Origin of the sequence: Glaciibacter kafniensis, from assembly GCF_039538945.1 — a bacterium.
GTDB lineage: Bacteria > Actinomycetota > Actinomycetes > Actinomycetales > Microbacteriaceae > Cryobacterium > Cryobacterium kafniensis.
This window is the reverse complement of the sequence record NZ_BAABCN010000007.1, coordinates 171,071-228,741: the sequence shown is the minus strand read 5'-3', so window position 1 is coordinate 228,741 and position 57,671 is coordinate 171,071. Positions and strand designations below refer to the sequence as shown.

The 57,671-nt window shown below is 64.4% G+C and carries 37 protein-coding genes (2 of these 37 running past the window's edge); 10 read left to right on the top strand and 27 right to left on the bottom strand.

Annotation, left to right across the window (positions count from 1 at the left end; genetic code table 11):
• From ABD791_RS12630 to ABD791_RS12575, 12 genes are all read right to left on the bottom strand, one after another.
• A protein-coding gene (locus tag ABD791_RS12630; protein WP_345067118.1) for an MFS transporter crosses the window boundary here: on the bottom strand, positions 1 to 1,363 show its 5' portion. It extends 77 nt beyond the left edge of the window; 1,363 of the gene's 1,440 nt are visible here — the first part of the coding sequence; its start codon is at positions 1,361 to 1,363; its stop codon lies off the left edge, out of view.
• A gap of 246 nt (positions 1,364 to 1,609) precedes the next feature.
• Complete coding sequence (locus ABD791_RS12625) at positions 1,610 to 2,650, bottom strand: type IV toxin-antitoxin system AbiEi family antitoxin domain-containing protein (RefSeq protein ID WP_345067115.1); 1,041 nt, start codon at positions 2,648 to 2,650, stop codon at positions 1,610 to 1,612.
• Between the two features lie 498 nt (positions 2,651 to 3,148).
• Positions 3,149 to 4,390 (bottom strand): multiple monosaccharide ABC transporter permease, encoded by a 1,242-nt coding sequence (gene mmsB / locus ABD791_RS12620; RefSeq protein WP_345067112.1) that lies wholly within the window; start codon positions 4,388 to 4,390, stop codon positions 3,149 to 3,151.
• A gap of 31 nt (positions 4,391 to 4,421) precedes the next feature.
• The gene (gene mmsA, locus ABD791_RS12615) at positions 4,422 to 5,951 is read right to left on the bottom strand and encodes a multiple monosaccharide ABC transporter ATP-binding protein (RefSeq protein WP_345067109.1); all 1,530 of its coding nucleotides are present in this window, start codon (positions 5,949 to 5,951) and stop codon (positions 4,422 to 4,424) included.
• 105 nt (positions 5,952 to 6,056) lie between these two features.
• Entirely contained in the window at positions 6,057 to 7,163 is a 1,107-nt protein-coding gene (gene chvE / locus ABD791_RS12610) for a multiple monosaccharide ABC transporter substrate-binding protein (protein WP_425562253.1), read from the bottom strand.
• A 98-nt stretch (positions 7,164 to 7,261) separates the two neighbouring features.
• Entirely contained in the window at positions 7,262 to 8,845 is a 1,584-nt protein-coding gene (gene araA / locus ABD791_RS12605) for an L-arabinose isomerase (RefSeq protein WP_425562250.1), read from the bottom strand.
• Positions 8,842 to 9,555 carry an L-ribulose-5-phosphate 4-epimerase gene (locus ABD791_RS12600; protein ID WP_345067103.1) on the bottom strand — a complete coding sequence of 238 codons (714 nt, stop codon included), beginning with the start codon at positions 9,553 to 9,555 and terminating at the stop codon, positions 8,842 to 8,844. The genes araA and ABD791_RS12600 overlap by 4 nt, the downstream gene beginning before the upstream one ends.
• Positions 9,552 to 11,408 carry a ribulokinase gene (gene araB / locus ABD791_RS12595; protein WP_345067100.1) on the bottom strand — a complete coding sequence of 619 codons (1,857 nt, stop codon included), beginning with the start codon at positions 11,406 to 11,408 and terminating at the stop codon, positions 9,552 to 9,554. Before araB ends, ABD791_RS12600 begins: the two co-directional genes overlap by 4 nt.
• Positions 11,409 to 11,936: 528 nt before the next feature.
• Positions 11,937 to 12,956: a LacI family DNA-binding transcriptional regulator gene (locus tag ABD791_RS12590; RefSeq protein ID WP_345067485.1), complete on the bottom strand. Its 1,020-nt coding sequence runs from the start codon at positions 12,954 to 12,956 to the stop codon at positions 11,937 to 11,939.
• A 144-nt stretch (positions 12,957 to 13,100) separates the two neighbouring features.
• Positions 13,101 to 14,420, bottom strand: coding sequence for an APC family permease (locus ABD791_RS12585; RefSeq protein ID WP_345067097.1), 1,320 nt, complete (start codon positions 14,418 to 14,420; stop codon positions 13,101 to 13,103).
• 409 nt (positions 14,421 to 14,829) lie between these two features.
• Positions 14,830 to 15,987 carry a cystathionine gamma-synthase gene (locus tag ABD791_RS12580; RefSeq protein WP_345067094.1) on the bottom strand — a complete coding sequence of 386 codons (1,158 nt, stop codon included), beginning with the start codon at positions 15,985 to 15,987 and terminating at the stop codon, positions 14,830 to 14,832.
• Between the two features lie 100 nt (positions 15,988 to 16,087).
• A complete protein-coding gene (locus ABD791_RS12575) occupies positions 16,088 to 17,452 on the bottom strand; it encodes a cystathionine beta-synthase (RefSeq protein ID WP_345067091.1) in 1,365 nt (454 codons plus the stop codon).
• A 441-nt stretch (positions 17,453 to 17,893) separates the two neighbouring features.
• On the opposite strand from ABD791_RS12575, the gene ABD791_RS12570 reads away from it, so the two are divergent.
• Positions 17,894 to 18,586 carry a thioredoxin-like domain-containing protein gene (locus tag ABD791_RS12570; RefSeq protein ID WP_345067089.1) on the top strand — a complete coding sequence of 231 codons (693 nt, stop codon included), beginning with the start codon at positions 17,894 to 17,896 and terminating at the stop codon, positions 18,584 to 18,586.
• A 3-nt stretch (positions 18,587 to 18,589) separates the two neighbouring features.
• Positions 18,590 to 19,288, top strand: a complete 699-nt coding sequence (locus ABD791_RS12565; protein WP_345067086.1) for a DUF305 domain-containing protein — start codon at positions 18,590 to 18,592, stop codon at positions 19,286 to 19,288.
• Positions 19,289 to 19,892: 604 nt separating this feature from the next.
• Here ABD791_RS12565 and ABD791_RS12560 read toward each other — a convergent pair.
• On the bottom strand, positions 19,893 to 21,824 hold the full coding sequence (locus tag ABD791_RS12560; protein WP_345067483.1) for an ABC transporter ATP-binding protein: 1,932 nt from the start codon (positions 21,822 to 21,824) through the stop codon (positions 19,893 to 19,895).
• Between the two features lie 394 nt (positions 21,825 to 22,218).
• Between ABD791_RS12560 and ABD791_RS12555 the strand changes: the two genes are divergently transcribed.
• Positions 22,219 to 23,091, top strand: a complete 873-nt coding sequence (locus tag ABD791_RS12555; RefSeq protein WP_345067084.1) for a DUF559 domain-containing protein — start codon at positions 22,219 to 22,221, stop codon at positions 23,089 to 23,091.
• Between the two features lie 714 nt (positions 23,092 to 23,805).
• Here ABD791_RS12555 and ABD791_RS12550 read toward each other — a convergent pair.
• The 13 genes from ABD791_RS12550 to rplJ form a co-directional block, all read right to left on the bottom strand.
• Positions 23,806 to 24,780: a carbohydrate ABC transporter permease gene (locus ABD791_RS12550; RefSeq protein WP_345067082.1), complete on the bottom strand. Its 975-nt coding sequence runs from the start codon at positions 24,778 to 24,780 to the stop codon at positions 23,806 to 23,808.
• Positions 24,777 to 25,910 (bottom strand): carbohydrate ABC transporter permease, encoded by a 1,134-nt coding sequence (locus ABD791_RS12545; RefSeq protein ID WP_345067079.1) that lies wholly within the window; start codon positions 25,908 to 25,910, stop codon positions 24,777 to 24,779. The genes ABD791_RS12550 and ABD791_RS12545 overlap by 4 nt, the downstream gene beginning before the upstream one ends.
• 145 nt (positions 25,911 to 26,055) lie before the next feature.
• Entirely contained in the window at positions 26,056 to 27,375 is a 1,320-nt protein-coding gene (locus ABD791_RS12540) for an ABC transporter substrate-binding protein (protein WP_345067076.1), read from the bottom strand.
• 232 nt (positions 27,376 to 27,607) lie between these two features.
• Positions 27,608 to 28,537, bottom strand: a complete 930-nt coding sequence (locus ABD791_RS12535; protein ID WP_345067074.1) for a carbohydrate ABC transporter permease — start codon at positions 28,535 to 28,537, stop codon at positions 27,608 to 27,610.
• Positions 28,534 to 29,898: an ABC transporter permease gene (locus ABD791_RS12530; RefSeq protein WP_345067071.1), complete on the bottom strand. Its 1,365-nt coding sequence runs from the start codon at positions 29,896 to 29,898 to the stop codon at positions 28,534 to 28,536. Before ABD791_RS12530 ends, ABD791_RS12535 begins: the two co-directional genes overlap by 4 nt.
• A 24-nt stretch (positions 29,899 to 29,922) precedes the next feature.
• Entirely contained in the window at positions 29,923 to 31,242 is a 1,320-nt protein-coding gene (locus tag ABD791_RS12525) for an ABC transporter substrate-binding protein (protein ID WP_345067068.1), read from the bottom strand.
• A gap of 405 nt (positions 31,243 to 31,647) precedes the next feature.
• Positions 31,648 to 34,692, bottom strand: a complete 3,045-nt coding sequence (locus tag ABD791_RS12520; protein WP_345067065.1) for a reprolysin-like metallopeptidase — start codon at positions 34,690 to 34,692, stop codon at positions 31,648 to 31,650.
• 103 nt (positions 34,693 to 34,795) lie between these two features.
• Complete coding sequence (locus ABD791_RS12515) at positions 34,796 to 35,560, bottom strand: hypothetical protein (RefSeq protein ID WP_345067062.1); 765 nt, start codon at positions 35,558 to 35,560, stop codon at positions 34,796 to 34,798.
• Between the two features lie 94 nt (positions 35,561 to 35,654).
• Positions 35,655 to 44,060, bottom strand: a complete 8,406-nt coding sequence (locus tag ABD791_RS12510) for a DUF7927 domain-containing protein (RefSeq protein ID WP_345067059.1) — start codon at positions 44,058 to 44,060, stop codon at positions 35,655 to 35,657.
• A 776-nt stretch (positions 44,061 to 44,836) separates the two neighbouring features.
• Positions 44,837 to 46,081 carry an MFS transporter gene (locus ABD791_RS12505; protein ID WP_345067055.1) on the bottom strand — a complete coding sequence of 415 codons (1,245 nt, stop codon included), beginning with the start codon at positions 46,079 to 46,081 and terminating at the stop codon, positions 44,837 to 44,839.
• Positions 46,078 to 46,563, bottom strand: coding sequence for a MarR family winged helix-turn-helix transcriptional regulator (locus ABD791_RS12500; RefSeq protein ID WP_345067052.1), 486 nt, complete (start codon positions 46,561 to 46,563; stop codon positions 46,078 to 46,080). The genes ABD791_RS12505 and ABD791_RS12500 overlap by 4 nt, the downstream gene beginning before the upstream one ends.
• A gap of 115 nt (positions 46,564 to 46,678) precedes the next feature.
• Positions 46,679 to 47,062, bottom strand: a complete 384-nt coding sequence (rplL, locus tag ABD791_RS12495; RefSeq protein ID WP_345067050.1) for a 50S ribosomal protein L7/L12 — start codon at positions 47,060 to 47,062, stop codon at positions 46,679 to 46,681.
• 51 nt (positions 47,063 to 47,113) lie between these two features.
• Entirely contained in the window at positions 47,114 to 47,629 is a 516-nt protein-coding gene (gene rplJ / locus ABD791_RS12490; RefSeq protein ID WP_345067047.1) for a 50S ribosomal protein L10, read from the bottom strand.
• 301 nt (positions 47,630 to 47,930) lie between these two features.
• Here rplJ and ABD791_RS12485 point away from each other — a divergent pair, with 301 nt between their 5' ends.
• From ABD791_RS12485 to ABD791_RS12465, 5 genes are all read left to right on the top strand, one after another.
• Positions 47,931 to 49,748 carry a DUF6398 domain-containing protein gene (locus ABD791_RS12485; protein ID WP_345067045.1) on the top strand — a complete coding sequence of 606 codons (1,818 nt, stop codon included), beginning with the start codon at positions 47,931 to 47,933 and terminating at the stop codon, positions 49,746 to 49,748.
• 433 nt (positions 49,749 to 50,181) lie between these two features.
• Positions 50,182 to 50,955, top strand: a complete 774-nt coding sequence (locus ABD791_RS12480; RefSeq protein WP_345067042.1) for a nucleoside phosphorylase — start codon at positions 50,182 to 50,184, stop codon at positions 50,953 to 50,955.
• Position 50,956: 1 nt separating this feature from the next.
• Positions 50,957 to 51,898 carry an adenosine deaminase gene (add, locus tag ABD791_RS12475; RefSeq protein WP_345067039.1) on the top strand — a complete coding sequence of 314 codons (942 nt, stop codon included), beginning with the start codon at positions 50,957 to 50,959 and terminating at the stop codon, positions 51,896 to 51,898.
• Positions 51,899 to 51,953: 55 nt separating this feature from the next.
• Entirely contained in the window at positions 51,954 to 53,051 is a 1,098-nt protein-coding gene (locus tag ABD791_RS12470; protein ID WP_345067037.1) for a BMP family lipoprotein, read from the top strand.
• Positions 53,052 to 53,143: 92 nt separating this feature from the next.
• The gene (locus tag ABD791_RS12465) at positions 53,144 to 54,394 is read left to right on the top strand and encodes an MFS transporter (protein WP_345067034.1); all 1,251 of its coding nucleotides are present in this window, start codon (positions 53,144 to 53,146) and stop codon (positions 54,392 to 54,394) included.
• 81 nt (positions 54,395 to 54,475) lie between these two features.
• Here ABD791_RS12465 and ABD791_RS12460 read toward each other — a convergent pair whose 3' ends face one another.
• A complete protein-coding gene (locus ABD791_RS12460) occupies positions 54,476 to 55,261 on the bottom strand; it encodes a GntR family transcriptional regulator (protein WP_345067031.1) in 786 nt (261 codons plus the stop codon).
• Between the two features lie 260 nt (positions 55,262 to 55,521).
• On the opposite strand from ABD791_RS12460, the gene ABD791_RS12455 reads away from it, so the two are divergent.
• Positions 55,522 to 57,240: an MDR family MFS transporter gene (locus ABD791_RS12455; protein WP_345067479.1), complete on the top strand. Its 1,719-nt coding sequence runs from the start codon at positions 55,522 to 55,524 to the stop codon at positions 57,238 to 57,240.
• A gap of 9 nt (positions 57,241 to 57,249) precedes the next feature.
• Positions 57,250 to 57,671: the 5' portion of a MarR family winged helix-turn-helix transcriptional regulator gene (locus tag ABD791_RS12450; protein WP_345067028.1), read on the top strand. 100 nt of this gene lie beyond the right edge of the window; the window shows 422 of its 522 coding nt (coding positions 1–422); its start codon is at positions 57,250 to 57,252; its stop codon lies off the right edge, out of view.

Below are 57,671 nucleotides of genomic sequence, written 5' to 3'. Positions count from 1 at the left end.
AGCATCCGACGAACGGCCAGGCTCCCCCGAACGGCGTCAGCGCCACGAACACGATTGCGGTCAACGCGATCGAAAGGGCCGAACCGATTCCGTCGGAGATCGAAATCGCCGAACTCGTGAAACCCTGCTCGGCCGGGCTTGCCGACTGCAAGGCCATCACCGACGTGCGCGGGTACATGATTCCCATGCCGGCCCCTCCGACGCCCCAGCCGAGAATCAGCACGAGCGCCGGGAGCGCGAAGACCGTCGTCACGATCGCGGCAACCAGTCCCACTCCCAACAGCGCGAGGCCGATGCGAATGCAGGCCTGGTGGCTGAGCGTTGCCGCATAGCGGCCCTGCACCTGGGAGGCGAGCCCCCACGCCACTCCCCCGAGGGTGAGACCGAGCCCGGCGTACACCGGGGTGAGCCCATACTGGTCGGTGAGCAGGTAGGGAATGTAGATCTCGGCACCGAAGAAGGCACCGGCGATGAGCCCGCGAAAGAGCACGACGCCGGGCAGACCGGATGCCGCGCGCAGGGTTCCGACCGGCAACAGCGGGCGCACGGCGAGCGCCAACACCGCGACCGACGCCACGGGCAGAATCCACCGGAACACGCCATCCGCATCGGCGGACAGGTTGAGCGCGAGCACCGCGATCGCGGCCAGTGCCGACCAGGCGATGCGGGAGATGCTCCAGGGGGCGGCATCCGGACTCGGCTTCTGACCGAGGCCGCGCACCGCCGGCAGCACCATCGCCAGGGCCGGAACCACCAAGACCACGACACCGAGAAAGACCCAGTGCCAGCTGAAGGCCTCGGCGACGACGCCGGCCAGAAATGGGCCGATCAGCGACGGGACCACCCAGGCCGCGGCGAAACCGGCGAAGATGCGCGGTTGCAGGAGCGCCGGGTAGACGCGCGCGACGATCACGTAGAGCGAGACGGTGATGCCGCCACCACCGAACCCGTGCAGCAGCCGGCCGGCCACGAGCACCTCCATGGTCTGGGCGGTGCCGGCAATGATCAAGCCGATCGTGAACAGCAGCACAGAGACGAGCAGCGCGCCACGCGGACCCCGACGGTCTGACCAGTTGCCGGCCAGCACCATTCCGACGACGCTGACGGCCAACGGGCCGGCGAACGCCAGTGCGTAGAGCGACTGGCCGTTCAAATCGGCGCTGACGGCCGGCATGATGGTGGTCACGGCGAGCGATTCGAACGCGGCGAGAAGGATGAGCGAGCACATTCCGATGCTGATCCAGCGATAACGCGGGCTGAGAACCCCTTCATTGGCATTCGCCGTCGCCGGCGCCGCGTCGGTCACGATCTCCGTATCGCCTGTTTCGTCGCGCGCTGCCGCGTTCGGCGTCTTCTCTGCCATGCGTTTATTCTCCCAGGTATGGTGCCGTTGTCATCTGGTGGCATCGCGGCCCGTGCCATCCAGTTACGCCAGCGCGAAGCATCCGTCGCGGCACGCACTTGTGAAGCTTGCACGTCGTCTAGCACGTGCGGCCAACGCAGACACGTGCCGCGAGCGGCAAAGGTTGTGCCGCGAGCGCGTCAGGCTGGTAAGCGCGAGTGTCAGGCTGATAAGTGGCAGGCGTGGTCACGCAAATGCCACGTGCAGTCACGCAAGTGGCATCCCATGCTCACTCAAGAAGCGGGAGAACAATCGCGGCGAGATCGCCGTGTCCCAATCCCACCTGTCGAAGCTGTCGCAGTCGGGGTGGGCGCGTAGCGCGTCTTCGCGCACCTTCTCGGCGACCATGACCTCGGCCGGGTCGCGGTCACCGAGCACAATACCGCGCGTGTACTTGTGCTTACCGTCGAACTCACCGATCTTTCGGATGCCCCGCCAGTAGCAGTCGACCCAACAATTGTGACCGTTCCCGACGACGAAATGAACCTGCAATTCAGGCACCTGAAAGCCAAGTTCGAAGATTCGCACTCGACTGAGCGACTCCCCGAGGTTCGCGGATAGCGGGTTCGCGAACGCAATCACCCTCTCCGCTTGCCGGAATCCGTATCTCGGATTCACACGCGCCAGCTCAGCGTAGAGATCCGCCTTCGTCAGCGCCGGGGTTCCCACCGCGCCCCGCTTGACCTCCGCGGCGGCTCGTTCTCCCTCCACTCTTAGTGCGTGGTCGGCCACCGTGACACCGTTGAGAAAACTCGAGCTCGCCGCAACATCGATAACCGTGCGCGCGAGGGACGTGACCAACAGCTCCCCATTTCTCACCGGCGCGGGAGTGGCACCGCTGCGATGACTCGTCACGAACCTCGACGAACTCCCACCGGCAGCATCCGGTTCCAGCGTGTGTACGGTCTTCGGCCAGCTCCCGACGATCGGCAAATCGTGGATGACAGCCGCAGACAAATGCGAAACGATCGCCGGCCGCCTCGTGAGTGCCATCGTCGAACGCACCACGAGTTGATAGCGGCCCTCCGCTCGCACGTCATTCCAGAGCTCGGGCTGCACATACATGCCGCGTCGGATGCGTACCAGCAGCCCCCGTGCAACAAGACTCTTCGCGGCGTGCGCATTTATCCCGGCCTCCCCGAGCGCCTTCGACGGGATCAACCCGTCATACCGGGCAGCGAGCACGGCGAGTGCAGCATCCGCTATCGAACCATCCGTAGTAATCGCCCGCGCTTGAGTTCTCTGCATGCCCCATGCTGGGCTCTTTGGCAGCACCGCATCCGAGACTTCCACCGAATCTGTGCAGACTCTCTCCGGACATCCGTTTGTGCAGAAGCAACGTGCCAGCGAGCACCCACGCTCTCGCGGCACGCGTTGGCGAACTGGGCACGCGGTAGTACACGTGCCCGCTTCGCAGACGCGTGCCGCGAGCGAAAACCATCACCCGGCCAGTGGCACGCGGCTGGTGCCCACGCGCCCCCCGATATCCGCTGCGCGAGCGGATGCCGGTGCACCCACGCGCTCGCGGCACGCGTTGGCGAACTGGGCACGCGGTAGTACACGTGCCCGCTTCGCAGACGCGTGCCGTGACCGACGCACGCCGCGAGCCACCCACGCCGACGGCTTCGGTATCTGCAACAGTCGTCCGGCCTCACACCGAAGGCCCCGGCATCCGCAGAACGGATGGCCGGGGCCCAGGAGAACGCGCGCACAAGCCACACAGCGCGCAGCGAACGGGGTCGAACGCTAGCGACCGCCAGCGCGACGCTTGTTGTACACGTCGAAGGCGACGGCCAGCAGCAGCACGAGACCCTTGACGGCCTGCTGCCACTCGATGCCGATACCCATGATCGACATACCGTTGTTCAGCACACCGATGATCAGACCACCGATGATGGCGCCACCGATTGTTCCGACACCACCCGTCACCGCCGCTCCACCGATGAACGCCGCCGAGATGGCCTCGAGTTCGAAGCCGTCGCCGGCCTTCGGGCCGGCGAGGTTCAGGCGTGCGGTGAAGATAAGGCCGGCCAGTGCGGCCAACACACCCATGTTCACGAACAGCCAGAAGGTGACGTTGCGGGTCTTGATGCCCGACAGCTCGGCGGCGTGCAGGTTGCCACCGATCGCGTAGATGTGACGACCGAACACGCTGCGGTTCATGATGATGCCGTAGACGAGGATGAGCACGGCGAGCACGATCAGGGTGACCGGGATGCCCTTGTACGAGGCGAGAGCCCAGCCGAACAGGCCGATGGCCACAGAGATCAGGGCGAGCTTGGCGACGAACCAGACGATCGGTTCGACCTCCTGGCCGTACTTGGCACGGCCGGCGCGGGTGCGCATCTGCTGAACGATGAGCGCAATGATCGCGATCACGGCGACACCGATGGTCAGTGGGTCGAGGTCGAATTCACCGAACACGTTGTTCAAGAAGCCGTTGCCGAGGGCACGGTATTCGGCCGGGAACGAGCCGATGTTCGCGTTGCCGAGCACCGCGAGCGCCAGGCCGCGGAAGATCAGCATGCCGGCCAGCGTCACGATGAAGGCCGGGATGCCGACAAAGGCGATCCAGAAGCCCTGCCAGACGCCGACCAGTGCACCGACCAGCAGCGAGAGGATGATCGACAGCCACCACGGCAGACCCCAGGTCACCGCGAACACGCCGGAGCAGGCCCCGACGAAGGCGGCGACCGAGCCGACCGACAGGTCGATGTGCCCGGCGATGATCACCATCACCATGCCGATGGCCAGAACGAGAATGTAGCCGTTCTGCACGATCAGGTTCGAGATGTTCTGAGGACGCAGCAGGATGCCGTCGGTCAGAACTGTGAAGAGCAACACCACCACGAGCAAGGCGATGAAGATGCCGTTCTTGCCCAGGTCGGCCAGAAGGTGGCTCAGCCACGCCCCCGCCTTGGATGTGCTCGGATTGATTTGCGCGCCCGCTGCCGTTCCCGGCGTCGGCTTGGTCTCAAGATCGCTCATTGACGTTTCTCCTAATCCACCAGCGCCGACGCTAGCGGGCCTTTTCCATGGTCATGTGTTTGATAAGGGTCTCCGGGGTGGCTTCCTTGATCGGGAACTCTCCCGTGATGCACCCCTCGGAGAGGGTGTAGATGCGGTCGCTGATGCCGAGAAGTTCCGGCAGCTCGCTCGAGATGACGATGATGCCCTTGCCCTCGGCGGCGAGCTTGTTGATGATCGCGTAGATCTCGTACTTCGCACCGACGTCGATGCCCCGTGTCGGCTCATCGAGGATGAGCACGTCAGGGTTCGAGTAGATCCATTTCGACAGCACGACCTTCTGCTGGTTTCCGCCCGACAGCTTGCCGGTCTTCGACAGCACAGAGGGAGCCTTGATGTTCATGCTGGTGCGGTACTCGTTGGCGACCTTGAACTCTTCGTTGCTGTCGACCAGGCCGCCGCGACTGAGCTTGTCCAGTGACGCCATCGAGATGTTGCGCTGGATGTCTTCAATCAGGTTGAGCCCGTACTGCTTGCGGTCTTCGGTGGCATAGGCCAGACCGTTGCCGATCGCCTCAGACACGGTGCGCGTCTTGATCTCGACGCCTTCTTTGAAGACGCGGCCCGAGATGCGCGTGCCGTAGCTGCGCCCGAACAGGCTCATCGCGAATTCGGTGCGGCCGGCGCCCATGAGCCCGGCGATGCCGACGATTTCACCCTTGCGCACGTTGATGTTGACGTTGTCGACCATGACGCGCGTCACATCGAGCGGATGGTGGGCCGTCCAGTTCTCAACACGCAGAATCTCGTCGCCGATCTTGGGGGTGTGATCGGGATAGCGGTGTTCGAGGTCGCGACCGACCATGTCTTTGATGATGCGGTCTTCGGTCACATCATTGCGGGAGATCGTCTCGATCGCCTTGCCGTCACGGATGACGGTGACCGCGTCGGCGACCTTCTTGATCTCATTCAGTTTGTGGCTGATGATGATCGACGTGATGCCCTGCTCCTTGAGGTGGCGCATCAGGTCGAGCAGGTGGTCGGAGTCTTCGTCGTTGAGAGCGGCGGTCGGCTCGTCGAGGATGAGGAGTTTGACGCGCTTGGAGAGCGCCTTGGCGATCTCGACGAGCTGCTGCTTTCCGACACCGATGTCGAGAATGCGCGTGGTCGGGTTTTCGTTCAACCCGACGCGGGCGAGCAACTTGGCGGCTTCGTGGTTGGTCTTGTTCCAGTCGATCAGACCGAACGCGCCACGCAGCTCGTTGTTCAAGAAGATGTTCTCTGCAATAGAGAGGTAGGGGCTGAGTGCCAGCTCCTGGTGGATGATGACGATGCCTTTGGCTTCGCTGTCGCTGATGTCGCGGAATGCGACGACCTCGTCTTCGAAGACGATGTCTCCGGTGTAGCTGCCGTGTGCGTACACGCCGGAGAGCACCTTCATCAAGGTGGATTTTCCGGCGCCGTTTTCACCACAGATGGCGTGAATTTCGCCGCGCGCAACATTCAGGGTGACCTCTTGCAGGGCTTTGACGCCGGGGAAGGTCTTGGTGATGCCGCGCATTTCGAGAATATTGGTGGTCACTCGCGTGCCTCTCTGAGTGTCGTGGGCGGGGTCGTGGGCAGGAGGGCGAAACGCCGGTGGGGCAACGTAACAGTAGTCGCCCCACCGGCGATTCAGTGAGTCGGACTAGCCGTCGATCTCGGCCTGGGTCCAGTAGCCGCTGTCAACCAGCTGCTCGGTGATGTTGTCCTTGACCACGATGGCGGAGTCGAGGAGGTACGAGTCAACAACCTTCTTGCCGTTGTCGTAGTCGGTGGTGTTGTTGATTTCGGGCTTCTCGCCGTTCAGCAGGGCCACCGTCATGTTGACTGCAACCTCGGCGAGCTTGCGGGTGTCCTTGAAGATGGTGGCGAACTGTTCGCCGGCAACGATGGCCTTGACGGAGTCGAGCTCGGCGTCCTGACCGGAGATGATCGGCCATTCAGCACCGACCGTGTAGCCGGAGCCTTCGAGGGCGGAGATGATTCCACGCGAGATGCCGTCGTAGGGCGAGAGAACGCCGTTGACCTTGGAACCGTCGGAGTAGGTCGAGGTCAGGATGTTTTCCATCCGGCTCTGGGCCTCTTCGCCATCCCAGCGCAGGGTTGCGACGGTGTTGAAGTCGGTCTGCTTGCTCTTGACGACGAGGGTTCCGGCGTCGATCAGCGGCTGCAGTTCTTTCATCGCACCGTTGAAGAAGAACGTGGCGTTGTTGTCGTCGGCGGAGCCGGCGAACAGCTCGATGTTGAGCGGGCCGGCGGGTGCACCGTCGACCGGCTTGCCCTCGAGGTCGGTCAGGCCGAGGCCGTTGAGCAGCGACCAGGCCTGCTGCTGTCCGACCTTGAAGTTGTCGAACGACGCGTAGTAGTTCACGTTCTCGGTGTCGCGGATCAGACGGTCGTACGCGATAACCGGAATGTCGGCATCCGCGGCATCCTGCAGCACGCTGGTGAGCGTGGTGCCGTCGATCGACGCGATGATCAGGGCTTCAGCACCCTTGGTGATCATGTTCTCGATCTGCGAGACCTGGGTGGGGATGTCGTCTTCTGCGTACTGCAGGTCGACCTTGAAGCCCTGGTCTTCGAGCTGCTTCTTGACGGCGTTGCCATCCTGAATCCAACGCTCTGACGACTTGGTCGGCATTGCAACGCCCACGAGTCCGCCCTTGCCGGCGTTGTCGCCGGAGCCGGCGTCGCCGCCCGTGCTTCCGGAGCAAGCTGCAAGCGAGACAACCATGGCGCCGGCGGCGATCATGGCAAAGAATACGTTCTTCTTCTTCACTGTGTTTCCCTTTCGTTCTTTCTCTATCGACATTGATATGAATGTCAGGTTGTTGGTGTGTACAGCTGTGATTACAGGCCTTGTGCCAAGCGGTAGTAGGCCTGATTCCATCGCACTTCGCGCGTGAAATCGCGCAGAGTGGTGGCTTTATCGATCACGAGAAGCTCGGTGCGAGACATCTCGGCGAAATCGTGGAACACCTCGATGCCGACGGCGGTCGACATGACGGTGTGGTGGGCGGCACCCGCGGTGAGCCAGGCTGCAGCGGATGTCGCGAAGTCGGGCTCCGGAGACCAGACGGCACGGCCGACGGGCAGGTTGGGCAGCGCCGCGGTGGGCTCGACGACCTCGACGACGTTCGCGACCAGGCGGAACCTGTCGCGCATGTCGGACATGGCGACGACGACGGCGGGGCCGGGGTCGGCGTTGAAGACCAGGCGAACGGGGTCTTCTTTGCCGCCGATGCCGAGCGGGTGGATCTCGAGTGTCGGCTTCGAGGTGGTCAGCGCCGGGCTGACCTCGAGCATGTGTGCACCGAGGATCAGTTCACTGCCGGGGGTGAGGTCGTAGGTGTAGTCCTCCATCAGGCTCGCGCCGCCGGGAAGACCGGAGCCCATCACGTTGGCGACACGCACCAGGATGGCCGTCTTCCAGTCGCCCTCTGCACCGAAGCCGTAGCCCTGCGCCATCAGACGCTGCACGGCGAGGCCGGGCAGCTGGCGCAGCGCGCCGAGGTCTTCGAAGCTGGTGGTGAACGCGCCGAAGCCGCCCTCCTCCAAGAAGCCCTTGAGCCCGAGCTCGATGGCGGCGCCGTAGCGCAGCGAGTCGTGGCGTTCGCCACCCTTCTGCAGCTCGGGAACCACGGTGTAGAGCTCTTCGTACTCGGCCACGAGGGCGTCGATGGCGTCGTCGGAAACGGCGTGAACAGCATCCGCCAGCTCGTTGACCCCCCAGGTGTTGACCTGCACACCGAAGCGCAGCTCGGCCTCGGTCTTGTCGCCCTCCGTCACGGCGACGTACCGCATGTTGTCACCGAAGCGGGCGAGCTTGAGCGTGCGCGAGGCAGCCCAGCCGGCGGCGGCGCGCATCCAGGTGCCGACCTGGGCGGTGACGGCCGGGTTCGAGACGTGGCCGACGACGGTCTTGCGGGCGACGCCGAGGCGGGTCTGGATGTAGCCGAACTCCCGGTCGCCGTGCGCGGCCTGGTTGAGGTTCATGAAGTCGAAGTCGATCTCGGCCCAGGGCAGCTCGACGTTGGCCTGCGTGTGCAGGTGCAGCAGCGGCTTGGTCAGCGCGTCGAGACCGGCGATCCACATCTTCGCCGGCGAGAAGGTGTGCATCCAGGCGATCAGACCGATCACGTTGTCGTCGGCGTTGGCGTCGAGTGCCGCGCGTCGGATCGAGTCGGAGTTCGTGAGAACGGGCTTCCAGACGATCTTCACCGGCACGTCGTGAGCGGCGCCGAGCGTGCGCGCGATCTCCTGGGACTGCTCAGCAACCTGGCGGAGAGTCTCTTCGCCGTAGAGGTTCTGGCTTCCGGTGAGAAACCAGACCTCATAGTGGTCGAGGGTGGTGGACAAAGCAGTCGAGGGCAGCGGCGTCGTGGCCAGCGGTGTGGCCAACGGGGTGGCCAACGGTGTGTGCTGTGCGGTCATTTCTGAAGTGCTCCCTGCGGTGCTTGTCCGTAGACGTTCTGGTATCGGTTGAAGAGAGAGTCGATGGCCTCTTGCGGAATCGGCACGAGCGCACCGCCGGCCCGAGCAATCTGCACGGTGCGAGCGACATCCTCGACCATGACCGCGGCCTTGACCGCGTCACGAGCGGTGCTGCCGATCGTGAACGGGCCGTGGTTCTGCATCAGCACGGCACGCGAGCGGTGCCCGGTGAGCGTGTCCACGATGCCGCGGCCGATGGAGTCGTCGCCGATGATCGCGAACGGGCCGATCGGGATGTCCCCACCGAACTCGTCGGCCATGGCCGTGATCACACACGGGATCGGTTCGGCTCTGGCCGCCCACGCGGTGGCGTAGGTGGAGTGTGTGTGCACGACCCCGCCCACCTCAGGCATATTCCGGTAGACGTATGCATGTGCGGCGGTGTCGCTGGACGGCGCACGGTCGGCACCGGGGGTGTCGGGAATCACCGCTCCGTCGAGGTCGCAGAGAATCATGTTCTCTGGCGCGAGGTCGGCGTAGTCCACGCCGCTCGGCTTGATCACGAACAGGTCGGCGCCGGGAACCCGGCCAGACACATTGCCACCGGTCCAGACGACCAGGCTGTTGGCGGTCAGCTCGGAATGAAGGTGGGCGATCTCGGTGCGCACGCGGGCGACGGCAACCTCGATCTGCGGGCCGAAGGTGCTCATGCGAACACCTCGCCGTCGGTGATCGAGTCTGTCGAGTTCACGTCAGCCGGTACCGAAATGAGGAGTGGAGTGGCGAGCCGCTCCCCCGCATCCCTGTTTTCGGGGGTCGACACACCTCCACTCCTCGTTTCGGTACCCAGAACGGGCGCGACGGATGCCGCGGCCACGTCACGCTTGAGGGCTTTCAGCCGGTGCATGACCTCGTTCGCGCCGCGACCGAAGTAGTCGTGCAGCAGCGTGTACTCCTCGAACAGCAGGTCGTAGGCCGCAGCAGACTGCTCGTTCGGCGTGTAGACATTCTTGTTCAGCTTGCCCATCGCCTGGCCGGCCGCGCGCACATCGGCGTAGGCGCCGGCGGCGACGGCGGCGTGGATGGCCGAGCCGAGCGCCGGGCCCTGCTCGCTGGCGATCGTCGAGATCGGCAGGCGCAGGATGTCGCTGTAGGTCTGCATCAGGAAGGCGTTCTTCAGCAGTCCGCCGGCGACGATGAATTCGGTGACCGGCACGCCGCTGTCGTTGAACGTCTCGACGATGGTGCGTGCGCCGAAGGCCGTGGCTTCGAGCAGCGCCCGGTAGACCTCCTCGGTGCGGGTGGTCAGCGTGGTTCCGACGACGACGCCGGACAGTTCGTGATCGACCAGCACTGAGCGGTTGCCGCTGTGCCAGTCGAGCGCGATCAGGCCGTGCGCTCCGACGGGTTCGAGGGCGGCGAGATCGGTCAGATACTGGTGGATCGACTGGCCGGCGGCATCCGCTGCTGCGAAATAGCGCTCGGGAACCTGGTTGTTGACGTACCAGGCGAAGATGTCCCCGACGCCGGACTGGCCGGCCTCGTAGCCGTAGAGGCCGGAGACGATGCCGCCGTCGACGACGCCGCACATGCCCGGAACCTCGGCGAGGATGTCTGAGTTCATCACGTGGCAGGTCGAGGTGCCCATGATGGCGACCATCTGGCCGGGCTCGACTGCCTGGGCGGCCGGGGCGGTGACGTGGGCGTCGACGTTGCCGACGGACACGGCGATGCCCTCAGGCAGGCCTGTCCAGGCGGCGGCCTGCTTCGAGAGCGTGCCGGCGGATGCGCCGAGCTGGCCGATCTCGTGGGCCACCTTGGTCTCGGCGAAGTCGGCGAATTCGGGGTTCAGTGCGGCGAGGAACTCACGGCTTGGGTACTGCCCGTCCTGCAGGATTCCCTTGTAGCCGGCGGTGCACGCGTTGCGCACGTACTGGCCGGTGAGCTGCCAGACGATCCAGTCTGCCGCTTCAACCCAGTGGTCCATGCGGTGGTAGAGCTCTGCATCTTCTTCGAGCAGCTGCAGGCCCTTGGCGAATTCCCACTCGCTCGAGATGAGGCCGCCGTAGCGCGGCAGCCAGCTCTCGCCGCGCTCAAAGGCGAGGTCGTTGATGCGGTCGGCGTGCGGCTGGGCGGCGTGGTGCTTCCAGAGCTTCACGTAGGCGTGCGCACGATCGGCGTACTCGGGCAGCTCGTTCAGCGGGGTGCCGTCGGCGAGGGTCGGAACCATGGTGCACGCGGTGAAGTCCGTGCCGATGCCGATGACAAGCGCCGGGTCGATGCCGGCGGCGGCGACGGCGGCAGGAACGGCGCTCTTCAGCACGTCCACGTAGTCCTGCGGAACCTGCAGCGCCCAATCGGGAGCGAGTGCGGCGCCCGTCGACGCGAGCGTGGTGTCCATGACGCCGTGCGGGTAGTCGAGAGTGGCCGAGCCCAGTTCGGCTCCGTCGGACACACGCACAACGACGGCCCGTCCTGACAAGGTTCCGTAGTCGACTCCGATGACGTACGAGTCATTCGTGGCCGGCGCCTGGGGTGTCGCTTGCTGGGCGGTCGTGGTCACGATACGACTCCTTCGTCATGGTTTTTTTCAAATGTGAACGGTCACATTGCTTCGCCCATGCTAGCTGCAAACATGATTTCTGTGTCAACTCGAGATGGTCACAGTCGTGCAACGGACGTCAGCGCGCTTGCAACGACCGTCAGTTCGCCGCTCGCGCCGACGAAGAAATCGATGCCAGCAACCCGCGGTTAGCGGCTCAACGCCAACAAGCGAGCATCCGCTCAATGCCCGGTTGAGCGATCGACGCAAAGGAGGAGATTCTGCGAAACGCTGTCTCAAACCGCCGGTTTCACACGGCGTGTTGCCGTTTCTCCTCCTTTGCGTACGGGCGCAGCCGCGTGGGCATCGTGTCGCGCCGAAGGTGCAAGAGGTGCCGGAGGAGCCGGAGGAGCCGGAGGTGCCGGAGGAGGAGGAAACTCAGCGCAGGCAGCGCGTCCGGTGGGGCGATCTCGGCGACGGCAGGGGTGTTGACGGAGGAATGTCAGCGACGCAGGCGACGCAGAGGGACCTCAGCGAACGGAGAGGGACCTAGCGAAAGTAGGGCGACGGCGGGGCTGTCGACCCGCGCACGATGAGTTCGGGGGTGATCACATCCCGGTAGTCGACCGGCTGGTCGTCGGTGATCGAACTCAGCAGCAGCGCCATGCACCGGCGACCGAGTTCGGCGAAGTCCTGGCGCACTGTCGTGAGCGGCGGCCAGAAATGGGCGGCCTCCGGGATGTCGTCGAAGCCGATGATGCTGACGTCGCCTGGCACATCGAGGCCGGCATCACGAACGGCGTGAATCAGCCCGAGGGCCATCTGGTCGTTCGAGGAGAAGATCGCGGTGAAGTCGCGCACCCGCAACATTTCACGGCCGGCATAGTAACCGAACTCGGCGGTCCAGTCGCCGAGAATCGGCGCGGTGGTCGGGACATCCATCGCCCCCATCTCGTCGAGAAAACCACGCATGCGCGCCTCGGCTTCGATCCAGTCCTGGGGGCCGGCGAGATGGTAAATGTCGCGGTGACCGAGCTCGATCAGGTGATGGGTGGCCAGGCGGGCACCGGCAATCTGGTCGACGGAGAGCGTGTGTTCGTCGAGGCGTCCTGTGGACTGCATCGTCACGAACGGCACGTCAATCGCCATGTGCTCGAGGGCGTCGAACACACGCACCTGCGGGGCAATGACAACGATTCCCTCCACCGATTGGCTCATCAGGTGGGTCAGCGCTGCCTCGATCGATTCCGGATCGACGGCGGACAGATTCGCCATGTTCACGTAGTAGCCGGCCTCGCGGGCGGCGTCTTGGATTGCCGCGATGCTGCTGGCCGGGCCGTAATGCGAGCCGGAGGCCGACAACACCCCGATGGTGCGCGAACGCCCGTTGCCGAGAGCCCTGGCCGCCCGGTTCGGGCGATAGTGCACGTCTTCCATGACCTGCAGCACGCGAGCCTTGGTGGTGTCCCTGATGCTCGGGTGGTTGTTCAGAACCCGCGACACGGTCTGATGTGAGACGCCGGCCAGACGCGCAACATCACGAATGCTGGGCGCACGACCCGGGGGCATTTCGGAGATCACGACGTCGGCCTCGCTTCGATGTGCACGGTCACAGTTGTGCATGCAGGTCAATTATGCACAGAAATAGTGCGTGCAAAACGCCTATGTTACTGTCACATTCCGCGCTGATGCCTCCGCGACGTCGCATGCATCTTACGGAATATAGCGCCGCCGCCTGGCTCGTTTGACGAGCATGACGACGACAGCCGCGAGTGCCAACACCGCGGGAACGAGCAAATTCGGGCCGGCGAGAACCAACAATCCGATGGTGAGCACGACCGAGATCACCGCCAGCCACCAGCCCGCTGAGTAGCGGGCGAGCAGACGCACCGCCGCGATCATGCCAAGCGCATAGATCGAAACCATCGCGCTGGTGTGGATCAGGATGAACGGGGTCAAGTCGAGGTCACGCCAGATCATGATCGCGAAATAGCAGCTCGTGAGGCCCGCGACGACGGCCAGGGCCCGCCGCGGAACACCGCCGGCTTCGACGCCGCTGGCGATCCAGCGCGGCAGATCGCCGTCACGGCCGAGGGAGGCTCCGAGCTTGCCGAATGCGCTCAGGTAGACGTTGAGCACGCCGAGCGCCACAATCGCGGCGATGACTGCCACGAAGACCGGCCCAATTCCCGGCGCCCCCCTTGCCACCAGCTCGAGTAGCGGAACCGGCCCGCTCCCTGCCGATTCGCCGAGCACTGCCACCGTCACGAATTGCAGTGCCAGATAGGAGACGCCGACGACGACCAGGGCGATGGCCGTGGCCACCGGGATGACCCGGCGAGGGTTCTTGAACTCGCCGGCGATGTGGGTGCCGACTTCCCACCCGGCGAAAGCCCAGACGAACAGGCTGATGGCGGTGCCGACTCCGCCCCAGCCGTGCGGCATGAACGGGTGAAAGCTCGCCGGATCCGCCGCCGGCAGCGCCACGGCGACGACCCCGATCACGATGAAGAGCAGTGCCCCGGTGAGCACGAGTTGCACGATGCCAGAGACGCGCAGCCCGAAGTAGTTCGCGACGAACGGAGGAACGAGAATCGCCGCGGCGACCCACACCACCGCCGAGCGATCAGCGCCGACAATCGCGACGACATACTCGGCACCGAGCATCGCCACCACTGGCGCGCCCACTCCGACCCCGAAGAAGAACCAGTAGCCGGCCATCCGCGCCCAGGTCTCCCCGAGTGCGCGACGCACGTAGCTGGCCACCCCGCCCGCATCGGGATAGCGGGATGCCAGCGCGGCAAACGTTCCGGCGAGCGGGATCGACAGCAGAAAGACGGCGAACACGGCCACCATCGACGCCGGCCCCGCCGCGCTGGCCGCGAGGCCCGGCAGCACCAGAATGCCCGTGCCCAGCACTGCCGCGATGTAGAGAGCAGTTCCCTGCAGCAGCCCGAGGCTTCCCTGGTGGGCGGGAGCGGCATCCGTCACGTCGGGAACGGATGGCGTGGGGCGGGCGGCTGAAATGGTCACCGAGCAATCTTCTCGCGCGCCTGCGCTCGGCCGAAATGGCAGAACCGACACCGTTCGTACCGAAACTGCCAGTACGCATTTTCCGTATCTGGGCTATTTCGTTGGTCGAGGAGCGCGCGACGAAGGAGCGCGCGTCTCGAGACCCGGCGAGCCGATCCCTTGACTCGGGTTGCGTGTGAACGTCGGCTCACGAGGTCTCGAGCTTCCGGGCCGCTGCGCGGCATTGTGGTCAACGAATTTGACCATTTCGTTGGTCGAGGAGGCCGCCCGCGATCGGGTCGAGACCCCGTGAGCCAATGTTTGAACGCAACCCGAGTACAAGGATCGGCTCGCGAGATCTCGAGACGCGTGCTCGCAAGCTCGCTCGCTCCTCGACCAACGAAACGGTCGAGGAACGAGCGGTGGCCCCCTACTTCTTCTTCGGCATCGCCCGATCGAGGTCGGCGATCAGGTCGGTGACATCCTCGATGCCCACCGAGAGGCGCACAATGTTGTCCGGCACCTCGAGAACGGTGCCGCGCACCGACGCATGAGTCATCTCCGACGGGTAGTTGACGAGCGATTCCACGCCACCGAGCGACTCCGCGAGCTGGAACAGTTTGGTCTTCTCCGCGAACTTGCGCGCGGCCTTCGCGCCGCCGACGAACGCGAGCGAGAGCATCCCGCCGAAGCCGCTCATCTGCTGCTTGGCCAGCGCGTGACCCGGGTGATCGGGCAATCCCGGGTAGTAGACGGCTTCGAGGGCCGGATGTCCATCCAGGTGTTCGGCGATGGCCTGCGCGTTGCTGCTGTGACGTTCCATCCGCACGGCGAGTGTTTTGATGCCGCGAATCGTCAGCCAGGCATCCAGCGGAGCCGACACCGGTCCGGCCGCGAACTGCAGAAACAGCGCCTTCTCGGCCAGGGCGTCATCGTTGATGATCAGTGCGCCGCCGAGCACATCCGAGTGTCCGCCGAGGTACTTGGTGGTGGAGTGCACAACGACATCGGCGCCGTGCAGCAGGGGGCGCTGCAGGGCCGGCGACGCAAATGTGTTGTCTACGACCACGATGAGGCCGGCGCGGTGGCCGATCTCCGCCAGCTCGGCGATGTCGCTGATCTTCATCAGCGGGTTGCTGGGCGTCTCGATCCAGAGCATTTTCGTCTCGCCGGCGATGATCGCCTTCTCGACCGCGCGCAGGTCAGACATATCGACGACCGTGTTGCGGATGCCCCAGGGGCCGTGCACGCGTTCGATCAGTCGGTGGGTTCCGCCGTAGACGTCGTTGCCCATCACGATGTGATCGCCCGGGGACAAGGCCGCCCGCAGCAGGGTGTCTTCGGCGGCCAGACCGCTGGCGAACGAGAGGCCGTGCTTGCCGCCCTCGAGTGCGGCGAGCAAGGTCTGCAGGGAATCACGGGTGGGGTTGCCGCCGCGGCTGTACTCGTAGCCGCCGCGCAGCTCGCCGATGCTCTTCTGCACGAAGGTGCTCGACTGGTAGATCGGCGGGATGACGGCGCCGGTCGTCGGGTCGAATTCCTGCCCAGCGTGGATGGCGACGGTGTTGAAATGCTGCTTCCTGGCCATGATCTGTCTATTCCTTTGTTCTGCGGGCCTTGCGGGCTCTGCCGGTCGTGCGAGTTGCTGCGAGTTGCTGCGAGTTGCTCTTGTCGGGCGAGCGCCCGGTTTAGGCGCTGAGGTAGTTGAGCAGGTCGTGCCGGGTGATGACGCCGAGCGGCTTGCCGCCGTCGGACACCAGCAGCGCGTCGTGCTGCGCAAACGCGGCGCGGGCTGAGGCGACAGGTTCGTTCACACCGATCAGCGGGAGGGCGGCGCCGACGAAATCGCCGACCCGGTCGGCCAGCTGGGCCGTGCCCTCGAAGACGAGCTCCAACAGGGCGCGTTCGTCGATCGCCCCGACGACTTCGCCCATCACGACCGGCGGTTTCGCGTTCAACACGAGCAGCTGCGAAACGCTGGAAGCCGTCATCGTCTCGATCGCGTCACGCACGGTGTCGCTCGGGTGCACGTAGACGAACGCGGGCAGTGCGCCGGTTTTCGCCGAGAGCAGATCGCCCACCGTGTGCCCGGCTGGCGCGTTCGTGAACCCGTAGCTGCGCATCCACCCGTCGTTGAAAATCTTGCCGAGGTAGCCGCGGCCGCCATCGGGCAGCAGCACGACGATGGTGTCGGCGGCGGTCAGCTTCTCAGCGGCGCGGAGCGCGGCGACCACGGCCATGCCACTTGAGCCGCCGACGAGGATTCCCTCTTCGAGGGCGAGCCGACGGGTCATCGCGAAGGAGTCGGCGTCGGAGACGGCGATGATCTCGTGCACGACGGTGGGGTCGTAGGCGGCTGGCCAGAAATCCTCGCCGACGCCCTCGACCAGGTAGGGGCGGCCGGTGCCGCCCGAGTAGACCGAGCCTTCCGGGTCGGCGCCGATGATTCTGACCGTGTCGCCAGAGACCTCGCGCAGGTAGCGGCCGGTGCCGGTGATGGTGCCGCCGGTGCCGACGCCGGCGACGAAGTGGGTGACGGTGCCGTCGGTGTCGCGCCAGATTTCGGGGCCGGTGGTCTCGTAGTGGCTGAGCGGCCCGTTCGGGTTGGCGTACTGGTTGGGCTTGAAGGCGCCGGGGATCTCGCGGGCCAAGCGATCGGAGACGCTGTAGTAGGACTCTGGGTCGTCGGGGGCGACGGATGTCGGGGTCACGACGATCTCGGCGCCATAGGCGGTGAGCACATTGCGCTTGTCTTCGCCCACCTTGTCTGGCAGCACGAAGACGCACTTGTAGCCGCGCTGTTGGGCGACGAGTGCGAGGCCGACGCCCGTGTTGCCGGAGGTGGGTTCGACGATGGTTCCGCCGGGCTTGAGCTGCCCGTCGCGCTCGGCGGCGTCGATGATGCGAGTGGCGATGCGGTCTTTTGACGAGCCGCCGGGGTTCAAATACTCGAGTTTCACCAGCACAGTGGCGGCGATGCCCTCTGTGACGGAGTTGAGCTTGACCAGCGGGGTGTCGCCGATCAAATCAAGAATGGTCTGGGCGATCTTCATAGAAGGTTCCTTTGTTGGCTGTCGCTGTCGAAGCGGCCCCAGGCTGTCAAGCACTTTGTGCAGGCGGCGAAACGGCGACGATGGGTCGTGCAGGATGTGCGGGGTCGGCTAGCGACAGCAACAACAGGGGCACAACGTCTGGGCGAACACGACTCCATGCTACTCGGCGCATCCGCTCGTCTTCACTGCGTGACAGAACCGGCGACGCCATCAGCGATGCGACGCTCGACCAGACTCTCGACGCAACCCTCGACCCTGCTCCTGACGCGGCTCTCGCGACGGCCCTCGCGACGGCCCTCGCGACGGCCCTCACGACGGCTCTCGCGACGGCCCTCGCGACGGCTCCCGCGACTGTGAAGAAGCTGTGAGACACGCATGATAGGAAGCGCGACCAGGTTCGATACGTTCGTATTGTTGAAGGACAACCACGAGAGGCCTCTAATGACCCCCGCGCCACAGTCAGGCTCCACGTCTGATACCCCGAACTTGACCGTCAAGCAGCAGCGCCAGGTGCAGCGAGACAAGAAGCTCGAAGAGTTTCGCAAAGAGCAGAAGCGCACAGTGCGCAACCGCAAGATCGGCATTTCTATTGCCGTGGTTGCCGCTGTTGCAGTGGTCGGCCTGGTTGTCGCCTCGGTCGTGTTGACCCCACAGCGGGCGAGCTACACGGCCGACGCCGCCGGCAGCGGCGCCAAGATCAAGGGCGTCGAGACGTTCTCCAATAGCGCGGGCCACGTCGAGACCGCTGTCACCTACCCCCAGACTCCGCCCGCCGGTGGCGAGCACAACCCGATGTGGTTGAACTGTGGCGTCTACACGGAGCCGGTACCCAACGAGAACGCAGTGCACTCGTTGGAGCACGGAGCCGTCTGGGTCACCTATGACCCGTCGATCAGCTCGGCAGAGCTCGACGCACTGAAGATGAAGGTTCCGACGACGTATGCCGTGCTGTCTCCCTTTGAAGACATCCCCTCCCCCATCGTGCTGAGCGCATGGAACGCGCAGCTCAAGGTCGACAAGGCCGACGACCCGCGCATTGCGAAGTTCTTCGAGGAGTACTGGAAGAGCCCCAACGTGCCGGAACCCGGCTCTGCCTGCACCGGCGCCCTCGACGCGCCCGGAAAGGTCAGCTAGCCATTGGCTCTGACTCCTTCTGAGACTGAGGCCGTTGCTTCGGAGACGGCTGAGACGAATTCCCCGCGTCGGGTCGGCCGTGTGGTGCTGCTGCTCGCCGCCCTGGTCGTGGTCGCTCTCATCGCTGTCGGCGCGTTTGCGGCCGGCCGGCTGAGCACCCTCGACAACCCCACGCCGAGCGCGAACAGCGCAGAGGCCGGATTCGCCCGCGACATGCAGGTGCACCACATTCAGGGTGTCGAGATGGCGATGATCGTGCGCGACCTCACCGACGACCCGGCCGTGCGCCTGCTCGCCTACGACATCGCCACGACGCAGGGCCAGCAGGCCGGTCAGCTCTACGGCTGGCTCACCGAATGGCAGCTCTCCCAGCTGGGCAGCGAACCGTCGATGACCTGGATGACGCGCCCCGGCCGCTCGGACACCGGTCACGAGCACGCGTCAACGCATGTTGCAGGGGCGCCGATGCCCGGGCTGGCGACGGATGCTCAGATGGCGGAGTTGAAGGCGGCATCCGGAGTCGACGCCGAACGCATCTTTCTCACCCTGATGATCGCGCACCACAAGGGTGCTATCGAGATGGCACAGGCAGTGCTGGATCGTGCCGACAACACCTCGGTGCTGGGCTTCGCGAACGCCGTGATGCTGAGCCAGACCTCGGAGATTAAGCTGATGCAGGACATGTTGGCCGAGCGCGCGTAGTCGCGGCGTACATCGGTCGACCGCTCCGTTGGTCGAGGAGCGAGCGAGCGTAGCGAGCCGGTGTCTCGAGACCACCGCTGGCCAATCCTCAGACGTGACCAGAGTTCTGAGATCGGCTCGCGAGGTCTCGAGACGCTGTGCCGCTGCGCGGCTGTGCCGCTGCGCGGCATTGTGGTGGACGAATATCACCATTTCGGTGGTCGAGGAGCGAGCGCCAGCGAGTGTCTCGAGACCTCGCGAGCGAATGTTCAAACGCAACCCGAGTCCAAGGATCGGCTCGCGAGATCTCGAGACGCGTGCTCGCAAGCTCGCGCGCTCCTCGATCAACGAAAAGGCCATATACCTCATAGACGCTGTGCCGCTGTGCCACATGGTGGTGGACGAGTATCACCATTTCGGTGGTCGAGGAGCGAGCGCCAGCGAGTGTCTCGAGACCTCGCGAGCGAATGTTCAAACGCAACCCGAGTTCAAGGATTTGCTCGCGAGATCTCGAGACGCGGCCTCCTACGTCGGCTGCTCCTCGATCAACGAGATGGCCCATACGGCTCGCGAGATCTCGAGACGCGGCTTGCTGCGTCGGCTGCTCCTCGATCGACGAACCTGCTCAGTCGACCGCCGCCACCGGCGACGTGATCTGCTCCGAATAGAGCCGCGCATACACGCCATCCCGCGCGAGCAGCTCAGAGTGCGTCCCTCGCTCGACGATTTTGCCGGCAGCGACAACGAAGATCACGTCGGCCGACACGATGGTCGACAAGCGATGCGCGATCGCGATCGTCGTGCGCCCCCTGGCCGCCGTGTCAAGCGCGGCTTGAACCACGCGCTCCGAAATCGAGTCGAGAGCACTCGTCGCCTCGTCGAGAATGAGCACTTCCGGGTCTTTGAGCAGCACCCGCGCAATCGCAATCCGCTGTTTCTCACCGCCGGACAGTCGGTAGCCGCGCTCCCCGACGAGCGTGTCATAGCGGTCGGGAAATGACGCGATCGTGTCGTGGATGTTCGCGGCACGCGCCGCGGTCTCGAGTTCGGCGTCTGTCGCATCCGGTTTGGCGTAACGCAGATTCTCGGCGATCGTCGCGTGAAAGAGATACGTCTCTTGGCTGACAATGCCGATGTGGGAGACGAGCGACTCCTGCGCCAGCTCGCGCACGTCGACTCCGGAGAACAGCACCCGGCCCGCCGTCGCCTCGTAGAAACGAGGGATCAAGTAGGACACCGTGGTTTTGCCGGCGCCGGATGGGCCGACGAATGCCGCGAATTGGCCGGGTTCGATGACGAAGGAGACCGCGTCGAGCGTGGGGCGCGACTCGTCAGAGGCATCGGGGTAGGCAAAGGTCACCCGGTCGAACTCGACCCGTCCGGCGTCGGGACCATGGGCGGGCAGCTGCCGGGCTTCTGGAACATCCACGATGGCCGGCTTGAGGTCGAGGTACTCGAAGATGCGGGCGAACAGGGCGCTCGAGGTCTGCAGATCGAGCGCGACCCGCATGAGCCCCAGCAGCGGGAACATCAGCCGAGCCTGCACCGTCGTGAACGCCACGATGGTGCCGGCCGTGATATCCGTCGCCCCGTTTTGCATCAACAAACCGGCGACCAGGTACACGATCGCCGGGATGCTCGACAGAAAAATGTTGACCATCGCGAAGAACCACTGGCCGCTCATCTGCTGGCGCACCTGCAGCCGCACCTGGTTGTCGTTCTCGTCGGAGTAACGGTTGATCTCTGACTTCTGACGAGTGAAACTCTTCGCCAAGAGGATGCCGGAGACGCTCAGCGTCTCCTGCGTGATCGCCGTCATGTCTGAGAGGGATTCCTGGGTCGCCGTGGCAATGCGGGCCCGCACCTGGCCGACACGGCGCTGCGCGATGACCAGGATCGGCATCAGGATGACCGCCACAACGGTGAGCTGCCAGTTGAGCAGCAGCATGGCCACGAACGCGGCGATCACGGTGACCGTGTTGCCCAAAACGCTCGAAATCGTGTTGGTCAGAACGCTGGCGACACCGCCGACGTCGTTCTGCAGCCTCGACTGGATCACGCCGGTCTTGGTCTTGGTGAAGAAGCTCAGTTCCATGGCCTGCAGGTGGGTGAACAGGCGCACCCGCAGCGCTCCCATCACCTGGTTGCCGACCGTCGCGGTCAGCCAGGTCTGCCAGACGCCGAGCAACGCGCCGACGATGTAGACCGCCATCATGGTGCCGACGAGCACGCCCAGGGTCTGCATGTTCGGGGTGCCCTCTGGGGGAAATAGCCCGTCGTCGAACGCCCGCTGGGTCAGCAGCGGGGGCACCACCGAGAGAGCGGCACCGATGAGCACGAGCACCACGGTGACGGCCAAGGCGACCTTGTGGTCGGCGAACAGCGCGGCAATCCGCGAAAACAGGTTCGGGATGCGCGGCGCCTCGGCATTCGCCGCACGCTGTGCTTGCACGTCGCCGCCGCTGACTCGGCCGCCGCGGCCGCCACCGCCACCGCCGCCACCGCGACCTCCGCCGCCGCCCGCGCCGCCTCCGCCGCCTCCGCCGCCGCCATGCATTCCACTCATACCTTCACCCTAGGTCGGGTTGGGCGCGTGTGCTTCACTCGCTCGGCGTTCCCTCGGTTCCTTGTTCAGGAGCGGAGGTGTGTCACCCCCGCTCTCCGGGCTGAATCCGGCGCCACTGCAGTGCCGACATGCCTCCACTCCTGAACTGAGTCCCTCCTGGCTTGGGTTCCAATTTCAAGTGCGCGACCGCGTCGCATCCGTTCTGGGATCCTCGTTCAGGAGTGGAGGTGTGTCACCCCCGCCTTCCGGCCTGAAACCGCGCGACTCGCCGCTCCACTCCTGAACGACGTCCCTCCACAGGCGGGCAGGGTGGGAGTAATTCCACAAGCTGCGCATCTCGCAACCCGTCGGACCGTCCGGCCGCGAAGCTTCGACCATGGTTTCAGTGACGAAGACTCTCAATGCCCGTGGCGGGGTCGCGCGCCGACGGGAACTTCTCTCCGATGGCGTCGGCGCCAAACAGTTGGCAGCCGCGGTTCATCTCGGCCGGATCCTGCGCGTTCGGCGAGGCTGGTATGCCCTGCCCAATCTCAATCCCGATCTGATCAAGGCGGTACGGGTCGGCGGGCGACTGGCCTGCGTGTCAGCCGCCCGCCACTACGGCTGGGCGGTCGGCGAAGACGTCGGCCTCCATATCTGCGTGGCGGCGAACGCGTCTCGGCTCCACTCCCCGCACAACCCAGCAGAGCGGATGTCGCCCGATGGCTCCCCCGGCATCACCCTCCATTGGGAGAAGAAGAAGTCCGTTCGCACTACAGCGCGCTGGGTCACCTCCCGGCGCGAAACGGTTCTGCAGCTCGCTTCCTGTCAGAGTCCGGAGCTCGCAGTCGCCGCCTTCGATTCGTTCATGCACCTCGACCCGGTCCGGAGCGCCGAACTCCCCGACTGGCTCGCCGAGCTTCCCCGGTACATTCTCGACCAGTTCGAATCATGCAGTGCACTCTGCGAAAGCTTTCTCGAGAGCATCGGGCGGATCCGGCTCGCGCGGGAGGGTCTCCATGGTGAGCATCAGGTCAAGATCACCGGGGTCGGCCGAGTCGATCTCCTCGTCAACGGCTGGCTGGTCATCGAGTGGGATGGGCTCGAACACCACGACAATGGTGCTGCCCACGACGAGGATTGCCACCGCGACGCCGTACTTGCCTCGCTCGGCTACCGCACTTTGCGCTTCACCTACGCGATGGTCATGCACGAGTGGTACCTGGTCATCGCGGCAATCCGTGCGGTGCTCGCCGGCGGTCGTCCCGCGCGCCCGTAGTCCGCGTCCACGGCAGTCTGACGCCCACGTCTCACACACCGGACGGCCGGAATTCCATCGCGCGCCTACCGTCGGCTTTCTGGGCTGAAACCCTGAGGGGCTCCTTCCGCCGGATCCCCGTTCAGGAGTGGAGGTGCTTCGCAGCTGGTTTCCGGGCCGAAAACCCGCGGCTCGCCGCTCCAATCCTGAACCCGACCCTGCCGACCGCTCGCTGGGCTACGCCGATTCCTACGCGGCACTCACACTCCGACACGGGCCGGCGACGCGCATCCGCTGACTTATCGCCGCCTCGTCCCGCCTGCCGCCGGTTCCTCGTTCAGGAGCGGAGGTGCGTCGCAGCCAGTTTTCGAGCCGAAACACCGCGGCTCGCCGCTCCACTCCTGAACCCCGACCCCGTCGAATGCTCGCTGGTCTCCGCACTACGCGGCACACGCACTCCGACTCGGGCCGGCGGCACGCATCCGCTGACTTGTCGCCGCCTCGTCCCGCCTGCCGCCGGTTCCTCGTTCAGGAGCGGAGGTGCGTCGCAGCCGGTTTTCGAGCCGAAACACCGCGGCTCGCCGCTCCACTCCTGAACCCGGTCCCGACTCACGAGCCGGGACCGGGACCGGGACCGGGACCGGGGTCCAGCGTTCGAGGGCCGCAGCCCCGGCGCAGCGACGGGGCCCGAACCCAGAAGTCCGGGCCCTGGCCCCGCAGCAACCGGTCGCCGACCTACCCTTTCGTCGAACCCGCCAGCAGACCTCGCACGAAGAACCGCTGCAGCGCGAAGAAGACCAGCAACGGAACCAGGATCGAGATGAACGCCCCTGCCGTGAGCAGATGCCAGTCCTGACCGCGGCTTCCGGTGATCTCCGCCAGCAGTTTCGTCATCGGCGCCACCGCTCCATCGGCGAAGATCAACGCCACGAGCAGATCGTTCCAGACCCACAGAAATTGGAAGATGGCGAACGACGCCAGCGCCGGCATCGTCAGCGGCAGGATGATCCTGAAGAAGATCTGCCCGTGACCCGCACCATCGACTCTGGCTGCCTCAATGACCTCAGACGGAATCTCCGACACGAAGTTGTAGAGCAGAAAGATGGCGAGCGGAAGCGCGAACATCGTGTGTGCAATCCACACCTGCGCGTAGCCGCCCCCGGCGTTCAAGGCCGAGACAACGGGAAATCCGAAGATCGTACCCTTTGAGAACAGCTGCAGCAGCGGCACCAAAGCCATCTGCAGCGGCACAATCTGCAGCGCGAACACGGCGATGAACAGGATGTTCTTGCCTCGAAAGTCGATCCACGCGAACGCATAGGCCGCGAGACTCGCGATGATCAGCGGCAGCGCCGTCGCCGGAAGGGTGATGGCGATCGAGTTGATGAACGCACCGGCGAGGTTCAGCTGGCTGTTTCCGGCGGCGAGTACATCTGAATAGTTGTCGAGCGTGAAACCCCAATTGGAGAACATCGTCCACCAGCCGGTGGTGCGCACCTGTTGCGCCGGACGGAACGACGAGACAAACAGGCCAAAGGTCGGCACCGTCCAGAGCACCGCGATGAGAAGCGCCGCGATGGTGGCGCCACGGCTGGTGAGGCGCCTCTTCGTGCGCTTGGCGATGCTGAATTCGGCCTTCCTCTCGCCCTTGCGCAATCGCGATTCAGTTTCGGGATCGACCGGCAGGTCGATGGGCAGCACGGCACTCATCGGATCTCCCTCTGCTTCTTGATCTGTCTGGCGTTGTAGACGACGATCGGCAAGACGAGCAGAAACAGCACAACGGCGAACGCCGCCGAACGCCCCTGCTCGAAGTTCTTGAACTGGGTGTACATCTCATTGGCGATGACGCTGGTGTTGTTGGCGCCGGCCGTCATGGTGCGCACGATGTCGAACACCTTCAGCGAGGCGATCGAAATGGTCGTCAGCACCACAATGAGCGAGCCGCGGATGCCGGGAACGATCACATTGGTGAACCGCTGCCAGGCGCTGGTTCCGTCGAGCTCTGCCGCCTCCAACTGCTCGGTCGGCACTCCCTTGATCGCCGCGGACAGCACGACCATGGCGAATCCGGTCTGCACCCAGATCAGCACCACGATCAAGAACAGCGTGTTCCAGGGTTCCACCGCCAAGAAGTCGACGGGCGTTCCGCCCAGCCACACCACGATCTGGTTGAGCAAGCCGATCTGGTTCTGGTCTGCCGGCCGGGCCGTGTAGACGAATCGCCAGATGATGGATGCCCCGACGAACGAGATCGCCATCGGCATGAACACCAGGATCTTGAAGTACTTCTCTCCCCGGCTCTTGTCAATGAACACCGCATACGCGAGCCCGGCGATGGTGGAGACGAGTGGGGCAACGAGCACCCAGACGATGGTGTTTCCGACGGTGCGAATCGCTTCGGGCTGAGTGAACACCCAGACGAAGTTGTCGAAGCCGATGAACTCAGTGCCGCGCGAGTTCTGAAATGCCTGCACCGCGGTTTGGATGGTCGGGATGACCAAACCGATGGTCAGCAGCAGGATGGCCGGTGAGAGAAACCCGACCAACTGAAAGAGATAGCCGGCACCTTTGCGCGACCGATAATCGAGAATAAAGAAGAGCCCGCCGAGCACGCCCGCCGCGATAACGGCCCAATCGTAGGAGCCGACCAGAATGAGAATCAGTGCAGGTGCGGCAACGCAGACGGCCAGCCGGATTGCGGTATAGAGCTTTCCGCTGCGTGGAGCAATCTCAACAAAGAACAGGATCGCGGCGACAACGAGCACAAAAGCCAGGATGATGATGGGCACCTGCACCAGGGGCGGCATCTGCCCCAGCCAAGCGAAGAATTCTGACATGGGAACCTTTCGAGTACGGACACATCTCCGCGAATATGGAGGTCACTCGCCGGCCGCGTCGCACGCTAACCGGGTATAGCCGTGGGCCGAATTCACAATGTGAAGTCGGCCCACGGCAGATAACGTCCGAGAACGGATGAAACGACTAGCTCGAGGGCCAGCCGGCTTCGATGCTCGTGAGCACCTCATCGGTCGGCGTTCCGTTGACCCAGTTGACCATTCCCTTCCAGAAGGTCCCCGCCCCGACCGCACCCGGCATCAGGTCGGATGCATCGAAACGGAATGTCGTCTTCGGGTCCTGCAGAATCGTGATGGCCTGCTGCAAGATCGGGCTCTTCGCGTTCTTCGGGTCGAGGCCCTTGTTCGCGCTGATGACACCGCCGAGCGCAACCCGGCTGTTCGCCCAGTCGGAGCTCGAGAGGTACGCCTGCACCTTCTGCGTGTCGGCGTCATCGGCGAATGCGCCGACGATCTCGCCACCACCGGTCACTGCCGAGGCGCCGGCTTCTTCGCCCGGCGTGATGAACGCCCAGACGTCGCCGTCGGGTCCGACCGTGCCACCGGCATCCGTGATGAAGCCGTCAAAGAAGGATGCCTGGTGCGTCATCGCGCAGGTTCCGTCTGAGATCGGAGTGGCCACGTCGCCGAACGCAGTGCTGTTGATCGAGGCGACGTCGCCGAAGCCGGCGTTGACGTAGCTCGGGTTGAGCAGCAGCTCGCCCACGGAGTCGAATGCACCCTTGATCGCCGGGTCAGTGAACGGAACCTCGTTCTTGACCCACTTGTCGTAGGTCTCGGCGCCCGACTGGCGGAGGACCAGGTCTTCGACCCAGTCAGTGCCCGGCCAACCCGTGGCATCGCCCGAGCCGAAGCCGGCGCACCAGGGCGCCTTGCCGGTTTTCTCCTGGATGGTTTTGGTGACGGCGAGCAGCTCGTCCCAGGTCGTCGGAACCGTGACGCCCCAGTCGGCGAAGTTCTTCGGCGAATACCAGACGAAGCCCTTCACGCTGGCCATCAGCGGTGCGCCGTAGAAGTCACCGTCGACCGTGCCGTAGGCCTTCCAGTCAGGCGACCAACCGGAGTCGACATTCGCCTCGACATCGGCGGGCGCTTTCTTGAGGTATCCACGCGTCGCGAGGTCGGCCATCAGGCCCGGCTGCGGGAAGATTGCCAGGTCGGGAGCGTTGCCGCCCTGAGCCCGGATTGCGATCTGAGCCTCGAACTCTTTCGACGATTCGTACTTGATGTCGATGTTGTTGTCTTTTTCCCACTGAGCCCAGGACTCTTCAAGCAACTTGGCTTCGGTGTCGGCAATCGTGCCGTACACGGTGACTTCACCGTCACCCGCCGCGCCTGAAGATTCGGTGCTCGCTCCCGGACCGTTTCCACAACCGGTGAGCGCGAGTCCGATGACTGCTGCGACGGCAGTGGGGATGACGAATCTGCGGAAATGTTTCACGCTCATGCGTTTTCCTCCTCATTGAGTGCAAGAAAGCGCTCTCACGCGATTAGCTGATCCGCGGTAAGCGCTTGCAACGCCCAACATAGGGGGCGCCGGAGAGCGCGGGCAAGCATTGAGCCGGTATTGCGCGCTCCGATGCAGAATCGTTATCTCGCGGGCGCGGCGGCGCGCACGGATATCGCCACGGAGACGGCCCCGCCTGCTGCCCCGGGGCCGCTCCGCCCCGAAGCGCCGCTCAACGCTGCGAACCAGCCAGCAGCGCCGTCACGAAGTACCGCTGGAAGGCGAAGAAAACAATCAGCGGAATGATCATCGACAGAAAGGCGCCAGACGACAGCACGTCGACGTTCGCGCCGAACTGCCGCAGCTGGCTCTGAATCGCCACCGTCACCGGCTGCGACGACGCGTTGGTGAAGATGAGGGCCACGAGCAGGTCGTTCCACACCCAGAGAAACTGAAAGATGCCGAGCGACGCGATCGCCGGCATCCCGAGCGGCAGGATGATGCGGGTGAAGATGCGCCACTCGCTCGCGCCGTCGAGGCGGGCGGCCTCCATCAGCTCCCCCGGCACCTGGGTGAAGAAGTTGCGCAGCAGAAAGATCGCGAACGGCAAACCGAACGCGACGTGAAAGATGACGACTCCGGCGATGGATCCGAACAGCCCGACCGAACCGTAGAGCCGGGCGATTGGAATCAGCGCGACCTGCACAGGCACGGCGAGCATCACGATCACCGCGATCAGCAGCCAGTCCCGCCCCGGAAAGTCGATCCAGGCGAACGCGTAGCCGGCCAGGGATCCGATGACGATCACCAGCAGCGTCGCCGGAAGGGTGATGGCGATGGTGTTGACGAATGACCCGACGAATTGCGAGTTGCTGAGCAGATTGGCGTAGTTGTCGAGGGTGAGCTGGGCCGGCGCGGTGAAGATGGTCCACCATCCGGTTTGGCTGTTGTCTGTGCTGTTGCGCAGCGACGAGATGAACAACCCGACGGTGGGCACGAGCCAGAAGATCGCGATGAGGGCGAGAACCAGATTGACGACGGCGTGCCCGAAGAACGCGACGATCCGCGCACTGGCGCTGCGCTTGCCGGTGACCCGTCTGCCGATGTCGGGAGCGGCATCCGGCTCGGCAGCAGGAAGAACGGCGTCGATGGGCACAGTCATCGTTCCCGATCCATTCTGAAGCGGCGCACGTTGATGATCATGAAGGGCAGCACCAGCACGAGCAGCAGCACCGAAAGCGCGCTGCCGAGCCCCTGATTGTTGCCGCCGCCGAACGACACCGTCCACATCTGCACCGCGATCACCGTGGCCGCCGGCAGCGACGACGGCGGAGGAATGACATAGACCAGGTCAAAGATCTTGAGCACGTTCACGATCAGTGTGATGAACACCACGATCAACACCGGCGAGAGCAACGGCGCGGTGATGCGCCGGAACACCTGCCACTCGTTGGCGCCGTCCATGCGCGCCGCGTCTTGCAGCGAGCGGTCCATGGCCGAGAGACCGGATGCGATCATCACCATCGCGAAGCCGGCCCAGATCCAGATGTAGCTGAGAATCACCACCGCCGTGACCAGGGTCGGGCCGAGCCAGGAGATGCCCTGGTACGGCGCGCTGAAGTTGCTGGCCGGCAGCACCATCGAATAGGGGCCTGTCGACAGCCCGGTGATCAGATAGGTTCCGTCGTTGGCGGTGCGGGCGCTGCCGATGACTTTGCCCGACACATCCTGCGCCACGACTTCGATCCCTGGCATGCCCTTCTTGCCGTCGCCGACCTGGCCCGGGGTACCGAGGCCCCCCTTCACGAAGTCGAGCCACACCGTTCCGCCGATGGCGTCGTCAGCGGGCGTCGGTGCTGTGACGGCCGCCGTTGCCGAGGTAGGCAGGGCATCGGGGGCGATTCCGATCAACGCGAAGTCCTGCACCGAGCCGGCGCTGAGGGCTTCGTCGGAGAAGACGGCGCCGCCTTTCACGGTCGTGCCGGTGTCTTCGCGAGGGCGCGCGTTCGGATATGCCGCGCCGCCGCCGAACGCATCGTGGATGCCGACGAGCGTCGCATTCGCAGCGCCCAGTTGCGGGTTCTCCTGAAATGCGGTTCGAAAGATCACCCCGGCGGCGACCATTGAGATGGCCATCGGCATGAACACGATCAGCTTGAACGCGATCGACCACTTGATGCGCTCCATCAGCACCGCGAAGATCAGGCCGAGGATGGTGACGGTGACGGGAACCACCGCGACCCAGATGACGTTGTTTCTGATCGCGGTGAACGTGGCCGGGTCGGTGAACATGGTCGCATAGTTGCCGAGGCCGAGAAAGTTGGTGCCAGCCGCGTCATAGAGCGAGCGCCAGAGCGAGTAGATCACCGGATAGGCGACCAGCACGCCGAGCAGCACGAGCGCCGGTGCGAGAAAGGCGGCAGCCGCCCACATCCGCCGGCGCTTTGCGGCCGCGCTGTGGCTGCGTTGCGGGGGGCGCGCTACGCCACCCGCAACGGTTTCAACTCCTGCGGAGGTCATCATGACCCGCCCCGACCGCTCCCCTGTCTAGTTTCCCCAGGCCGCTGCCGCCGCGGTCTCCAGCTGCTGCTGAGTGCCGGCGATGTCCGACGGGTTGTTGAAGAAGTCGATCAGAATCTGCCACTCACCTGCCCCCTTCGTGCCGCCGAATGCGCTCGGCGCCAGGTCGGACATGTCGAACCGGAAGACCTTGGCGTTCACGAGCGCCTCGGCGATCTGCTTGCTTGTCGCGTCGGGGTAGGCCGAGAGATCGACCTTGTTGTTCGGGGAGGTGAATCCGCCCTCCTTCACCCAGATCGTGGCCGCCTCAGGTGTGGCCAGGTATTGCATCAGTGCGGCAGCACCCTTGTTGTCCTTCAGCTGCACTGCGACGTTGCCGCCGCCGACGACGGAGGATGGGGAGTTGTCGATCGCCGGGAAATCGTAGAACTTCGCGTTCTTTCCCACCACCGACTTGGTATCACTCGTGATGTTTCCGGCCACGAAGTCGCCCTCGTAAACAGTTCCGGCCGCCGGCGGCGTGCCGAACACGGCGATGACCGAGTCACCGAAGGTGCGCTGCGCGGTGCCCGGCTGAACCAGAACAGTGCTCGACCAGAGGTTGGCGAGCACCGTGAGGGCCTTCGTCACCGAGGGGTCTGTCCACGGAATCTCATGCGCGGCCAGCTTGTCGTACATCTCGCCGCCCGCCGTGCGTAGGTAGACGTTCTCAAACCAGTCGGTCAAGGGCCAGCCGGCATCCGCTCCGATCGAAAGCCCGTAGACACCGGATGTCGACACCAGACCCAGTTGGGTAAGGAAGTCGTCCCAGGTCTTCGGCACCGTCGCGCCGGCCGCGTCATAGACATCCGTGTTGTACCAGACCGTCGACTTGTTGGCGCCCTTGAACCAGACGCCGTAGTCCTTGCCGCCAGAGCTGGCCAGCTTGATCCAATCGGGCGAGAAATCGGCGGTGACGATCGACTGCGTCGCCGAATCGAGGGGAATCAGGCTTCCTGCCTTGGCCAGGGAATCGAGAAGACCCGGCTGCGGAATCACAGCGACGTCCGGCGGATCGCCGCCCTCGATCTTGGTGTTCAAGGTGGTTGCGACGTCACTTCCGTAGCTCGTGTAGTTGACCTTCGCGCCGGTGTCGCTCGAGAATTGCGCGAGCACCTTCTCGAAGTTGGTCTGTTCTGACCCCGACCAGTCGGCGGCCACATTCAAGGTCACCCCTGACAGATCGGTCGTCGAGGCTTGTGTCGTCGTCGAAGTGGTGCCGCCCGACGAGCAGCCGACGAGTGCGATCGCTGCGACGGCGATGAGCGCTGTCGGAGCGATGAAACGGTGGTGGCGCGTAAAGCTCATTGCCTTCTCCTCAACCTGAGCGAGTCGACCGGTCGGGCCGACGTGCAACCAGCTACTGGCTGCAGAGCAAAAGCGCCGCACACAGGCGATGAAGACAATCGGATGCCTGCGGGCAGGCGTTTCGAGGGCCAATGTAGGCGCGCCGCCACGCCCCGGCAAGGGCGCGGCAGCGATCTGACGGCCGAATCGTTACGGGTGAGCCCGGTTTCGCCTCGGCACACATCGTTGACCGAGCCTGTCCCGCCGACTGGGAGCCCTGCGGTCGAGTTGCCGTGGCGCGGGTCGAGTGCCGACGCGCCGGTCGGCCCCAACGCGCGCAGCGGCATCCGACCCGCGCAACGGCGAACGAACCCGTGCAGAGGGCGGCCCGCCGGGTCACGGCAGGCGTGACCAACGACATCCGACTTAGCGCGCGACCCTCGCCGTCGCCGCCGAGGTGAGAGTGCTCGACCGGTAGCCGTCTTTTGTACCGGTGACGGCCACCGTGATCCGCTGTCCGAGCCGAGTGCCGGTGGGCGTGAATGTTGCCTCGGTGGCCCCGTCGACCCGCTTGCCGGCGGCAAACCACTGGTAGGTCAATGCCACGTCGGCCGGCCCCCATGCCGCCACCTTTGCGGTGAGCTGTCGGTTCACCTTCACCACCCCGACAATCACTGGCTTCTTGGCCACCAGCGGCAGAAGGATCGCCGTGGTCGCGGCCGACGTCAACGCGACCGTCGCATACCCGACTTTGCTTCCCGTGACAGCCACCGTGAGCGTCTGGCCGAGCAGCGTGGCCGGCACTTTGTAGGTGGCCTTAGTGGCCCCGGCGATCGGGCTGCCGTTCGCCGCCCATTGGTAGCGCAGCACCATGCCCGTCGTCCAGATTCCGGGTTTCGCCGTCACGACGGCCCCGACCACCATGGGGCCGGCCACACTGGGAGTCACCGCCTTCGACACCCGCAGCGTCGCCGCTGAGGTCACCTTGAGCGATGCCGCGACCCAGGTCAGCTGCACCGTCAGCCTCTTGGCCGCCGCCCCGGCCGGCACGATCAAGGCAGCTTGGGTCGCCCCCTTGAGCGCCACGCCATTGGCCAACCACTGAATCGTCAGGTCGCCGAGGTCCACGCCCTCAGAAACCGCGTTCAGCGTCGAACCGACAACAGCAACACCACCGATGGATGCTTTCAGGTCTGACACCCCGCCGGGCACACCGGCAGACCGCACGGCCACCTCCAGGCTGAAGGTGCCACCGGCCGGAAGAACGCTCGCGACCGTGTAAGTTGGCTGTGTCGCCCCTGAGATGGCAATACCGTCGGCGAGCCAGCGGTAGCTGAGCCGGCAGCAGGCCGGCGCACTGTACAGATTGGCGTCAGGCCAGCTGAGCGTCTCTCCGGGCTGGGGGCTGAACTGATAACGCAGGGTGCCGGCGGGCACGACAGAGGTCTCCCCGGACATCCGCGTGACCAGGGCGTAACCCGCCTGTGTGCCGGTGACCTCCACCGCGATCGGGCGTCCGATCTGAAGCGGGGTCACGGCGAACGCTGCCTCGGTCGCGCCGGGGATGGCGGCGGCGCCGGCGTACCACTGATAGTCGAAGGTAGTGCCGGGGGCCCAGCCGGGCGTCTCGGCGACGAGAGTGGAGCCGAGCGCTGCGGTTCCGGCGATCTTCGGTGTCGCACCGGCGACCTTGATGCTCGGCTCGGACGTGCGCGATACCGACACAAAGCCGGGCTTCGAACCGGTGATCCTCACGGTGATGGCCGCGCCGCTCTGGTCGGGGCCGAGCAGGAGCGTCGCGGCAGTCGCGCCGGCAATCGGACTGCCGTTTGCCAGCCACTGGTAGTCGAGAGTGGTGGTCGACCAGATGCCCGGGCGCACCGACAGCGTTTCGCCCGGCGTGAATTCGCCATCGATCGTCGGAACCGAAGACCCGACCGGGGCGGGGTTGGTCGGAGTCGACCGCAGCGTAATCTCCAGGGTCGCAGTGCTGGCGGCAATCGAGGTGATTCTCATCTGCACACCACCGGTTCGGGAGACCAGCGTTTCGCCGGCTCTGAAGTATTGGCGCCGTCCGTAGTAGACCGAGGAGTCCAGGGCGGTGAATACCTCCGAGCTGGCACCCAGACGGTTCGTCATCATGCGCACGCCGAAGCCCACCCCGTAGTCAGCGAGCTTTCCCTTTCCGAACAGCGATTGCGCGTCCTGGCCGGAACCGTCGCGGTGCTCAAACACGTACTCAGTGCCGCTGATCGGATCGGTGACGACAACGCCGCGCGTGCCCGCACCCGTGGAGCTCACCGACTTCAGGCTGACGGAACGCGTGACGGTCGAGGCACCCTCGAGCGCGATCCGCTCGACCGCCTCCACCGGCATCACGCCGAGGCTGAGCGCATTCGTCACCGACAGCGTCGAGGGAGCCGCGTTGACCTGGCCATTGATGACCGAGATGTTGCCCATGACGTCGACGCGGTCGCCGTACTCCTCTGCGACGCAGCCGTCGGAGAATGAGGGGGTGAAGTTGCCGGAGACTGCACCTGGCGTTCCTTCGAAGACGGGCGTGCCATCAGCGGCGTTCGGGCATTCGTGGGTGTTCGCGTGCCTCAAGCCGAGATTGTGGCCGAACTCATGGGCGAAGATGTCGAGCCCCCAGGGGAGGTTCTGCATCCAGATCACGCCACCGTTCGCCGGCGATACCACGAGATCGCCGAGACCGACTCCGGCCTGCCCCTCGGAACCGCACCCCTTCGGAACGATGACGAGGAGGTGGCGACCGTTGCGCTCGTTGTAGACGGTATCTGAGTTGCCGAACCGGCTGGCCGCATCCGGCATGAGATAACCGGGCTCCGAGCACGCATACGGGGTGGTGTAGCGCAGGGTGGCGGTTCCCTGACGGATAGAGCTGATCTGGCCGCCCGACTGTGCCGACCAGTAGGTGGAGGCCTTGGCGATCAGTGCGGACACCTCGGCGTCGGTGAGCGTCGGAGCGACTTTGCCGGTGGGGGTGACGATGGCGACGTCGATCATGTGCTCGGTGCCGACCGAGGTGGCATAGCCGGCGGCCGCTTGCGGCTGCGGCGCGGTGGCAACAGTATCGCCTCCCGCGGTTTCGCCTGTTGCGGCGTCATCATCAGGATCGAGCAATTCAAGTGGCTCGAGCGTGAGCGGATCGAGCATATCGTCAGCGTTACGGAGGTTCGAGACCGCGTCGTCGCCCTCGGCTTCAGCGTCACCCTCGGTGTCAGTCTCGCCCTCGGTGTCAGCCTCCCCGATCTCGTCGTGCAGGCCGGCGTCCGACTCTGCCGAGATAGCTTCCGACACAGCGTCGCCGCCCACATCTGACAACAGAGCCGACGGGGCCACACCATCTGAATCGACGGCCGCTGTCGCACCCAGCGGGGTGAGAAGCGAGCAACAGAGCACCGAGACGGCCAGCCAGGCTGTTCCGATCATCATTGAACGAAGCTTCACGGTCGTCTCCTCAAGCCGGGTGGAGCACACGGATTCACGCCAGGCGCGAACCGAGATTACCAGTTTAAATGAACGCTACGTTCTCTATTGCTGAGTGAGCGGATCACGCAGAAAGGTCAACACCTGAACGTGCCGCTCGCCGTGAACCCGCGGTATCGGACTCGTCGTTCACCGGTGCCGCACGACGTCGACTTCTCGACTTCAAGATCAGCGCAGCGACGATGAGAAGCACCACGGCAACGGAACCACCGATGAGCACGGGAATGAGGTACCCGGCCGAGCCAAACAGTGAATTTCCTCCTTCAGAAGCGAGGTGCTCAGCGAGTGCTTTCTCCGCGGCTTTCTTCACGTCAGCACGAACTGCTTCAGTTCCGGCGACCGGGTCCACGTCAGCCGTCGCGACCACTGCGTCAGTCGAATCGCCAGAGAAGACCCCGGCGGTCGCATTGGCCCAGAGCACATCGGCCGCAATCGTTCCGATATGAACGGATGTCGTCACCGACACGGGCGCACCCGGCTCCACCGTGACTGTCCAGGATGCCGTGTGCCCCTCAACGGTGGCATCAGTCGCGCTCACAATCTCAGCGAAGTCCGGAACCGTGACGACCACACGCAGCTCGGCCGCCGCGGAGCCGAGGTTCTCGACCACCGCCACATAGTTGAGGTCGCTCTCTGGCGCCGCTTCCTCGCTCGAGTTCGAGAGCGAAACAGACAGTTCGGGCAGAGCTTCGGCGGCCTGAACGGGAGAAGCTGCGACACCAACCACAGCGACGGCGAGCAAGCCGATGGCCGCCCCCATTCCAGCCGCACGGCCAACCGCACGGCCGACCGTGCGAGTGAGTGAGTTCGAGAGAGTGAAAATCTTCATTGTGAACCTTCATGTGCTGAAACAGCACGACCATAGTTTGTGTGTACACACCGCTGGGGTGAGGCATTCGCACCTCACCCCAGCGTCTCGGTAATTACTTTGCTTCGGTTGTGCGGCGGCGACGGATGGCGACCAGCCCGCATCCGCTGGCGAGCGTCAACAGCGCCAGGGCCAGAGCCCCACCAAGCTGCACACCCGTTTCGGCCAGCGGCGGCGTGATCGGCACATCGACTCGACAGTCGGCGTCCTTGCTCCCGACACCGCAGTTCGAGAGCGGCGGCGTGACCACGACGTTCTTCAACGTTCCGGCGGCCTTGGCCTTGACCGTCAGGCTGTACTTCACCTCGAGCTTCGCTCCGACTGCCAGCGGAACCGACCACGACAGCATCGAGTCGGCGTAGCTCGCGCCACCCGTCGCATCGTTGTTGTAGTCCGCGTTCTTCAGCACATTGCTCAGGTCATCGGTGAATGCCGCGTCGGTGAGATCCGCCTGTCCGGTGTTCGTCACAGTGATCGTGTAGGTCACGGTGTCGCCGGGCTTGACCGACGTCTTGTCGGACGTCTTCTTGACGACATAGCCCGGAAGCTTCACCTCGTTGTCGGCACAGACCAGCTCGGTGTCGGTCCAGCAGACCACGTTCTTCAGGATGTGGTCGCCCGTGATCGGCTTGTCCACAACGACGGAGTACGTCACCACTGAAGCCTCGCCGATCAGAAGGTCACCCGTCCAGTTCAGCGACTGAGCCTTCTTCTCGAAGCCGGCCACACCGATCGTGGCGTCGATGACTCCGTCGAACGTCGCATCATCCAGCACGCCAGACATGTCATCGGCGAAGGTCAACCCGGTCAGGTCGGTCTCGCCCGTGTTGGTCACGGTGACGGTGTAGGTCACGGTGTCACCCGGTGCAGCAGTCGACTTGTCGGCAACCTTGGTGACCAGATATGCGGGAATCGGAACCAGCACTTCGTCGCAGATCAGGTCGGCGTCGGTCCAGCAGACCACGTTCTTCAGGATGTGGTCGCCCAGGATCGGGTTATCCACCACCACCGAATAGGTGACGACCGCAGAGGCACCGAGTGGCAGGTCGCCCAGCCAGGACAACGTCTTACTCGTCGCCTCGTACGTGGCCTCTCCGATGGTGCTCGTTGCGACACCATCGAACGTCGCATCATCCAGCACACCGGACATGTCATCGGCGAAGGTCAACCCGGTCAGGTCAGTCTCGCCCGTGTTCGTCACGGTGACGGAGTACGTGACGGTGTCACCCGGGGCGGCAGCCGTCTTGTCGGCAGCCTTCACCACCGTGTAGGCGGGGATCCGGATCGTGTGGTCCTGACAGATCAGAGTCGTGTCAGTCCAGCAGACCACGTTCTTCAGGATGTGGTTGCCCAGGATCGGGTCATCCACCACTACCGAATACGTGACGACCGCAGAAGTGCCAACCGCCAGGTCTCCTGCCCACGAGAGGGTCTTGGTCGTCGAGTCGAAGCTGGCGGCACCACTCGTGCTCGTGACGACACCATCAAAGGTTGCGTCATCGAGTACTTCGGTCATGTCGTCAGCGAATGTCAACTCGGTCAGATCAACCTGGCCCGTGTTGGTCACGGTCACCGTGTAGTTCACGGTGTCCCCCGGAGCAGCCGTTTCCTTGTCGGCGGACTTCACGATCGTGTGGCCCGGGAGCTTGGTCAGTTCCGTGTCGCAGCTCAGCGGTGCGTCCGTCCAACAGACCACGTTCTTCAGTGTGAACGTTCCGCTGATCGCCGGCTTGACTACCACCGAGTAGCTGACCGTTGCCGACTGACCGATCAGAAGGTCACCCGTCCAGGTCAGCTTCTGCGAAGCTGCCTCGAAGCTCGCCGAACCAATCGTGCTCACCGAGGTACCGTCGAAGGTCGCGTTGCCGAGCACACCAGCCAGGTCATCGATGAAGCTTGACGCCAGCAGATCCGTCTGACCCGTGTTCGTCACGGTCACCGTGTAGGTCACCGTGTCGCCCGAAACAGCCGTCGACTTGTCAACAGTCTTGTCCAGCGTGCGGGCCGGAATCGGCGTCAGGGTTGAATCACAGACCAACGGCGCATCGGTCCAGCAGACCACGTTGGTCAGCGTGAAGGTCCCCGTGATTTTCGGCTTGACCACCACCGAATAGGTGACCGTCGCCGACTGACCGACCAGAAGGTCGCCCAACCAGGTCAGCTTCTTCGAAGCGACGTTGTAGCTTGCCGCTCCGCGAGTGCTCAGGGACTTGCCCGCGAACGTTGCGTTGCCGAGCACACCGGTCAGGTCATCGGTGACGCTCGAGGCCAACAGATCGGTCTGACCCGTGTTCGTCACTGTCAGTGTGTACGTCACAGTGTCGCCTGAAGCTGCCTTCGTCTTATCGACAGCCTTGTCCAGCGTGCGGCCGGGAAGCTTGGTCAGTTCCGTGTCGCAGATCAGGGGGGAATCCGTCCAGCAGACCACGTTCGTCAGGATGAACGTGCCGGCGATACTCGCCTTGACCACCACCGAATAGGTGAGCGTTGCGGACTGGCCGACCAGAAGGTCGCCCGTCCAGGTCAACTTCTTCGTGGTCGCGTCGTAGGTCGCCGCGCCAATCGTGCTGAGCGAGGCGCCGTCGAACGTCGCGTTGCCGAGCACACCGGTCAGGTCATCGGTGAAGCTCGACGCCAACAGATCGGTCCGGCCCGTGTTCGTCACGGTCACCGTGTATGTCACCGCGTCGCCGGCAGCAGCCGTCGACTTGTCGACAGCCTTCTCCAGCGTGCGGCCCGGAAGCTTCGTCAGCTCCGAATCACAGATCAGGGGAGAATCCGTCCAGCAGACCACGTTGGTCAGCGCGAAGGTGCCGGCGATGTTCGCCTTGACCAGCACCGAGTAGGTGACCGTTGCCGACTGGCCGACCAGAAGATTACCCGTCCAGGTCAACTTCTTCGAAGTTGCGTTGTAGCTCGCCGCTCCGCGGGTGCTCACAGATTTGCCATCGAATGACGCGTTGCCGAGCACACCGGCCAGGTCGTCAGTGAAACTCGACGCCAACAGATCCGTCTGACCCGTGTTCGTCACGGTCACCGTATAAGTCACGGTGTCGCCGGCAACAGCCTGTGCTTTGTCGACCGTCTTCGCCAGCGTGCGGCCGGGAAGCTTGGTCAGTTCCGTGTCACAGATCAGCGGTGAGTCCGTCCAGCAGACCACGTTGGTCAGAGTGAACGTCCCCGCGATGTCAGCCTTCACCTTCACCAAGTAGGTGAGCGTTGCGGACTGGCCGACGAGAAGGTCACCCGTCCAGGTCAACTTCTTCGTGGTCGCGTCGTAGCTTGCCGCACCACGGGTACTGGTTGACACGCCATCGAACGTCGCGTTGCCCAGCACACCGGTCAGGTCATCGGTGACGCTCGACGCCAACAGGTCCGTCTGGCCCGTGTTCGTCACGGTCACCGTGTACGTCACGGTGTCGCCGGAAGCAGCCGTTGCCTTGTCGACCGACTTCACCAGCGTGCGGCCCGGAAGCTTGGTCAGTTCTGAGTCGCAGATCAGGGGGGAATCGGTCCAGCAGACCACGTTGGTCAGGGTGAACGTGCCGGCGATGTTCGCCTTGACCACCACCGAATAGGTGACCGTTGCTGACTGGCCGACCAGAAGGTCGCCCGTCCAGGTCAACTTCTTCGTGGTCGCGTTGTATGCCGCTGCGCCAATCGTGCTCACCGAGGCGCCATCGAACGTCGCATTGCCGAGCACACCGGTCAGGTCATCGTTGAAGCTCGACGCCAACAGATCCGTCTGACCCGTGTTCGCAACCGTCACCGTATAGGTCACGGTGTCGCCGGCAACAGCCGTGCTCTTGTCGACCGACTTCAGGAGTGTGCGGCCCGGGAGCTTGGTCAGTTCTGTGTCACAGATCAGTGGCGAATCCGTCCAGCAGACCACGTTGGTCAGCGCGAAGGTCCCCGCGATGTTCGCTTTCACCGTCACCACATAGGTGACAATTGCCGACTGGCCGACATGAAGGTCGCCCAACCAGGTCAGCTTCTTCGTGGTCGCGTTGTAGCTTGCCCCTCCGCGAGTGCTGCTTGACGCGCCATCGAACGTCGCGTTGCCCAGCACCCCGGTCAGATCATCGGTGAAGCTCGACGCCAACAGGTCAGTCTGACCCGTGTTCGTCACGGTCACCGTGTACATCACTGTGTCGCCGGCGGCGGCCGTGGTCTTGTTGACCGCCTTGTCCAGAGTGCGGCCCGGAAGCTTCGTCAGCTCCGAATCACAGATCAGCGGGGAATCCGTCCAGCAGACCACGTTCGTCAGTGTGAACGATCCCGTGATGATGGCCTTGACCACGACCGAGTAGATGACCGTTGCCGACTGGCCGACCAGAAGGTCGCCCGACCAGGTCAACTTCTTCGTGGTCGCGTCGTATGTCGCCGCACCGCGAGTGCTTGACGACACACCATCGAACGTCGCGTTGCCCAGCACACCGGTCAGGTCATCGGTGACGCTCGACGCCAACAGATCCGTCTGGCCCGTGTTCGTCACTGTCACCGAATAGGTCACGGTTTCGCCGGCAACAGCGGTCGCTTTGTCGACCGACTTCACGAGCGTGCGGCCCGGAAGCTTGGTCAGTTCCGAGTCACAGATCAGGGGTGAATCCGTCCAGCAGACCACGTTGGTCAGCGTGAATGTGCCGGTGATCGTCGGCTTGACCACTACCGAATAGGTGACGGTTGCCGACTGACCGACCAGAAGGTCACCCGTCCAGGTCAACTTCTTCGTGGTCGCGTTGTATGTCGCTGCGCCAATCGTGCTCGCCGAGGCGCCGTCGAAGGTCGCGTTGCCGAGCACACCGGTCAGGTCATCGGTGAAGCTCGACGCCAACAGATCCGTCTGGCCCGTGTTCGTCACGGTCACCGTATAGGTCACAGTTTCGCCGGCAACAGCGATCGCTTTGTCGACCGATTTCACCAGCGTGCGGCCGGGAAGCTTGGTCGTCTCCGAGTCACAGATCAGCGGGGAATCGGTCCAACAGACCACGTTGGTCAGGGTGAATGTGCCAGTGATCGTCGGCTTGACCACGACCGAATAGGTGACGGTTGCGGACTGCCCGACCAGGAGGTTGCCCGTCCAAGTCAGCTTCTTCGTGGTCGCGTTGTAGCTCGCCGCCCCACGGGTACTGGTTGACACGCCATCAAACGTCGCGTTGCCGAGCACACCGGTCAGGTCATCGTTGAAGCTCGACGCCAGCAGGTCGGTCTGGCCCGTGTTCGTCACGGTCACCGTGTACGTCACGGTGTCGCCGGAGGCAGCCGTGGTCTTGTCGACTGCCTTGTCCAGCGTGCGGCCGGGAAGCTTCGTCAGTTCCGAGTCACAGATCAGCGGTGAATCCGTCCAGCACACCACGTTGGTCAGCGTGAACGTGCCAGTGATCGTCGGCTTGACCACCACCGAATAAGTGACGGTTGCCGACTGACCGACCAGAAGGTCACCCGTCCAGGTCAACTTCTTCGTGGTCGCGTTGTATGTCGCTGCGCCAATCGTGCTCACCGAGGCGCCGTCGAACGTTGCGTTGCCGAGCACACCGGTCAGGTCATCGTTGAAGCTCGACGCCAGCAGGTCCGTCTGACCCGTGTTCGTCACCGCGACCATGTACGTGACGGTGTCGCCGGCAGCCGCCGTCGCTTTGTCGACCGACTTCACCAGCGTGCGGCCCGGAAGCTTCGTCAGCTCCGAATCACAGATCAGCGGGGAATCCGTCCAGCAGACCACGTTGATCAGGGTGAACGTGCCAGTGATCGTCGGCTTGACCACCACCGAGTAGGTGACGGTTGCCGACTGACCGACCAGAAGGTCACCCGTCCAGGTCAACTTCTTCGTCGTCGCGTTGTACGTCGCTGCGCCAATCGTGCTCACCGAGGCGCCATCGAACGTCGCGTTGCCGAGCACACCGGTCAGGTCATCGGTGAAGCTCGACGCCAACAGATCCGTCTGACCCGTGTTCGTCACGGTCACCGCATACGTCACAGTATCGCCCGGCGCCGCCTGAGCCTTGTCGACCGACTTCACCAGCGTGCGGCCCGGAAGCAGGGTCTCCGTTGAATCGCAGACTCGCTCGGTTTCGGTCCAACACACCACGTTCGTCAGCGTGTAGGTTCCGGTGATCTCCGGCTTGACCACCACCGAATAGGTGACCGTTGCCGACTGACCGATCAGAAGGCCACCCGTCCAGGTCAACTTCTTCGCGGTCGCGTCGTACGTCGCCGCACCAATACTGCTGGTTGACGCACCATCGAACGTCGCGTTGTCGAGCACACCAGTCAGATCGTCATCGAAGCTGAGGCCGGCGAGGTCCGCAGCGCCGGTGTTGGCGACAGTGACCGTATAGGTCACGGTGTCCCCCGGTGCCGCCTTGTCTTTGTCAACGGATTTCACAACCGTGTAGCCACTGATCGGAATCTCTACCCGGCAACTGGCAGCCGTGAGACAGCTTCCGGTGACGGTGGTCGGGGCCACGACGTTGATCAGCGTGCCGTTTGCGTCATCCTTTGCAGTCACGGTGTAGCTGAAGGACTTCGTCTCACCGACAGCCAACGCGCCACTCCAACTCAGCTCCGAAGGGGCGTAACCCAGCGTTCCGGCATCGGCGTCGGTCTGGCTGCCCTCGGGAACGAACGCGGCATCGTTGTTGTAGGTGGCGTTCGTCGTCACGTCGGACAGATCATCGAGGAACGATGCATCCGTGTAGGCAACTTGGCCGATGTTCGTTGCCTCCACCGTGTAACGAACCGTGTCTCCGGCGGCGACGACAGCCTTGTCGGCGGTCTTCGACACGATATAGCTACTCACGGGCGTGGCCGTCATGCAGGCGTTGACGCAGCGGCCTTCCGCACCTGGCTTCACAACGTTCGTCAGCATGTAGTCGCTGATGCCAGTGCTCTTGACATCAACCCAATACTCGATCACGACGGATTCGTCGATGGCGAGGGGGCCGGACCACGTCAGCGTCTTCGCAGCGTTGTTGTAGACGGCGCCTGAAGTGGCGCTGCCGGCACGGTATGTGGCATCGTCGAGCACCGCGGCGAGGTCATCGGTGAAGCTGGCGGGCTTGATTGCGGTGTAGGCGGTCAGGTTCGTGTTCGTGACCGTGATTCGGTACTTCACCGCGCCACCCGGCACCGTGGAATCCACGGTGGTTCCGGGCTGCTGGGTCACTTCTGCGGTCTTTTCTACCGTGAACCCCTCAGGCGCATCCTTGGCGCACGGGTTGGCCGTTGACTCGTCGTTGCCCGGGTTGGGGTCCGCCTCATTTCCCACCACCCGAGCCGTGTTCGTGATGCAAGCGGCTACCACGACATTCTTGGTGGAACCAGTGACCGTGTAGGTGACGCTCGCCCCCGGTTCGAGAATTCCGCCTGAACAGGTCACGTTCGATGCGACGATCCGGCAGTTGGGCGAGTTGATCAGCTTGGGGTTCAGCAGAGCCGCCGGCAGGGTGTCAATGAGCTGGTGCCCGCTCGACGCATACGTCGGGTTGTGGTTGGTCACCGTCATCGAATACGTCAGCGTTCCGTTGCCCGCATAGAGCGTGCTTGCACTCTTGACGACCCCCAGGTCGATCGGCACGCCAAGGTAGGAAGCGCCGTCGTTGTTGGTGCTCGACTGTCCGGTGGTCGTCGAAAGCACGGAGAACACCGGGCTTTCGAGGGTTCCGTCATTGTGGATCTGATAGTAGGGACTGGTGGAATCTCCATTCTTGGAGACCACCAGGTTGCCGTTGCCCAGAAACCACTGGGCGCCGAAGTCAACGGGCGTGTTGCCGATCTTGGGGACGATGAACGATTTGCTCTCGCCGGTAGCCGCGTTGATGCGGTAAATCTTCGCCCCTCCGGTTGCGTCGAAGCCCCAGAGGTAACCGCCCTTGTACGAGAGGTCTCTCACCGAGGGGACAGCACCTCCCGTCATGGGAACCGTGGTGATTGTTGGACTTGCCGACAACAGATCCGTGATCTTGTAGAAGTAGTTGCGGGCGGAATCGCGGATGAAGTAGGCGCCCTCACCCCACGCCCCGGTGAACCAGGACGTGGTGGATGGGTCGAAACCTGCGGGAAAAGGCAGCTTGACCTTCTGATATTCGCCGTCGTCGCCGATGCGGTACATGAACTTCGAGCCGAGCTGCATCGCATACATCAGCATGTTGTCTTGATCGAAGGCGAGCGCGTTGAGCCCGTAGGGGGCGAACGGGCCAGATCCGGCCGAGAAAACCATGTTTCCCGCTGTGGTACCCGTTCCCGACTTCACCTGCACCTCGTGAAGGAGCGTGTTGGCGCCACCGCCCTGAGCGACGAATGCTTGGCCGGGGCCTTCTGCGAACGCCTTCGGCAGGGTGCCGTCCGCGATGAGCTTGCCGGGGACCCGCGCCGTCGCGGCCTGCGTTTGCTGCCCGGAGGTCACCAGACCCACCGACACGAAGGTACCGGCGAGAAGCGTGAGCGCGAGGGCGACGGACAAGATCTTGCGACCTCGTTGACGTAGCCGGTGTTTCGGTTTTCCGAAGAGCGCTTGTCGCGACATGGTGACCTCTGGTGATCGGGGTGACGGCAGGCAGGGAAGAATGCATGCTGGCGTTCCGCCGTCATGGGCCAGCTGCATCGGGATGCGTGTGGCCGAGGGAACGACGCACAAGCACATTGCGGTACGCGACGTTTTATAAAACGTTGCGCACGTCAAATCTTGACATGCAGCGAGGGGCTGCAACCCCAGATTTTCCCTGTTTCAGGGAGATCCCCCTCGCACTGGGGGATACAAACGAGCTTTTACAGAAAAAGCGCTCTCACCTGGCCATAGCCTGGGCTCTTTACCTTCTCAGCATGCCATACGCCGCACGCGACTTCGCCCAAAAAGGCGGCGGTCACTACCCCCCAACCAGGTGCAATTGCGGGTTCGGCTGCCCTTCCCCTCGCCAGGTGAGTCCGCTGAGGCACCGGTGGTCGAGCATGTCGAGACCAGGCGAGTCGATCCTGTGACTCGGGTTGCGTTCGGAGGTCGGCTCGCGAGGTCGAGACGGGGGCAGGCGAATGCCGCGGCGCGGGTCGGATGCCGCGGCGCGGGTCGGATGCCGCGGCGCGGGTTGGCGCCGGCGCGCGGAGCGGCACCCGACGCGCGCGCGGAGCGGCACCCGACGCGCGCGAGGACTTTCCGCTGGTCGAGGAGCGAGGGAGCGACGGCGAGTACGCGTCGGCGAGTACGCGTCTCTCGACCAGTGGCCGAGCCGGTCGAACGGGCTGCTAGCTATCCCCCGCGCTGATCGCCTCTGCCTCTTCGAGCTCGTCGACCTCGAAGCCGTTGGCCCGGCTGAGGCGCTTGCGTCCGATGACGATGATCAGGGCGGCGACGAGCACGGATGCCCCCGCCGCGTAGAACGGCGCAGCAGGTGTGAGCGCGACGGCCAGAAGTGTTGCCGCCGGCGGCGCGATGGCCCCGCCGAGAAAGCGCACGCCGGAGTACGCCGAGGAGGCCACGGTGCGCGGCAGATCCGTCGCTTCCATGACGCATTCGGTGAGCACGGTGTTCAGGATTCCGAGGAGCATGCCGCCGACGATGACACAGACGATGAGACCGACCTCGGAATCGATCGCGAGTGCAGCGGCGACCAGGTCGAGCGCGAGAAGCGGCAGCACCGTGGCGAGCACGCGGGTGCGCGGCATCCGCCTCGTGAGCAGCGGTGCGACCCAGACCGACGTGACGGCGAGCGAGAGGCCCCAGCCGAAGAAGATGAACCCCAGCGTGATGGCGCTCGAGAGCCCGAGCGGAATCAACGCGAACGGCGTGTAGGCGAGCAGCACGAAGAAACCTATGTTGTAGAACAGCGCGGCGGCGGCCAGGATGCCGAGAGCCGGGTTGGCCAGGGCGCGGAACGGCGCAGAGAGGCGCGTCGGCGTTGGCTTGACGGCTTCTTTCTTCAACAGCACGACGATGGCGATGAAGCCGACCGCCATCAGGGTGGCGGTTCCGAAGAACGGGCCGCGCCAGCTGATGCTGCCGAGCACGCCGCCGACGAGCGGACCGATGGCGATGCCGAGGCCGAGCGCCGCCTCGTAGAGGATGATGGCCGACGAGGTGCCCCCGGAAGCAGCCCCGACAATCGTCGCCAGCGCAGTCGAGATGAAGAGCGCGTTGCCGAGTCCCCAGCCGGCGCGGAATCCGATGATCGATTCGACGTCTTGCGAGAGGCCGGCCAGGAGGGCGAAGACCACGATCAGCGCCAGGCCGATCAGCAGGGTGCGCTTGGCGCCGATGCGCGTGGAGAGCCAGCTGGTGAAGAACATGGCGATGCCGGTGATGACGAGGTAGCTCGTGAACAGCATCTCAGTCTCGGTGGGTGTCGCCTGCAGGTCGTTGGCGATGGCCGGCAGAATCGGGTCGACGAGACCGATTCCCATGAACGCGATGACGCAGGCGAAGGCAACCGCCCAGACTGCTCGCGGTTGGTGCAGAATGCTGGGGGCCTTTGCCACCGTCGAGGCGCTCATGACCGCGCCATCTGTTCGGCACCGGGGGCATCGACCGCGCCGATCGCGCCGGCTGTCTCGACGGCGTCCACACGTGCGGCAACGATCTCCACCGCGCCGCGGAGCAACTCGATCTCGTCGGCCCCCAGGTCGGCGAAGAGCGGCATCAGCGCGGTGACCAGCTCGTCGCGCCAGGCATTGAGCGCAGCGAGACCCGCGGCGCTGGCCTCAATCAGGCTCGCCCTGGCATCCGTGGGGTCGACGCGACGACTCACCCAGCCGCGCTCCTCGAGCGCGGTGACCAAGTTGGTGGCCGTCGGCTGCGACACCCGGCTGTTCTCGGCCAACGCGCCAAGTCGCACCGGTCCGCTGATGCGCAGCACACTGAGCGTTCGCCAGAGCGCCGGCGATTCGGTGCCGCCCGCCGCCCGCGCCGCGACGCGAGTGAGACGGTGGTTGACCACGACGAGATCGCCGAGCACATGATGCAGATCGGATTCCATGCCTCAATTATATATAGGCATCCTATATAAAGTACAGACCCGGCGCGGATCGTGCGCCATTAACGAAACAAGGCGCCACCCCCGAAGGAGTGGCGCCTTGAAAGAAACGCGAGAGTTACTTGAGGGTAACGGTTGCGCCGGCTTCTTCGAGAGCAGCCTTTGCCTTCTCGGCGGCTTCCTTGCTTGCACCTTCGAGAACGGCCTTGGGTGCACCGTCGACGACTGCCTTGGCTTCGCCGAGGCCCAGGCTGGTGAGCTCGCGCACAACCTTGATGACCTGGATCTTCTTGTCGCCAACCGACTCGAGGATGACGTCGAAGTCAGACTTCTCTTCAACCTCTTCTGCGGCGGCAGCGGGGCCACCAGCGGCTGCAACAGCAACCGGAGCAGCGGCGGTGACCTCGAAGGTCTCCTCGAATGCCTTGACGAACTCGCTGAGCTCGATGAGGGTCAGGCCCTTGAACTGCTCGAGCAGCTCTTCAGTGGAAAGCTTTGCCATGATTTTCTCCTTAGTTTTCTTAAATTACTCACCGCGATACCAGGCAGATGCCTAGTTCGCGGACTCCTGCTTCTCACGCAGCGCGTCGACCGTGCGAACGGCCTTCGACAGCGGTGCGTTGAAGAGATATGCGGCTCCGAACAGCGAGGCCTTGAAGACGCCGGCAAGCTTGCCGAGCAGAACTTCGCGGGACTCGAGGTCGGCGAGCTTGCCTACCTCTGCTGCGGTGAGCGGGTTACCGTCGAAGTAACCGCCCTTAACCACCAGGAGAGGGTTTGCCTTGGCAAAGGCACGCATGGCCTTCGCAACGGCGACAGGGTCACCGTGCACGAATGCAATTGCGGACGGACCGACAAGCTCGTCGTCAAACGACGTGATGCCGGCGTTGTTCGCCGCAATCTTGGTCAGCGTGTTCTTTACCACGGCGTACGTGGCGTCCTCACTGATGGACGTGCGCAGCTCCTTGAGCTTCGCAACAGTGAGACCGCGGTACTCGGTGAGCAGAACGGCGGTCGAGCTCTGGAATTTCTCCGTCAGCTCGGCGACCGATGCTTCCTTGTTCGCCATGGTGCTCCTCTTAATATTCATGTGCCGGTAGCCCCTGGTGCAGACATGAAAAAAGCTCCGGCGCAAGGGCCGGAGCTGGGAGGCAGTTTCTTGCGAAACCGAATCTAAACTTCGAATCCTGCGCGGGCCGTTCATGTGAATGAACCTTCGATTGCGAAACACACTTTCGTGTGCACAGCAATAACCGGCGGTCTTTGGCTTTGCCCCACACTACGTGATGGGCCCCTGTCTCGCAAATCGAGACGGATGCGCCGGCGCCGGCCGGGTGGTCGCCCCTGGCAACGATTATTAGGCTTGAGTCATGTCCCCCAAGAAGCGACCGAAGAAGCGCGCACATTCCGGCCACACCCGCCCTCCGATCGGGATCTCGAGTCACACCTCCGCATTCGGTGCCTTCGACTCAGAGGACTTGCCGGAGGACGGCTTCTTGCGCGGCATCGAGGTCGCGCTCCGCGCCGGGCATCCGCAGGCGCTGCTCCAGATGGCCAGCGGAATGGTCACTCTCTTCGACCCGCGCGCAGAATCTCGCTTCGACGACGATCCCGACGCTGAGGCTCCGACACTCGCGGGAATCTGTGACAGCTTTGCTGCAATGGGGGTTCGCCAGTCAGATGCCCTCGTCAGCGTCATGGCCGAGCTGTCAGGTGACGACCTGCTGCGCGAGCGTACCCGCCGCGCGGTGGGGTTGCATCATCAGACCCTCCCCGACTGGCTGGCGCGTCTGGACGAGGTGCAGCCGTACCGGGCATTTCAGATGGCGCATGTGCTCGGCGACGGGGACAACCTCGTGATCGGCGTTCGTCTTGCGGGCAATCATGAGCTGGGCATCCTGATCTACATCGACCACAATCTCGGAACGGTCGTCAAGGACGCCTTTCTGGTCGACCAGCCGCTCGGTGAACTCGTCGAAGCCTGGCGCCGCATTGTGCGGGACGCCGGATCAGGGGCGGCCAAAGACTCCTCAATTCGAGAGCTCCCCCTCGCCGATGCTCGGGCGCGCATCACCCAGGCAATCAACACGGGAGCCATCACCTACCCTCCTTTCGAGACCGAAACGTGGCCGGCCGTGCGACCCGTCGTCGAGTGGATCGTCGGCAAACTGCCGGACGGCGGTTCGGAGTACACACCCGAAGAGTGGACCAAGGAGCAGATCTCCGCGATTGCCGACGAATTCTTCGGCTCGGAGTTCGGCCGCGCGCTCGATGACGAAGACCACCGCTCGCTGCTCGACAATCTGCTCTGGTTCGGAGCGGAAACAGCGGTCGGTGACCCGCTGCGGTGGAGTCCGGTATCGGTCGACATCGTGCTGAACGATTGGATCCCCCGCAAAATTGCCGCCCCTGTCGATCTTCTCGACAAAGCACCCACCCTGCTTCGCGCACTAGTGCGGTATGCGCACCAGCAACGCGGCATCCGTCACGGACTCACGAAGCAGACACTCGAGGCAATCGATGAGTACACGGCGGGCTACCGTGAGGCAATTCGAACGCCGCGCCTGCAGGGCCCGATGGCCCTGCTCGAACGGGCCGGGCTGCTGGACGGCGACCTCATGGGCTGGGAAGACGACGACGACGACGGGCCGCTCACTGGGGAGGACATTCTCGACGAACTTGCACTGAGCGTCGGCGGCCGTCAGGCGCTCGCTCTCATCGACGACTCACCACTCCCCGATGAACCGTTCGACTGGACGGGCATCGAGCCGGACATCCACGACGCGGTCGCCGAGGTCAGCGCGCTTGTCGACGGATGCGCCGATGCGCTTTTCGACATCGAGTTCCGCACCGCCTGTCGTCGCTTCCTCGCAATGGTCGCAGTCGCCGACCCCGGAATTTTGCGAGGAAGAGGCACCGCGCGCACCGCCGCCGCGGCAGTCTGCACGGTGATCGGGCGGGCGAATGACCGATTCGACCCCGAGTTCGACGGAGTACCGGTGAAGGATGTCCTGGCACACCTCGGCGTCAAGGGGAGCGTCACCAAGCGTGCCGAACCCATGCTGCGTGCGATCGGCGCAGATCTGCGCTTCGGCGGTGCTGAACTGAATGACGCACGGTTGCTCGACTCGGTGACGCGTGACGACATCATCTCGCTGCGCGACGTGTACCTCGATCCTGAGGAGTAATCGTCGCACAATCCGCTTCGGAGGGTCCAAAAGTAGGAGAGGAGGTGTGTCGGCCGGGCCGTGCCCGCGGAACGACGGGCCTCCAATGTCGCGACACGCCCTCCCTACCTGATTTCGGCACCCCGGACACACGCTGGCCGAGCCCGTCGAGATCGCGCTAGCCGCCCCTCGGACCCACCCCGCGTCATCCGCTCGGTTCACCAGATCTCAACAAGGCCCGATCAACGGGTTCGTGAGCCGGTGCCGAAATCAGGAGTGGAGGCGTGTCGGCCGGGCCGTGCCCGCGGAACGACGGGGAACGATAGGCCCCCGATGTCGCGACACGCCCTCCACTCCTGATTTTGGCACCCCCAATTCGCGCGCACTCTTTCGACATTCGGCCCGAGAGGTATAACATCGTACCGATCACATCCCCAGAGTTGCGGAGCAGACAATGAACAACCCCTCACCGGTCGACAAGAGCGCATCAGGCATTGGCGAACGACAGTTTCACATCGGAATTGCGCCAGGGGAGGTGTCCACCGTCGCGCTTCTGCCCGGCGACCCTTTTCGGGTGCCGCTCATTGCGGAATTCCTCACCGAGGTGGAGACCGTTGCTCACAACCGCGAGCACCTGACGATGACCGGCATGTACAAGGGCCGCAAGATCACCGCGACATCCACCGGCATGGGATGCCCGTCAACTGCGATCGCGGTCGAGGAACTCATCCGCGTCGGCGTCACCTCATTCATTCGCGTCGGCTCCTCCGCCGGCCTGCAGCCCGGAGTTAAACCCGGTGACCTCCTGGTCAGCGAAGGGGCATTGCGCAACGACGGAACAACGGCGGCCTACGCCCACCACGGGTTTCCGGCGGTGCCCGACCTCGCGATCACGCTGGAACTCGCATCCGTCGCCCGCGAACTGGTCGCCGATCGAGCGTCGACCGTGCACACCGGCATCAACGCCAGCGACGACGCCTTCTATGCCGAGACTCCCGAGTGGATCGCCGAACTCAACCGGCTCGGCGTGCTCAACGTGGAGATGGAGAGTGCGGCCCTCTACGTCGTCTCGCGTTTGCGCGGTGTGCGTGCCGGCATGATCTGTTCGACCTCGAGCAACCTGTACGACGGAACCAGCCTCTACTCCGGGGTCGACACCGCGCTCAAGGATGGCTGGATGCTCAGCATCGAAGCGGCCCTCGAAGTTGCCGTTCGTCTGGAGCTCTAACATGCTCGTCAACCTGCACAGCCACCTCGAGGGACGGGTGCGGCCGTCGACCGCCGCAGAGTTGGCGACGTCGGCCGGGCTCCCCACACCGGAGGGCGGCTGGGAGCGCGCCATCCGTCTCGAGGGTCCGGCCGATCTGACGGTCTATCTCGCCAAGGTGGCCTCCACCTACCCGTTCTTTCGGTCGTTGGACGCCGCTCGGCGCATTGCGCGCGAAGCGGTCGAAGATGGGGCGGCGTGCGGTCTCGACTATCTTGAACTGCGGTTCGGCCCGGCCACCCACGCCGAGCATGACCGGGGCATCGCCGACGTCATCGCCGCGGTGACCGAGGGGATGCGCGAGGGGAGCCTGGCAACCGGCATGCCGAGCGGCGCGGTCGTCGCAGCCCTGCGCCACCACTCCCCCGCGACCAATGAGACAGTGGCCCGCGCGGCCGCCCGGTTCGCGGGCACCGGCGTCGTGGGCTTCGACCTCGCCGGCGACGAGCTGCTCTACCCGGCACTGGCGCCCCACCGACCGGCCTTCGACATCGCCAGAGCCGCCGGGCTCGGCGTGACCTGCCACGCTGCCGAGGCGGGACCCGCCGAAGCGGCACGCGAGGCCGTCGAACTGCTCGGTGCCACCCGCATCGGGCACGGGGCACACATCGTCGATGATCCGGAGGTTCTGCGCTGGTGCGCCGAGACCGGCGTGATCGTGGAGGTCTGCCCGACGTCCAATTGGTATACGGGAGCGATCGCTTCTGTCGCGGCCCATCCGGCAGCCCGGTTTCGAGACGCCGGCGTGCGCCTCGTGCTGGGCGATGACAACCCGATGCAAACCGGCACCGACCTGCGTGATGAGCGGGACATCCTCATCGACGTGTTTGAATTCACCGCTCACGACCTCGCGAACATCGACCAGGCGAGTCTCGACGCGGCATTCACCGATCTCCCCCACTGACCTCTTAACCCTCAGCTTTTCCTCACCAGCAGCACCACTTGAAACGGAGACAGCAATGCAACGACGCACAACAGCCACCTCCCTCGTCGCGATGGGGGCGCTTGCCGCACTCGTCCTGAGCGGATGCGGTTCAGCACCGGCAACACCCACCTCAACGGATGCCCAGGCCAGCGACTTTCTGCCCTGTGCGGTATCCGATCTGACCGGGTTCAACGACAACGATTTCAATGAGCTCACTCTCGACGGGGTGAAGGCCGCCGCCGCGAAAATCGGCGTGACGCCGAAGTCGTCCGAATCGTCGGCAGAGGATCAGTACGCCGGCAACATCGACGCCCTGATCAGCCAGGGCTGCGACCTCCTTGTCACCGTCGGTTTCGCACTGGCCACGGCCACCCGCGACGCAGCGACCGCGAACACCGACGTCAATTTCGCACTCATCGACAGCGCCGTCAGCAACGACGACTTCAGCCCACTCGTGCTCGACAACGTGAAGCCGGTGCTCTTCGATACCGCTCAGGCGGCGGCCCTGGCCGGCTACCTGGCGGCGGGCGCCACGAAGACCGGCGTGGTCGGCACCTACGGCGGTATGCCGTTCCCCTCCGTCACTGTGTTCATGGACGGCTTCGCCGACGGCATCGACCGCTACAACGCGACAAACGGCACGACAGTGAAACTCGTCGGCTGGGACAAGAAAGCTCAGGATGGTCAGTTCATCGGCAGCTTCGATGACCAGGTGAAGGCCAAGACGCTGACGGCCGGCCTGCTCGATCAGGGCGTGGACATCATCATGCCCGTCGCGGGAACGCTGTTCACGGCATCCGTTCAGGAGATGATCGACCGAGGGATCGACGGCGCGGTCATCGGCGTCAACTCGGATGCCTATGTGAGCACCCCCGAATTTCAGAAGTACTACCTGACCTCGGTGCTCAAGAACCTGACGAAGGCGGCCGACGAAGTGACCACGGCCGCGGCCGACGGGAACTTCGACAACACCGCATACGTCGGAACGCTCGAGAACGGCGGAGTCGGGATTGCGCCCACCCACGACTGGGAATCCAAGCTCGACCCGAAGCTGCTTGACCAGGTGAAGCAGCTCGAAGCCGACATCATTTCTGGCGCGTTCGTGGTGACGTCGCCGTCATCACCGAAGTAACCGCGACCGCCGAATACGAAACCGACATCACAACCGACGTTGGATCCGGATCCGGACACGGCCCCGGACCCGGACCCGCAGGGGAGCGCACCATGAACGATCAGGCTCCCCTGCGGACCGACGTCGCCACCTTCGCCCGGCTCACCGGGTGGGAGTACTTTCCGATCGCATTCATCGGCAGGTTGCCGTTCGCGATGATGATCGTCGGCATCCTGACCTTCGTGACGACGGTGCGCGGCTCGGTCGCCGAGGCCGGTCTTGCGGCGGCGTGCGCAGGAATCGGAACCGCTGCGTGCGGGCCAGTGGTCGGATCGCTGGCCGACCGCGTGAGTCAGCGCGCCGTGCTGCTCGTGTGTAGTGCGGTGAGCATCCTCGCCACCGCCCTGTTGCTCGTTCTCGTGGGCGCGGGGGCTCCGCTCCTCGCCGTTCTCGCGATCGCCTTCGTGGCAGGGGGCGCAACCCCCCAGGTCGCGCCGTTCTCTCGCTCGCGCCTCGTCGTCTTCGCCGGAACCGCTCGCTCCACCGTGACGCGCGGGCGCGCTGTCTCGATGGTGATGAGCTACGAGTCGGTGATGGACGAAGCATCGTTCGTCATCGGACCGGTGCTCGTCGGCATCCTCACCACGCTCATCGCTCCCTGGGCCCCGCTCGTCACCGGGGCCATCCTCACGGCGACGATCGTCGTCGCCTTCGCGTTGCACCACTCCGGTCGCGCTGTGGCTCAGCACTCACCGAGCGAGAAGCCCCTCGACGGGTCGGTCTTCTCCGCGCGCATCCTCCTGCTCGCGGCGGGCATGCTGCTGGTCGGCAGCGTCTTCGGCTCCATCCTCACCGCGCTCACCGAGTTCATGACGGCTCGGGGAATCGGCGAGCAGACCGGCATCGCCTACGGGGCGATGAGCGTCGGCGCGATCGTGGTCGCCGTCTCCGTCGCCGCCCTACCGCGGCGATTCACCCTGCCGGCCCGGTGGATCGCGTTCGGCGGCCTGGGGCTGGTCGGCGCGATCGCTCTGCTGCTGGCCGACTCGCTGATCGCCACGCTTGTCGCGCTCTTTCTAAGCGGATGCGGGATCGGCGCGGTGCTGGTGGTGCTGTTCAGCCTGGGAGCAGAGGCGGCCCCGGCCGGGCGGTCGACGACCGTGCTGACGACCCTGCAGAGCACGCTCGTCGTCGGACAGGCTCTGGCCACGGCGGCCGGCGGGCTCGTCGCTCAGGAGTTCGGTTCCGCTGCCGGCTACGGGATCACCGCGGCGAGCGCGGTCATGCTCGTCGCGCTGGCGATGCTCTACCGCTGGCGCTTCGAACGCGCAGTCGGCACTGACCGGCTCGTCGTCGCTGACTGAGAAATCGGGGCCGGCTAAGCCGTTGGTACCGGCTGAGCCGTTGGTGCCGGCTGAGCCGTTGGTACCGGCTGAGCAGTGCGGCTATGCCCGCTTCCACTGCGACACGGCGAGGTGCCCGAATGCCGGCGACAGCGCGCACTTTGAGGCGTAGGCCGGCGTTCCGTCCAGCAGCGCTGATTGCGTCAGCACGAGCAGCGGATCCGTCGCCTTGATGGCGAGCAGATTCGCCCGAGTGGGACCAGCGATGGTCGCCGCGATGCGGCAGGCTCCGGCGGTGAACACCGCACCCACCCGGTCGGTGAGCGCCTGGAGCAGTGTCGACGACTCGGCGGCGGCATCCTGAAGCTGCACGCGCACTTCAGGGTTGAGCATGGCCAGAGCCGGCTCGTCTGGCATGTACTCCTGAACCAGGGCCACCGGCTGCCCGTCTCTGCTCACGATGCATTCGCGAAACCAGAACATGGCAGTCGCGGGCAGCCGGAGATGCTCGACGACGAAGTCGGTGACTTTCTGCAGGCTGAACTCGATCACCTGAACGTCCAGTGTCGTGCCGGGCTCCGCGAGCAACTGCTCGAGCGGCTGAAACTCGTCGAGGCCCTCGTGCGGGATCGAATCGGAGACGAACCGGCCGACTCCGCGCTTCGTGACGATCAGACCGTCTTCCTCCAGAAGCATCAGTGCTTCTCTGACGACCGTGCGACTGACACCGAGAGCGAGGCCCAGCTCGATCTCCCTGGGCAACAACTCACCCGAGATCAGGGTGCCAGAACGGATGCCCTGAGAGATGCGTTCGTAGACGGCGACGCGCAGAGGTTGGCCGGGCGACGTGAGCAGCGGCTGCCCCAGGTAGCGGGTGGCTTCTGTCATGCTCACGAATCCCGCCGAACGACGAGAAGATGCCGAGCGAATGTCATGTGCCGAGCTTAGTTCTCGTTTGCGCGATCACCGGCGAAGCGCTCCGTGCGCACTATGACGCTCTGAGCCGGCATCGAGAAGTAGTTGACAAGGGTCCACTAGTTTTATATAGTTGACTGTTGTCAATTAGTAGCAGGAGTCACATGTCACGCACGCAGAGCACCACCGATTCACCACCCATCCCGCCCACAACCGGCGGCCCCGACGCAAACATGTCGAAGCGCCAGGTTCTCGAGTCGCTGTCGGGCCTTCTGCTCGGAATGTTCGTCTCGATCCTCGCCGGCACCGTGGTCAGCACGTCAATGCCGCTGATCATCTCCGACCTCAAGGGTGACCAGTCCGCTTACACCTGGGTGATCACCGCGACATTGCTCGCGACCACCGTCAGCACCCCTCTCTGGGGCAAGTTCGCCGACCTCTTCAACCGCAAGCTGCTCATCCAGCTCGCCCTGGTTATCTTCGTGCTCGGCTCGGCCTTGGCCGGGTTCTCGCAGAACACCGAAACGCTCATCGTCTTCCGGGTGCTTCAGGGTCTCGGCGCCGGCGGTCTCGCCGCCCTCAGCCAGATCATCATGGCCGATATCATCAGCCCGCGTGACCGCGGAAAGTACGCCGGCCTCTTCGGCGGCGTGATGGCTCTCGGCACCGTCGGTGGCCCGTTGCTCGGTGGCGTCGTGACCGACGCGTTCGGCTGGCGCTGGAACTTCTTCATCGCCCTGCCCGTCGCTATCCTGGCCATTGTGATGCTGCAGCTCACCCTGCGCCTCCCCAAGCACCCGAAGCGCAAGGTGCACATCGACTACCTCGGCGCCGTTCTCATCGCCGGCGGCATCTCGCTCCTTCTCATTTGGGTGACCATGGCCGGAAACCAGTTCGAGTGGGCATCCGGTTCGTCATTCGCCATGGTCATCGGCGCAGCCCTGCTGCTCATCGCCGCGGTCATCGTCGAGTTCAAGGTGCCCGAGCCGATCATCCCGCTCACCATGTTCAAGAACCGCACGTTCACCCTCTCGGTGATCGCGAGCATCTCGGTGGGTGTCGCCATGTTCGGCACCTCGGTGTTCCTCAGCCAGTACATGCAGCTCGCTCGTGGCGCGACCCCGACCGAGTCGGGTCTGCTCACCATTCCGATGATGGGTGGTCTGCTGATCGCGTCGACCTTCTTCGGAAACCTGGTCAGCCGCCGCGGCAAGTGGAAGGCCATCATGGTCTCCGGTAGCGTGCTCATCGTTGCAGGTTCAGTGCTACTCGGAACCCTCAAGTACGACACCAGCCTCGTGTTCGTCGGAATCTACATGGCCATCCTCGGCGCCGGCGTCGGCATGGTCATGCAGAACCTCGTGCTCGTCGTGCAGAACTCAATCGAGGTGAAGAACCTCGGCGTCGCAACCAGCGCGGTGACCTTCTTCCGCAGCCTCGGTGGCACGATCGGTGTGTCGGTGCTCGGTTCGGTGCTCGGAACCTTCGTCGCCCAGCACATCAAGGACGGCATCCCGTTGCTCGGCAAGGCCGACCAGGCGACCGCGATCGAGACTCTCGGCAGCGGAACCATCCCCCACGTATCGCTGCTCCCCGACGCCATCCGCACCCTGGTGGAGAGTGCATACGGTTCCGGCGTGGGAACGGTCTTCCTGGTCAGCGCCCCCCTGGCCCTGGTCACCCTGATTGCCGTGATCTTCATGCCCAACGCCTCACTCGGAACCAAGACTGCGGTGCAGCTGAAGAACGCGGCAGGCCGGAAGACCGGTTCCATTCCCACGGCGGCGGCAGTCGCCGCAGAGCGCAAGCGCGAGCTTGAGGATGCCGAGGACACGCTGATCGAGGTGAGCGCGGCATCCGTCGGCTTGCTGCCCGTCGGTGAAGCCCACCCGACCGGGTCGATCGAGGTCGTCGAGACGGCGTCCGAGGGCACTCCCGGTTCGAGTCGATAACCTGTGACAATGACTGACAACACCCAGGCGGATGCTGCGGCCGAGGAATTCTCCCCGGCCGCAGCGGGCAGCGCATCGAGCGATGTGCCGCGGGTTGCACCGACGGAGAATGTCGTCTCAGCCATCGCCGAGGTCGAGGAGCAGATGGGTGTGCTCTTCGGGTTCATCCAATCGAATGTGCGCGCCGCGGCACTCGCGATCGACCCGGCGCTGCAACCGTTCGGACTCAAGGTGCTGCGCCAGCTCGCCAAAATGGGGCCACTGCACTCGAGCGTGCTCGCCGACGCGCTGTTCGTCGACCGCAGCATCATCAGTCGGCAGGTCAAACAACTGCAGGAACTGGGCTTGGTCGAGACTCGCTCCGACCCGGAAGACGGTCGTGCCCGCTACGTCGCCGCCACCGACGAAGCGATCACTCGACTGGCCGCGAT

Excerpts from the sequence above, each read along its gene's own strand:
- ABD791_RS12625 (WP_345067115.1), bottom strand. The coding sequence starts at position 2,650 with ATGCAGAGAACTCAAGCGCGGGCGATTACTACGGATGGTTCGATAGCG.
- mmsB (WP_345067112.1), bottom strand. The coding sequence starts at position 4,390 with ATGAGCGATCTTGAGACCAAGCCGACGCCGGGAACGGCAGCGGGCGCG.
- chvE (WP_425562253.1), bottom strand. The coding sequence starts at position 7,163 with ATGATCGCCGCCGGCGCCATGGTTGTCTCGCTTGCAGCTTGCTCCGGA.
- araA (WP_425562250.1), bottom strand. The coding sequence starts at position 8,845 with ATGACCGCACAGCACACACCGTTGGCCACCCCGTTGGCCACACCGCTG.
- ABD791_RS12600 (WP_345067103.1), bottom strand. The coding sequence starts at position 9,555 with ATGAGCACCTTCGGCCCGCAGATCGAGGTTGCCGTCGCCCGCGTGCGC.
- ABD791_RS12590 (WP_345067485.1), bottom strand. The coding sequence starts at position 12,956 with ATGCCCCCGGGTCGTGCGCCCAGCATTCGTGATGTTGCGCGTCTGGCC.
- ABD791_RS12580 (WP_345067094.1), bottom strand. The coding sequence starts at position 15,987 with ATGGCCAGGAAGCAGCATTTCAACACCGTCGCCATCCACGCTGGGCAG.
- ABD791_RS12575 (WP_345067091.1), bottom strand. The coding sequence starts at position 17,452 with ATGAAGATCGCCCAGACCATTCTTGATTTGATCGGCGACACCCCGCTG.
- ABD791_RS12570 (WP_345067089.1), top strand. The coding sequence starts at position 17,894 with ATGACCCCCGCGCCACAGTCAGGCTCCACGTCTGATACCCCGAACTTG.
- ABD791_RS12560 (WP_345067483.1), bottom strand. The coding sequence starts at position 21,824 with ATGCATGGCGGCGGCGGAGGCGGCGGAGGCGGCGCGGGCGGCGGCGGA.
- ABD791_RS12550 (WP_345067082.1), bottom strand. The coding sequence starts at position 24,780 with ATGAGTGCCGTGCTGCCCATCGACCTGCCGGTCGATCCCGAAACTGAA.
- ABD791_RS12545 (WP_345067079.1), bottom strand. The coding sequence starts at position 25,910 with ATGTCAGAATTCTTCGCTTGGCTGGGGCAGATGCCGCCCCTGGTGCAG.
- ABD791_RS12540 (WP_345067076.1), bottom strand. The coding sequence starts at position 27,375 with ATGAGCGTGAAACATTTCCGCAGATTCGTCATCCCCACTGCCGTCGCA.
- ABD791_RS12535 (WP_345067074.1), bottom strand. The coding sequence starts at position 28,537 with ATGACTGTGCCCATCGACGCCGTTCTTCCTGCTGCCGAGCCGGATGCC.
- ABD791_RS12530 (WP_345067071.1), bottom strand. The coding sequence starts at position 29,898 with ATGATGACCTCCGCAGGAGTTGAAACCGTTGCGGGTGGCGTAGCGCGC.
- ABD791_RS12525 (WP_345067068.1), bottom strand. The coding sequence starts at position 31,242 with ATGAGCTTTACGCGCCACCACCGTTTCATCGCTCCGACAGCGCTCATC.
- ABD791_RS12515 (WP_345067062.1), bottom strand. The coding sequence starts at position 35,560 with ATGAAGATTTTCACTCTCTCGAACTCACTCACTCGCACGGTCGGCCGT.
- ABD791_RS12505 (WP_345067055.1), bottom strand. The coding sequence starts at position 46,081 with ATGAGCGCCTCGACGGTGGCAAAGGCCCCCAGCATTCTGCACCAACCG.
- ABD791_RS12500 (WP_345067052.1), bottom strand. The coding sequence starts at position 46,563 with ATGGAATCCGATCTGCATCATGTGCTCGGCGATCTCGTCGTGGTCAAC.
- rplL (WP_345067050.1), bottom strand. The coding sequence starts at position 47,062 with ATGGCAAAGCTTTCCACTGAAGAGCTGCTCGAGCAGTTCAAGGGCCTG.
- rplJ (WP_345067047.1), bottom strand. The coding sequence starts at position 47,629 with ATGGCGAACAAGGAAGCATCGGTCGCCGAGCTGACGGAGAAATTCCAG.
- ABD791_RS12485 (WP_345067045.1), top strand. The coding sequence starts at position 47,931 with ATGTCCCCCAAGAAGCGACCGAAGAAGCGCGCACATTCCGGCCACACC.
- ABD791_RS12480 (WP_345067042.1), top strand. The coding sequence starts at position 50,182 with ATGAACAACCCCTCACCGGTCGACAAGAGCGCATCAGGCATTGGCGAA.
- add (WP_345067039.1), top strand. The coding sequence starts at position 50,957 with ATGCTCGTCAACCTGCACAGCCACCTCGAGGGACGGGTGCGGCCGTCG.
- ABD791_RS12470 (WP_345067037.1), top strand. The coding sequence starts at position 51,954 with ATGCAACGACGCACAACAGCCACCTCCCTCGTCGCGATGGGGGCGCTT.
- ABD791_RS12465 (WP_345067034.1), top strand. The coding sequence starts at position 53,144 with ATGAACGATCAGGCTCCCCTGCGGACCGACGTCGCCACCTTCGCCCGG.
- ABD791_RS12460 (WP_345067031.1), bottom strand. The coding sequence starts at position 55,261 with ATGACAGAAGCCACCCGCTACCTGGGGCAGCCGCTGCTCACGTCGCCC.
- ABD791_RS12455 (WP_345067479.1), top strand. The coding sequence starts at position 55,522 with ATGTCGAAGCGCCAGGTTCTCGAGTCGCTGTCGGGCCTTCTGCTCGGA.